Here is a 56,105-nt window from a genome sequence, read left to right on the forward strand (position 1 = left end):
ACCGCCCCAGATTCTTATCGGGAGCAAAAATGATGGGTCTGTCGGCAGGCAGCGATTTAATGATGGTTTCCGCATTAGAACTCGTCACAATAATATCTGATTCTGCTTTGGTTTCTGCATTACAATTGATGTAGGTGGCAATAAGGGCATCGGGATGCTGTTCACGCATTTTTCGCAGACCTTCTCCGCTACACCCGTCTGCCAGAGAGCAGCCTGCCTGGGTATCCGGCAGAACTACTTTCTTGGTAGGATTGAGTATTTTAGCGGCCTCGGCCATGAAATGAACGCCACAAAATGCAATCATATCTGCATCTGTATCCCGCGCCTGGCGGGCCAGCTGCAAGGAATCGCCCAAGAAATCTGCGATATCCTGAATGGCGGGTGGCTGATAGTAATGGGCCAGAATTACGGCATTTTTCTCTTTCTTAAGGTCCAGAATTGCCTGTACCAACTCTTCTCCCTGCGGAATGAGTAGGTCATCTACTTTTAAAAAACCTCTTACGGGCAGGTTTGCTTTGGCAATATCTAATGTTTCTGTACTCATATTTTTTATTTCTGATATGAACTATGAAGTTACTATTTTTTAATGAAACCGGCAATAAGCTGTTGCACCTGTTGTTGTGCTGTATGCAAATCATCATTGACCAGAATCTCGTCAAACTCAGTCTGAAAAGTCATTTCGTAGGCGGCTTTGGCGACGCGGGTTTTAATCGTTTCCTCATCATCCGTACCACGGGATATCAATCTCCGTTCCAACTCTTCTATAGAGGGAGGCATAATGAAAATAGAAAGGGCTTTCTCCCGGAAATATTTCTTCAGATTGATCCCTCCGACGACATCCACATCAAAAATAACCGTTTTCCCGGCATTCCAGATTCGTTCAACCTCAGACTTCAGCGTTCCGTAATATTTATCGGTATAGACTTCTTCAAACTCCACAAAGGCATCTTCGGTAATCTTTGCACGGAATTCATCCGGCGAAATAAAATGATAATCCACCCCGTTCTGCTCTGCTCCGCGGGGACTTCTGGTGGTACAGGATACTGAAAACTGTAACTCCGGAAATGTTTCCAAACAATGCTTGACCAATGTGGTTTTGCCACTGCCCGAAGGCGCTGAAAATATGACAACTTTATTCATTGAAAACCTTCCTTATAATACATTAAGCGTTTGCTCTTTTATTTTCTCCAAATCATCTTTCATCATGACCACCAGCTTCTGAATATCGGCATGATTAGCCTTGGAACCCAGCGTATTGATTTCCCTTCCAATTTCCTGTGCAATGAATCCTAGTTTTTTACCGTTCAGATCCTCATCGGTCATCACCTCCAGATAATATTTCAAGTGCTGCGTGAGCCGCACTTTCTCTTCAGAAATATCCAGTTTTTCTGTAAAATAAGCCATTTCCTGATAGAAACGGGTTTCATCTACATTGTCAAATTCTGACAAAACTTTGCGGTAACGCTCTTTTACCACATCCAGCCGTGCCTCCTCAAAAGGAATGACCTGCTGCAGATATTCCTCTATATTGCCGATATTCCGGGCTAGTTCATCCTGCAGAATATTCCCTTCCGTCCTGCGGAAATTTTCGAATTTCACCAATGCACTTTCCACCAGTTCCAGCAAAAAAGTCCATTCCGTTTCCTGCAATTCATCCGGCATGCTGGATATGGCATCCGGCATTCTTACGGCCATTTTCAGGTATTCAAAATCAGGTCCGTCTGCGGCAATTTTCTGAAGTTCAGAAATATAGGATTTTACCAGATCGTGGTTAATGGTTACATCATTTACATCATTCAGCGTTTCCACATTAATGTAGCAATCTGCCTTACCCCGCACCATACGGTCATTGAGCAATTTGCGAACATCAAACTCTTTTTCTTTATACCTTAATGGTAACTTGATGCTGAGATCAAAAGATTTGCTGTTCAGAGACTTGATATCAACCGTAATTTTCTTTCCTTCAAAAACACCTTCGCTTCTCCCGAAGCCGGTCATGGATAAAATCATAGATTTTTGTGTATTAGGGAGCAAAGATAAAAATTCCTGAACGATTTTTGTTCATGTACCTTCAGCCCAATACTTGAGATTCTGAAAAAAAATAGTGAAATTCGCAGTGTGAAAACTTTAATCTCGGTTTCCGGAACTACCGGCATTGGCAAAACCAAACTGGCAATTGATCTGGCCAGACATCTGGGCACTGAAATTATTTCCTGTGATTCCCGGCAGTTTTTCAATGAAATGCCCATTGGCACCGCAGCACCTTCGCACGAGGAACTGAATGCAGCACCTCATCATTTTATCGGCCATCGGTCGGTACTGGATCATTACTCCATAGGCCAATATGAAAAAGAGGCACTGGCCAGAATTGAAGAACTCTTCAGCAACCATCATGCACTGATCCTCACCGGCGGCAGTATGATGTATGAGAAAGCCGTCATTACCGGCCTGAACGACCTGCCCGAAGCAGATACCATCCATCAGGAAAAGCTATCCGCGATCATGCAAAAAGACGGAATCACAGCACTTCAGGACCTCCTGCACCAGCTGGATCCGGAATATTTTGCCATCGTAGACCGCCAAAACCCCCGCCGACTGATGCGCGCCATAGACGTCATCTGGCAAACCGGAAAATCCTATACCCAGAATATTTCATCTCAGGTACAACAAAGAAATTTCCGCGTGATCCGCATTGGCCTCACCGCCCCGCGGGACATCATATACGACCGGATTAATCTGCGGGTAGAACAAATGATACAAGCCGGACTGCTGCAGGAAGCCGAAGCACTGCTCCCCCACCGCAACCTCCCTGCACTACAAACCGTAGGATACACTGAACTCTTTCGGTATATGGACGGCGAGTGGCCGCTGGAAACAGCCATAGAAGAAATTAAAAAAAACTCAAGACGATTTGCCAAACGCCAACTCACGTGGTACCGGAAAGAAAATGATATACACCTCGTGAATTACGACAATGCTCTTCAGGAATCCTTATCTTTGCTCAAAGATTTTAACCTTTAAATAAAAATTACCCATATGGCCAATACACCTTCCAATATGCTGGAACTGGGAACAAAAGCTCCCTATTTTGAACTTCCAAATCCTTCTCACAGCAACGAATTGCAGTCCCTGAACGACCTGAAAGGAGCAAAAGGAACTCTGGTGATTTTCATGTGCAACCACTGCCCTTTTGTGCTGCATATCATTGAAAAACTGGCAGAACTGTACGAAGATTATCAGGAGAAAGGCATTGAATTTATTGCCATCAACGCCAACGATGCTGAGAAATATCCGGCAGATGCGCCAGACAAAATGATTGAATTCCAAATCGAAAGAAAATTTGAATTCCCTTATCTGTATGATGAAAGCCAGGCCGTAGCCAAAGCCTATGATGCAGCCTGCACTCCCGATTTCTATTTCTTTGATGAAAAACTGGACCTGATATACCGCGGACAAATGGACGATTCGCGACCGGGGAATAATAAGGAAGTCACCGGTGAAGACCTGATTATTGCATTTGAAAATTTGCTGGCCGGTGCACCCCAGGAGGAGATGCAGATGCCAAGCATGGGCTGTAATATTAAGTGGAAATAGGATGGCACAACTTTGTCAAAGTTTCTCTGAAGTGCGCATAAAACTTTGACAAAGTTTCCCCTTCTTACTTAAAGAAAGGATTATACTCCTTTTCAAAACCAATAGTGGTAGCATTTCCGTGACCACTGTACACACGGGTATCGCCGTCCAGAACAAGCAGTTTTGATCTGATCCCCTCTATCAACAAGTCATGATTCCCTTTGAACAGGTCCGTACGGCCTATGCTTCCCTGAAACAACACATCGCCGGAAATCATGAATTTCTGTTTTTCATGATGATAAACAATACTCCCGGGTGAATGACCCGGCACATGCAAAATGCTGAAATCTTCATCACCCAAATGTATGGATTCACCTTCTTTCAGGTATTGAATTGCACCTTCAAAAGGCTTAAAAAAGAAACCAAACTGACGGGCAGACATGGGATTTCTCTCCAGTACCTCGCGGTCTTCTTCGTGCATCAGTACCGGAACCTGATATTGATCATAGATGCCCTGCAGGCCCAGAACGTGGTCAATATGCGCATGGGTGAGCAGAATGTGCTGTACTGAAAGTTCATTTTCACTGATAAAAGTATTCAGCATTGCGGTTTCGGCTTCATTAAAATTGCCCGGATCAATGATGAAAGCCTCTTTCTGCTCTGTATATACAATATAGGTGTTTTCTGAAAAGGGATTGAAAACAAAGGATTTTACCTGAATCATGGTTCATGTCATTTTAGATGCCCAAAAATACGTTTTTCCCATTGAATAATTCCCTGTGGTTTTCTGATGGCGTAATTTTCGTTATCTTCGTAGGGATGAAATATTTACTCTTTATCTGCATACTATGGGGCACGCTGATTTCTGCTCAGGACATCAGAAGCATACAACTTTTTAATCCCCAAACCAATGACCATACTGCGGTTATCGGCTTTAATGAGAAACTCATTCTTCGCTTTGATGATCTGGCTAATTCCGGAAGAGACTTCCGGTACACCATAAAGCATAAGGACCGCAACTGGAAAGACGACGGATTATTTTTTACGGAATTTGCAAATGGCAGTCTTAACGGTCAGATTACCGATTTCAGATATTCCTTCAATACCTTACAAAAATACACCAATTACACCCTCACATTTCCGAATGAAAGGATGCAACCGAAGATTTCCGGAAACTACGAACTGATTGTATATACGGAATCTGCCAGCCGGCCGCTATTCACAAAGCGATTTTCGGTCATGGAAGAGGGAGCTGCGGTGGGTGTTACGGTAAGCCGCACTCAGGACGCGCGGAATCCGATGATCAATCAGCGGGTAGAAGTTCAGGCTGCAGCGGTGAACAGTTCCATCATTCAGAATGTGAATTCCATCAGTCTGAATGTCATTCAGAACAACAACCAGAATATGGCACTGATGAATCTGAAACCAACTTCAACGCTGGGAAACCGGATTGTTTTTCAGCAAATGAATTTGGCATTTCCCGGAAATATGGAATTTTATCATTTTGACAATAAAATCATGGGGCAGCCCACGGACATGGTGTCGGGAGGTGAAATTATTGAAGGAACCAATTACACCTATCTGTACCCGGTCTGGGCTTATCCGCTGAATTATCAGTTTCAGCCGGATGTAAACGGAGCCTTCTATTTCCGCCGGAATGACCTGGGGACCGAGCGACCGGCAGACAATGAAGCAGATTATTCCTGGGTACATTTCACGCTGGAATCGGATGAGTTCGACAAGAATATTTATGTACTGGGCGGCTTTAATGATTTCGTGCCATCTGCAGAAAACCACATGCAATATGATGCCTCACGGCGGATGTACGTGGCCAAAATCTTTCTGAAACAAGGTTTTTACAATTACATTCTGGCTACGGGAACCCCGGGACAACCTTTAAATTTCGGTGAAATAAACGGAAACTTCTGGCAAACGGAAAATCTGTATCAGGCTTATTTGTATTACACGCCTTTTGGCCGAAACTATGACGGATTACTGGGCTATGGCGAGTTCAGGACGCCCGTACGGTAGCCATTAAAAAAGCCGTTTCATTAGGTCATGAAACAGCTTTGTTCTTTTTAGCATTTTGATCATTAAACCAGATAAAAATTCTCCAGTTCTTCTGCGCAAAGGATTTTCACCACATCAATCCAGCGGTCTTCATCATTCAGACAAGGAATATAGTGAAACTGCTCACCGCCTGCATGAAGAAACTCCTCGCGGCCTTCTACCGAAATCTCTTCCAGTGTTTCCAGACAATCTGAAACGAAAGCCGGACACACAACAGCCAGATTTTTCACACCTTTTTTAGGCAAATTCTCCAGAGTTTCGTCTGTATAAGGTTCAATCCACTTATCATTGCCAAGACGTGACTGGAAAGATACAACTGCCTTCTCCTTGGGAATATTCAATTTTCCGATGACCAGCTCGGTAGTCTTGAAACACTGATGCCGGTAGCAAAAGCTGTGGCTGGGATTGCTTTCCCGGGAGCAGCAATCGTTCAGGTTGCAGGTTTTGGTAGGATCTGTTTTATAGAGATGTCTTTCCGGAACACCATGATAGGAGAACTGAAGGGCATCAAAGTTTGTCGGAAGCTTCTCGCGGATGCTGTCTGCCAGGCATTCTATATAAATATCCCGGTTATAAAAAGGCTGTACGTAATTGATTTTCACCTCAGGGAAAAATCTCTCGCGCACTTCTTCTGCTTTCATCACGACTGTTTCTGTAGTACTCATGGCGTACTGAGGATAGAGCGGAAAAAGCACAATCTCTGTTACACCCTGATCTGCGAGCTTTTGAATGCCCGTTTTGATACTGGGTTCTGCATAGCGCATCCCGATTTCCACCGGAACATCTACCTGTTTCTGTAACTTTTTCTGAATTTTTTCCGTAATGACAATTAACGGTGATCCTTCATCAGTCCATACCGTTTTGTAGGCGGCAGCAGACTTTGGCGGGCGGGTGCGCAGGATAATCCCGCGTACCAGCAGCGACCGGAAAAACCAGCGGTAGTCTATGACCCGCGGATCCATTAAAAATTCGTCCAGATATTCCTTTACATCTTCTACTTCTGTAGATTTTGGCGAACCCAGATTCACCAGTAGTATTCCTTTCTTTGACATTCGGCGTTCTTCCTGCAATATTTTTACTTCGGTATAATGGAATCTCTTATCCGTTTACCGCTTCTACATGTTCTACCAGTTCCGGTACAAACTGTTTCAGAATATTTTCTATACCTCCCTTCAGCGTAGCGGTAGAACTGGGACACCCGGAGCAGGCACCCTGAAGCAGCATTTTAGCAGTTCTGCTGGCTTCATCATATTCAATGAGGGAGATTTTGCCCCCATCACCTTCTACTGCCGGCGCCACATATTCGTTCAGGATATCAGAGATTTTCTGTTCATCATCTGTATAATCACGGTTAATGATTTTCTCTACCGGACTTTCATGTTTCTGAGGTTCCAGATTTGAAATTTCGCCGCCGTTCTGAAGATATTCAGCCACGAAAGCTCTTACCGGCACCATGACCTCATGCCATTCTACAGAATTATCTTTGGTAATCGCCACAAAATTATCTGATACGAAAATTTCTTTTGCAAAAACAAATTCATTAAAAATCGCCTTAGCAAGTGGCACATCACCCGCCTCTTCCCGGGACTTCACCTCCACGAAACCATCTAGCAGCAGTCGGTTTGACACGAACTTCATCACCATCGGATTGGGAGTCATCTCTGCATAAATCTGATACATTTCCCGTTTCTTTTGCACATAAATACGTGGATTGGCCAGCAATTCATCTTCAATCACATTTTTCAGACTTTCTGCCACTACTTCCCATTCTACAGTATCTTGTTTGGCTACCGCAATAAAATTAGCAGTAATAAAAACTCGTTCTACAAACGGGTAATTCAGTAATTCCTGAGCCACAGGTATTTCAGAGATATCTGAACTGCGGTCCAGCTCCAGCGACCCGGGAATCAGTGTGTAGTCTGCTACAAACTTCATCACTTTTGGGTTTTCTGTAGGTTCTATAATGATCTGTCTCATTTTATTTCATTAATTTTGAATTGCAAAAATACGGATTTAAAACCGGCTTTCAGAATCTCATTTTAGATATTCTCAATCCCGTAAAAATCATTTATCAATAATAAAAATCTCTATGGCACTTATTAAAGAACTCCTTGGAAAAACACCGGAAACAGGAGAAAACACTTACCTGGCAGAAACTGCTACTATCATTGGCGACGTAAAAATGGGTAAAGAATGCAGCATCTGGTTCAATGCGGTGATCCGCGGTGATGTACACTCCATCAGACTGGGCGACAAAGTAAATGTACAGGACAATGCCATGCTGCACTGCACATATGAAAAATACCCTCTGAATATCGGCAACAACGTGTCCATAGGTCACAACGCCATTGTTCACGGCTGTACCATTAAGGACAACGTACTTATCGGAATGGGTTCCATTGTCATGGATGATTGTCTCATAGAAAGCAATTCCATTGTAGGAGCAGGTTCTGTAGTAACGCAGGGCACCCATATAAAATCCGGTGAAGTATGGGGTGGAATCCCCGCCAGAAAAATCAAAGATATTTCTTCTGAATTACTGGAAGGAGAAGTGAACCGCATTGCCAATAACTATGTGAAATACTCCGGATGGTATAAAGATTAATATAAACGATGGTCCTTCAAAGATGAATTTCCCGGAACTCCAGACAGAACGGCTTATACTGAACCAACCCCGGGAATCAGACCGGGAAAGCCTGATGTCTTGTCTGAATGCAGATCAGGTATATGCTGAAAACACCCTCAATATTCCGTTTCCTTACCAGAAAAAGGATGCTGATTTTTTCCTGAAGGACATGGTGGCGAAAGGTTTTGAACAGCAGTCACAGATTATCTTTGCCATTCGGAAGATTACAGATGACACCATGACCGGATCAGTAGGACTGCACCTTGCACCGGGGCACCGCCGTGCGGAACTGGGATATTGGCTGGCCAGAGGAGATTGGAATAAAGGATACGTAACCGAGGCGGTAAATGCTGTAATTGAATTCGGATTCACAGAGCTGGATCTCAATAAAATTATTGCCATTTATTACACCACCAATCCGGCATCCGGCAGGATTCTGGAGAAGTGCGGATTTAAATTGGAAGCCCTCCTCCGGCAGGAGTATATGAAAAATGGAAGCCCCAAAGATGCGAACCGGTACGCGATTCTAAGGGAAGATTACAGAGCCACTCACTCAGCGGCTTCGGCGCCATTGTAAAGAAGTACCGCTTTTCCGCCTTCACATTGAATTCCGGACGGCTGCGGTTCTATGGCACAATCTGAAAAGAGGTTTCTTCTTTGATTATACCGGGCAATACGCCTTGTAAACTCCTGAATTTTAGGAATCAGTTCGGTTTCATTGTCCTTATGGTAGGCAATATAGGTCGCCGGTCCGCCACAAGGCTTGGATCCAAGCGGCGAGATGCGCCAGTCTTCTACATCTGTACAGACTTTAGAGCCGGAAATAGAATCTATGGCAGCCCGCAGTCTGCGCAGTCCTTCTGCCTCTTTCTCCAGATCTTCTTCGGCTTCACCGTTTCCGCCGGAAGGACGTTCTGGTTTCAGCGCCACATCTTTGGGCAAGGTTTCGGGGTCTGCAATAGTCTTTGTGGACTTACACCCGGATAAGACAGCGAGGCAAAACAGGATTACGGCGGTTCTTTTCATACTGATAAAACGTGTTGTAGCGAAAATAATTTCAAAATTAATGAAAAATACACGAAGAAGAGCCAACAGATTTCTGCAGAGATAAATTTTACCTAATTTTACGGAATGAATCAGCAATTATTTGAACTTGCAGAACATACCAACCGGAGCATTTTTCTTACAGGCAAGGCAGGCACAGGAAAAACGACATTCCTGAATGATTTCGTGCGAAAAACCCATAAGAAACACATTGTGGTAGCACCTACGGGAATTGCCGCCATCAATGCAGGCGGGGTTACTATCCATTCCATGTTCGGCCTGCCGCTGCGCACTTTTTTGCCCACTACAGAACGGATAGATGGTACTTATGCCAATAATATTGCCGATCTTATGCATCATTTCAAGTACCGGAAAGATAAAATAAAATTACTCCGGGAGATTGAAATTATTATTATTGATGAGGTTTCCATGCTGCGTGCAGATGTGCTGGATATGATGGACTTCTCCCTGCGCCACGTACGCAGGAATCAGCAGAAATTCGGCGGGGTGCAGATGCTTTTTATTGGCGACCTGTATCAGCTGCCACCCGTAGTACGGGATGAAAACCTGCTGAGGCAATATTATGATTCGCCCTTCTTTTTTGACAGTTATGCGCTGAAGGAATTGCCGCTCATCACTCTGGAACTCACCACCGTTTACCGGCAGAAGGATGAAAAATTCCTGGAAATACTCAATGAAATACGCGATGGCGAAATACGCGACATAGACTTCGACGCCCTGAACGAACGGTACATTCCGGATTTCGAACCTACCGATGAGGCGTATGTCTATCTCACCTCTCATAACCGGATGGCAGACGACATCAATCAAAAAAAACTCACTGCCCTTACCGGTAAATCTTACTCCTATAAAGCCGATATTATAGGCGATTTTAATGAAAATCAGTATCCGAATGATGAAACCATTGAACTGAAAACGGGCGCACAGATCATGTTCATCCGCAATGATGCGAGCCAGGAAAAAAAATACTTTAATGGTAAACTGGCAGAAGTGATTGACCTCACTGAAAAAGAAATTACCGTACTCATTGACGGCGATCCTGAACCCTATACCCTGAAAAAAGAAATCTGGGAGCAGAAACGCTACACCCTAAAGCCGGATAAAACCATTGAAGAAGAAATACTGGGCAGTTTCCGCCAATTTCCGGTGCGGCTGGCCTGGGCGGTGACCATTCACAAATCACAGGGACTCACTTTTGACCGGTTAATTATTGACGCCGGAAAATCCTTTGCAGCAGGACAAGTCTATGTAGCACTCTCCCGCTGCCGTACGCTGGAAGGAATCGTTTTGAAATCCAGAATTACACCCGATGTCATTTTTGCGAACCGCACCGTGTCCAGATTTCAGGATGAAACCCATGCCAACCATCGGGTGCAGGAAATCCTTAACGCAGAAAAATATGACTACAGCATTGAAAAAATCATCCAAAAACTGCATTGTCCGTGGATACTGCCGGCTCTGAACTCATGGCACAAAACTGCCGTAGCAAGCAGAGTGGCCGATACTGAAAAGGCTCAGTTCCTGTACAGTGCCATCAAACCTGAAACAGAAAACCTGACCGCTATTTTTGAAAAATTTGAAAAAATCATCCGGCAGAAAACACATAAATTCGTGTCCGGAGAGGAAGAGTGGAGTGCCGTAGAAGACAAAGCAAAGGGCGCTGTAAATTTTTTCTTTACCGCAATCTCAGCAAAGATTTTTCAGCCTTTGCTCAGTTTTTATGCGGAAACCAAAGGGGTAAAAGGCGCCAAACAATACAATGAGGATTTCCGTGTTTTTCTGGATGATCTGGAAGATTACCTGAAGGATCTGAAAACCCTCCGTCTGCTGGACACCGCACTTTTTGATAAAAATAATGAAGTGGAAATCACCACAAAAGTCGCAAAGGTTCCCTCACACATTCTTACCTTTCAGTTATTTGAAGAAGGCAAAACCATTCCAGAAATTGCCCGTGAACGGGGTCTGGTGCCGGAAACCATCTATGGGCATCTGGCAAAATTTGCCTCTCAGGGCCTGCTGGATCTGGACCGGGTCATCGCCCGGGAGAAAATGGAAGCTTTTCGTCAGGAATTTGAAAACGGAACCGGACACGACAATCTGAACAGCTGGAAACAGGCATTGCCACTGCCATTTGAGTTCTATGAAATCCGGATTCTACTGAACCATTACACCTTTTTAAAAGAAAAAAATGAAACCGTTTGATATTTCAGTGCTGGATCTGGCACCGGTAAAGATGAACCGCACCATCCACGAGACCTTTCAGGAAAGTCTGGACCTGGCACGCTTTTCCGAATCCCTCAACTATAAAAGATTCTGGCTGGCAGAACACCACAATATGGAAAGCATTGCCAGTTCTGCCACTTCTGTACTCATCAGTTATATTGCCAATGGTACTTCCAGAATCCGAGTAGGTTCGGGTGGTGTAATGCTGCCCAATCACAGTTCACTGGTAATTGCCGAACAGTTCGGAACGCTGGAGACTCTTTTCCCCGGCAGAATAGATCTGGGTGTGGGCAGAGCGCCGGGCACAGACGGACTCACTGCGAAAGCGCTGGGCCGAAACCCGATGATCATCAACGAACAATTTCCCAGACAGATCCGGGAATTACAGCGCTATTTTTCTGCAGAAAATTCCGGAAGTGCCGTAAGAGCCATCCCGGGCGAAGGCTGCGACATCCCTCTTTACGTATTGGGATCCAGTACAGACAGTGCCTGGCTGGCTGCGGATTTTGGACTTCCATATGCATTTGCAGGACACTTTGCACCAGAAATGATGATGCAGGCATTTCAGATTTACAAAGAGAATTACCAGCCCAGCGAGGGATTTCCAGAGCCTTTTATCATAGTCTGTGTGAATGGAATTGCTGCAGATACGGACGACGAGGCTCAGCGCCTGGCCACTACTCTGTATCAGGCCTTTGTGAATCTCATCAGAAATGACCGCAAACCCTATGCACCGCCGGTAGATGATATGGACGACATCTGGAATCCGATGGAGAAAGCGGGGGTGTTGCAGAAACTGCGCTACAGTTTTATAGGCAGCGAAGAAACCGTGAAAAATCAGATGCAAAAATTCCAGGAAAGGTTTGGGGTAGATGAAATCATGTTCACCGCTCACATCTATGAGCATGAAGCCAGAAAAAAATCCTATGAGATACTGAAAAACGCAGCGAATGCACTGCCTTTTGGTTAATAGTAATTAGTATTGTTAATGATATTCTGATAGTTGGATTCGGAGAGCAGACCTCTCTGATAATAACCTTTCAAAATATTTTTGAAACCCATCAGGTTATTGTCCCGGGTTTGCTCAAAGGTCACCGAAATTTGTTCGCCGCTTTTCAGCTTCACAATAAATTCATTGCCAATTCCTTTGGAAACGTGTCCGCGAAAATCTCCTTTGACATCATTCCCGATAAATCTCATTCTTTCCAGTTCGTCCAATCGTAAAGTCTGATCATTTACCACAATTTCATTTTCACGGATTTCCAGCATGCCGGCCAGGCTTGCTTTCTTTTTTCCTTTAAACAGAATATAATTAAGTGCCGATAACAAAAACAGGGCTATTAAAACCATATTCAGCGTAAAAGTAGTTTCCAGAAAAGTGTCCTTCTGTCTGTAGAACTGAGGAAACAAAGCAAGAATCAGCAATCCTGCGATGGCTAAAACATCCAGAATAATAAAAAAGAACAATATTTTGCCGAGGGTAAAGTTTGTTTTTTTGATACCCTGAAAGGTTCTGAACATCAGCTTAATATTTTAATGTATGATTAATGGATTATATAAAGTGGAAATCAAACATTTCATGAAATACCGGGTTTTTCCTTCCAGACAAATCAAGGAAAATCGTTATGCTTTCTTCACAAATTCAGATTTCAGCGCCATAGATCCGAAGCCGTCAATCTTGCAATCAATATTATGGTCTGAATCCGGACGCAGTCTGATGTTTTTCACTTTGGTTCCCGCTTTCACAGGCTTGGGAGCACCTTTCACCGGCAAATCTTTTATCACTACTACACTGTCGCCATTCTGAAGCACATTCCCATTGCTGTCTATCACAGCATCTTCATCTGTGATTTCTGCCGGATCCCATTCATGGAAACACTGCGAACAAACCTGCAAATTATCCTGTTCATAGGTGAATTCCGAATTACATTTAGGGCACAAAACTGTATCACTCATTGCGTTAATTTTTTTGATGCACAAAGATAGTGCTTTATTCGGAAACGGAACTGAATATTTGCTTCCGGTGGCCTGTCTCTCATTTAAAAACAGTACTTTTGAGGTACTGAAATTTGATTTTCAAAAGTCAAGCATTTATGAAATATTTACTACCGGCACTTATCTCCGGGCTTCTGCTCAGCATTTCGTGGCCCACTTTCGGCATCCCTTTTTTCATTTTCTTCGCACTGGTCCCCCTTCTGATGGCAGAACACAGTTTAACCAGATTTTCAGGGATCAAAAGGAAAGGCTGGGCGGTTTTCGGGATGTCGTACCTTACCTTTCTGATCTGGAATATCGTGACCACCGGCTGGCTTTACGGCTCCAAAAATCCGGACGGTTCCCATTCCATCGCAGCAGTAGTAATCCCCGTTCTGGCCAACTCCCTGTTGTATTCCCTGGTTTTCATCCTGTATCACTGGTACAAAAGAGCACAGGGAACCTATTGGGGTCTGGCGTTTTTTGTGGCCATCTGGATGTCTTTTGAAAAATTCCATCTGGGCTGGGAACTTACCTGGCCGTGGCTGAATCTGGGCAATGTATTTTCCGATTACCCGAAACTCATACAGTGGTACGATACCCTGGGTGCTACCGGTGGCAGTTTCTGGATTTTACTGATTAATGTGTACATTTTTTATACCGTAAGAACTTGGGAGGCAGGCCGTGTGAGGAAAGATCTTATCAAAAATCTCTCCGTCATTGCAGCCGGCATTCTGATTCCGTTTGGGATTTCACTGGCAAAATACTATTCGTTTAACGAAAAACCATCGGGACAAATCAGTGTACTGCTGCTGCAGCCGGAACTGGATCCCTATACCGAAAAATACAGCAAAGACAGTACTCAGATCCTGAATGAACTGCTTACGTTAGCCACAGAACATTCAAAAAACGGACACATAGACTACTTCATTGGCCCGGAAACCTCCCTGCCTGGCTATGGTTCAATTTCTGAAACGGGCATGAACCAAAGCAGCCTGCTGAATGCTGTACGGGATTTTATGCGAGCCAAACCGGGATCTATTTTCGCAACGGGCATCTCCTCTCATCAGTTTTTTGCAGAAGGAACCAACATTCCAAAAAATGCCTACCAGATTGGAAGCGGCACATGGGTTGAAAGCTACAATACCGCCATACAGATTGAACCTGACCGCCCTATACAGGTCTATCACAAGGGAAAACTGGTACCCGGGGTTGAAATTTTTCCGTACATCAACACGCTGAAACCTGTTCTGGGCGATGCCATGATTAATCTGGGAGGCACGGTAGCATCTCTGGGAACAGACGAAGAGCGTAAAGTTTTTGGCAATAATTTCAATCCGGGAAAACTGGCACCCATCATTTGTTATGAAAGTATTTATGGAGAATTTACAGCAGAATTTGTGAAAAACGGAGCCAATTTTCTTGCAATCATGACCAATGACAGTTGGTGGGGCGTCACCCAGGGACACAAACAACTGCTGTCTTATGCAAAACTGCGGGCTATTGAAACCCGCCGGGAAATTGCACGGTCAGCCAACAGCGGGATTTCAGCACACATCAATGCACAAGGGGAAACAGAAGCAGACACCTTATACGGAGACCAGACGGCACTCTATGCCAAAATAAACCTGTACGACGGTGAAACATTCTATGTCCGTACCGGCGATTTGCTTTCGCGATTCAGTATTTTCGCGCTTGGATTTCTGGTGTTTTATACCCTCATCAGTAAAATCCGGGAGAAGAAAAAATGAAAACCTTCTTTCTGAAATACAAATATCCGGTCACCTTTCTGCTGTATATATTCCTGATTACCTATCTGAGCCGGAATGCAGAACTTGTATTTGAATGGGTGATCATCATGCGGGATTTTGACATCCATGGAGACTATTACTATTACGGAAAACCCACCGCACATATGCCACCGCTGTATCCTTATTATTTACTGGTGGTTCAGAGCATAAGCCCAGCAGATTACTGGACCGTGGTATCCTGTATTATTCAATCGGTCATTTATTTCTTTTCGGTGAAATTCCTCACGCAGACCTTTGAGAAGCTGACCCCAAAAGCAGGGAACTTCTATCCGGCATTTGCCGCATTACTGTTTTTTCCGCCCATTCTTACAGGACTTACCAAAATAAGTTCATTTGCACTTACCGTGTCCATATTCTGCATATTCATTGGGTTGATTGTGAGAGTCAACAGCTGTTTCAGCAGAAGAACAGTAATCTTCACCGCAGTCATCTCTGTTTTGGGAATGTACATCCGGTATGAGTTTATTTTTTTAATGCTTTTTTCTGCCATGCTGCTGGCTGCTCATCAGAAAATCAAAATCCGGCAGGCAATTCTGGTTTTGCCGTTCGTTTTTCTTGTTTATCTGCCGTGGTGCATCCGGAACTATCAAAAAATTGGTGTCTTTCATTACTCCACTTCTTTAAATTACAATTTTGCCAAAGGCAATCATGTGCGATACAATGTCTTATCCAGTGCCAACCTGCCCTACGACCCTCAGAAAGACCTAGTTCCTACAGATGATTACTTACGGGAACACTTTCACAGCGAAAAGGAGATTGATGCCTATATGGAATCCCTGGGCAAACAATTTACATCAGAACACCGGTCACTGTTTCTCGTAAATTCCCTTAAAAAAATTGGGATAAACTTTACCAACTATTACCCTGGCAATTATAATTTTTCCGGCTCCGTAATCAGTTGGTTGTATGCGGGATTTCTTACTGCTTTCAACTTGCTTTTTCTGTTTGCTCTTGCAATACGGCTGAGGGAAAAATCATTCATAACCATTTTTACAGGCGTACTGTTCTTGTTCTTTCTGATTTTCTATTCTGTGGCACCACTTCCCCGGTACTACCTGCTCTATTTCCCTGTCTTTTTCCTGTTTGTCTATCAGCACGTTAGTCTGCACCGGCACGTAAGGATCCTGAATAAAAATTCATGAAAAATAATTCATAAAAGTTTGCCTATAACAAAAATTCTTCGTTATTTTGCACTCTCAAATATTTAGTAGTTAAAAAGAACATCGAGATATGTCAAGAATTTGCCAAATAACAGGAAAGCGTGCGATGGTAGGAAACAATGTTTCTCACGCTAATAACAAAACGAAGCGTCGTTTTGAAATTAACTTATTGGAGAAGAAGTTTTACCTTCCGGAGCAGGAAAAGTCTGTAACGCTGAAAGTTTCTGCACACGGATTGAGAATCATCAACAGGATTGGTATTGAAGAAGCAATAGAAAGAGCAACAAGAAACGGTTTTATTAAATAATAAGCAATCATGGCAAAAAAAGGAAACAGAGTACAGGTAATCCTGGAATGTACAGAGCATAAGGAAACTGGTGTTGCCGGAATGAGCAGATACATCACGACCAAAAATAAAAAGAACACGACCGAAAGAATGGAATTGAAAAAATACAATCCTATTCTGAAGAAATACACGGTTCACAAAGAAATTAAATAATCCAGATAAAGATATTTTACCATGGCAAAGAAAGTTGTAGCAACACTGAAAGACGGATCATCCAAGAAGATGACCAAAGTGGTGAAAATGATCAAATCTCCTAAGACAGGAGCCTACATTTTCGAAGAAAAAGTAATGAACGCTGATGATGTAGATGCTTTCTTAAAGAAATAACACATCTAAACGTAAGGATATAAAACTACTCAATTTTTGGGTAGTTTTTTTGTTATCTTTGTTTCCGCATGCAGCAGACCTCACCATCAGCACAGTATCCTGCATTCCCATTAAAAATCTAACAACACCTTATGAGTTGGTTTAAAAAAATATTTAATAAAGAAGAAAAAGAAACCCTGGATCAGGGTCTGGAAAAATCTAACCGTGGATTTTTTGAAAAAATATCCAAAGCGGTTGTCGGAAAATCCAAAGTAGATGATGAAGTTCTGGATGACCTGGAAGAAATTCTGATCAGCTCTGATGTAGGAGCGGCTACCACCATTAAAATCATAGAACGCATAGAAGAACGCGTGGCCCGGGACAAATATGTAGGAACTGACGAACTGGACAAAATCCTGCGCGAGGAAATCACCGGACTGCTTCTGCAAAACCCGCATGCCGGCACCGGAAATATAGACCACAGCAAAAAACCATATGTCATTATGGTGGTGGGCGTCAATGGCGTAGGAAAGACCACAACAATAGGGAAACTGGCTCATCAGTTTAAAAGTGAAGGAAAATCTGTAGTACTGGGTGCCGCAGATACCTTCCGGGCGGCTGCCGTAGACCAACTGGTGATCTGGAGTGAGCGCGTGGGCGTGCCTGTTGTAAAACAGGGAATGGGCTCAGACCCCGCTTCCGTAGCCTTTGACACCGTACAAAGTGCGGTGGCCAATCAGGCCGATGTAGTCATTATAGACACCGCAGGGAGACTCCATAATAAAGTAAACCTCATGAACGAGCTGACCAAAATAAAACGGGTCATGCAAAAAGTAATTCCCGATGCTCCCCACGAGATCCTTCTGGTACTGGACGGCTCTACCGGCCAGAATGCTTTTGAGCAGGCAAAACAGTTTACCGCAGCTACCGAAGTCAGCGCACTGGCCGTAACCAAACTGGACGGAACAGCCAAGGGCGGCGTGGTAATAGGAATATCTGATCAGTTTCAGATTCCGGTAAAATATATAGGTGTAGGAGAAAAAATGACGGATCTGCAACTCTTTAACGGGGAACAATTCGTAGATTCTTTCTTCACAAGAAAGTGATTTTTAAAATTTCTCCATTTTCTTATAAGATTTCAATTAAATATTTTAGGATTAAAAAAAAGGCCTAACTTTAGCTTACTAAAATCACAAAATATTACTAACATTTAAAAATTTAAAATTATGGGAATTTTCACTTGGATTATCTTCGGATTGATTGCAGGGGCTTTAGCCAAATTAATTATGCCAGGAAACCAGAACATGGGTTGGCTGATGACCATTATCCTCGGAATTATAGGTGCTTATGTAGGCGCTTTTGTAGGCCAGCTGCTGGGAATGGGAGACGTCACCGGATTTAATTTCGGAAGCATGGCGCTGGCCGTGGTCGGGGCACTGATTATATTATGGATATACGGACTGGCCACCAAACGGAGTTAGTATTTCCAATCTAAAAGTTAAAAATCCTCTCTGCACATTTGCAAAGAGGATTTTTTTGTAAGCCATACCGGAAGGGTTTACTGCAGTTTGATCTGATAAGGCATGCCCATCATGACAACGCTTTGTAATTTAGGATCGGTTACCCGCTCGAACAATTCATAATTCTCCTTCCCTATTTTTCTACTGATAATTCTGGCAGCAACTTCATTTTCCTCAAAATCTTTCAGAAATATCTCGAACTGCGATCTCTTTTTCGGGAATGCAGATACGTTATAATCTGACACCTTCGCTTGCTTGGCTGCATAAGCGATGGCATCATTCAGTGTACCCAGTTCATCTACCAGCCCCAGTTCTTTTGCGCGGGTACCGGACCATACACGGCCGCCGCCAACTTCATCTATCTGCTGGAAACTTTTCTTTCTGTTTTGAGTAACAAAATGCACAAACCGGTTATAGGTGCCTTCCACACTTTGGGTCAGAATACTCACCGTACCCGGAGAAAGACCATTAATCATGGAAATATGATTGGAATTGGCATTCGTAGTGACTGCGTGGGTATAAATCCCATTTTTATTGGCCGCTTCTTTCAAATAAGGAATCATTCCAAACACCCCAATGGAACCTGTGAGCGTATTCTTTTCTGAATAGATTTTATCTGCAGCCATGGCAATATAATACCCGCCAGATGCCGCATAATCTCCAAATGAAACCACCACCGGTTTTTTCTTTTTCAGTTTTTGCATTTCAAATAAAATCTCATCTGAAGCGTTGGCACTTCCGCCCGGCGAATTGATGCGCAGCACGACTGCTTTTACATTCTTATCCTCGGCAAGACTCTGAATTTCTTTTACAAAATTTTCCGCATAGATACCGTCATACCCTTCACCCCCATAGATGGCTCCGGATGCATAAAGAACCGCTACCTGGTTATCTTTTTTACCTTTATCACTAAAGGAGCTGATGTATTTTGAAATGGAAATTCTGTTCAGATCCTTATCCTCTTTCACTTTAAGTTTCTGTTTCAGCAAATCATTATATTCAGATTTCTGAACCAGCTTGTCTGCCAGTTTATGCTTGATACTGAGTTCGGGAATCACACCATACAGACTATCCACTACAGTTTTGAAATCATTCTGATGGATTTTTCGGGAAGCTGAAATTTTGGAGGCAGTATCACTCCAGATATCATTGAGGATAGTGGACAACTGCTCGCGGTTTTCCGGTGACATATCATCCCGCATATAAGGTTCTACTGCAGATTTGTACTTTCCGTGGCGGATAATCTCCAGCCCGATGCCATACTTCTCTGCAAAACTCTTCATATACATGACCTCTGCAGAAAGACCTTTCAGTTCTATGCCGCCTGCCGGATGCAGGTAATACTGGTCTGCCACAGATCCCAGATAATAGGCAGCCTGAGACACATTATTGCCATATGCAGTTACAAACTTTCCGGATTTTTTAAAATCTTCCAGTGCGGCACGCACATCATCCAGCTGGGTGATTCCTGCACTGATGAAATCTGTTTCTATGCTGATTCCTTTAATTTTATCATCAGATTTAGCTTTCTTAATTGCTTCTACCACATCATAAACCATGACATTATTATTCTTGCTCTGAAAAGAAAATATGCCTGCCTGCCCATCATTAGGACCATCTACAATACTCGTATGATAATCCAGTGTGAGCACCGAATCTTTCTTCACATGTGCCTTTTTATTGCCGGTGGCAGCACTCATGAGCATCAGAACTGTAAAAAAAATAAAGAAAATACCGCCCAAGAGCAAGATTGCCACGATATTTGCTGCTACATTTCGAATAAAATTTTTCATTATATTTAATTGATTTCAACATATGTCGCAACAAACAGCCATTTTGTTACTCGGAAGTAATTTGGGTGACGTTAAAAAAAACATAGATACTGCGGTTCAGCAAATTGAAAACAGCGGATGTGTTATATTAAATAAAAGTAAATATCTTATAAATAAACCCGTTGAATTTGACAGTATTAATTATTTTTGTAATATTGCAATATCAATAAATACGCAGCATTCGCCCATGCAGCTACTTTCAAAATTAAAGAAAATTGAGCAGGATATGGGCAGAATAAGCGATTCTGCTGCGTCCGGACACTATACAGACCGTATCATCGACATTGATATAGTTTCCATAAACAAATTGACTTTTTCTTGTGAAAAACTTAAAATCCCTCATCACAAGCATTTGTATGAGCGTAAGTTTTCCAGAGAGTTGATTGAAGAATTGGGTATGTAACCAAAAAACATAACGTATGAAATTAATTTTATTAGCCTTAGTATCTTTGCCTATAGGGATGTATGCACAAGATAGTATAGCTTTAGCGCAGACTGAATACCCAAACACGTATTCATCTGGATCGGCTTACGTTCAAAAGTTTGATAATTCCGCCAGAAGATTTAATGACTGGTCTGTATCTGTAGGGGGTGGCGCTGCCTTTTTGCCTCATGCGGATCTCACCTCATTCTATGACGGAAAAGTAAACTGGGGCTGGACTGCTTATGCCGGCCTGAACAAGCAAATCACCCATACTTTCGGCATGGGATTGCAGTATCAGGTAGGCCAGACCAACCAGCAGGGAATGCTGAGCGGCCAGGAAGGAGTTCTGGCTGGCGTAGCAGATGCCTGGACAAAGTTTCATCAGATCTCTCTGATGGGCGATGTAAATTTCTCTAATTTACTAAGACGCGTAGACAATCATTCACCTTACAGATGGGCCTTTCACGGCTATGCCGGGATTGGTTTTCAGAAGTACAAAACCTTGCTGATTGATCAGAATGCATCCAGATGGAATGACCACCCGCCCCGGGTACCAATTGAAATTGATCAGGATTTTGCAGTCGGGTCATTGTTCTTTCAGGGAGGCCTGGGCGTAAAATACAAAGTATCTAAACTGATTGACATAGAAGCGCGCACCATGTACATCATTACCGGCGATGAAGAATTTGACGGTGGTGGATGGACCAGAGAGCAGGCTCCTATCGTTAATTATAATATGCTGAATGATTCTTTTTCAGACAATATGTGGACGGCAACCCTTGGCCTGAACTTCAAGCTGGGGAACAAACTTTCTCATCTGGCATGGCATGACCCACTGCAGGAAGCATACGGCAGAATCAATACCTTGGAAAACATTCCGGTGGAATTTGAAGTTTGTGAAAGCGGCGACGGCGATAATGACGGCGTTTGCGATGACTGGGACAGACAACTGGATACACCAGCAGGAGCCAGAGTTGACGGCGCAGGTGTGGCCCTGGATATGGACCTGGACGGTGTCATAGATCTTTACGACAAATGTGTAACCGTACCCGGACCCGTAGAAAACGACGGATGTCCTACAAATCAATAATTACCACTACAAACATTAAATAAAATATAACATTATGAAAATTATTAAAACAATTGTGGCATTAGCTTTCACAATTCCTGTAGCTGCACTTGCACAGGACTCGATAGCTGTGACAACAGATGAGTACCCTAATACCTTCTCTTCCGGATCTGCGAATGTTTATCCTTTTACGCAGCAAAGCAAGAGATTTAATGACTGGTCCATCTCTGCGGGTGCAGGTGTACCCTTGGTTCAGTCTGCAGATTTAACTTCACTGAAAAATGGTAATGGTTCCGGGAAAGATATTTTCGGATACTCTGCTTATTTCAGTGTAGACAAAGCCATAACGCACGCATTCGGTCTGAAATTGCAATATGACCGTGGCGAAACCAGACAAGGCTGGTTCAACACCAAAAAAGAAGATCCTACATCTACGGGATTTCAGGAAGTGGGTGCCAGAACGCAATATGATGCAATTTCATTAATGGGAGACATCAACTTCTCTAATTTACTGAGAAGAGTAGATAACAAATCTCCGTACAGATGGGCACTACACGGGTATGCCGGTATCGGTACCCTGGCCTACAGAGCTTATCTGGAAGATCTGAACGGACAAAAGATGATGAAAGAAGTAAAACCTTTCTCCATGAGTTCCCTGTTCGGGCAAGCCGGTGGGGGTCTGAAATACAAAGCAAGCCGCAGAGTAGATATTGAAGGTAGAGTCATGTATGTAGTGACCGGTGATGATCAATTTGATGGTGGTGGCGCACAGTACAGCAGCATCAACAGAAGAGAAGATCAGGTTTCTGATAACTTCATCAATGCTCAACTGGGACTTACCGTAAAACTGGGCAAGCACCAATCTCACCTGTTCTGGCATGATCCGCTGCAGGAAATCTACTACAAACTGGATGTACTGGCAGAAAAAAACAGAGATGTTGAAGTGTGTAAAGCCGGAGATAATGATAACGACGGTGTATGCGATGATTGGGACAGAGAACTGGATACCCCTGCAGGTGCAAGAGTTGACGGTGCAGGTGTAGCACTAGATACAGACCTGGATGGTGTCATAGATCTGTACGATAAGTGTGTAACCGTTCCCGGACCTGTGGAGAATGACGGATGTCCTACTACCACTACCGGAATCATTACTGATGATACCAGAACACTTGAAGGTATTGAGTTTGATCTGGATTCTGACAGAATCCTGCCGTCCAACACTCCTATTCTGAACAATGCAGTAAATTACATTAACTCTACTCAGGGATCTTACAGAGTAGTAGGTGCTACAGATACCAGAGCTTCTGACGCTTACAACCAGAGACTATCTGAAAGAAGAGCCAACAATGTGAAGAACTATCTGATTCAGAACGGTGTAGAAAGCGGCAAACTGGAAGCAGTAGGAAGAGGTGAAAAAGACCTGAAATACCCTGAATGTAACCCTGCTACCAAATGTCCTGAATGGAAAAACAGAGCAAACAGAAGAGTTTATTTCGAAGCGAAATAAATCCGGAAAACTATTGATAAAAAAGGTCACGCAATTGCGTGACCTTTTTATTATCCCCATATATTTTAGTAATTTTATCACATGGTAACGCCCAATGATCTGAAACAACTTAAAACACTGACCCTCAGCCATTTCTGGGGGCATGACGCCTTCAGGGAAAATCAGGAGGCCATCATTGATGCAGTGATCGCAGGCCATGATACCGTAGCGCTTCTGCCTACCGGGGCAGGAAAGTCATTGTGTTACCAGTTACCCGCCCTGATTCTGGAAGGAACCTGTATCGTCATCTCTCCGCTGCTTGCTTTAATGCGGGATCAGGTCATGCAGCTGCGGAACAGAGGCATAGAAGCAGAATTTATCTCTTCGGACATGGATGAATTTGAACTTGAAAACGTATTCTCCAAATGCAAAGAAGGCCTGACGAAACTGCTGTATGTATCGCCCGAAAGACTCACCAATCCGCAGTTTCTGCAAAATATGCAGGAGGTACAGGTTTCATTCATTGCCGTAGATGAGGCGCACTGTATCTCGGAATGGGGACAGGATTTCAGACCCAGCTATCAGAACATTAAAAATTTCAGAACAGATCATTCCGGATTGGCCTGTCTGGCACTTACGGCGACCGCTACACCAAAAGTTTTGCAGGAAATCATTCAGAAACTGGAGTTCCGGCAGCCCAAAATTTTTCAGAAAAGTTTCAAAAGAGATAATATTAAAATCTACATTGATCAGGTAGGCGATAAATACCAAAGAATTTTTGATCTGCTCCGGTACAATAAAAACACAGGCATCATCTACACCCGAACCCGCAAAGAAGCCGAAGATCTGACCCGATTTCTGAAACAAAACCGTCTGGAGAACGTAGATTACTTTCATGCCGGCCTTACTACCGCAGAAAAAAAACAGCGACAGAAAAAATGGATTTCCGGTAATGACCAGGTACTGGTGGCCACCAACGCTTTCGGAATGGGTATCGATAAAGACAATGTGAGGCTGATCATTCATTATTCCGTACCGGCCAGTCTGGAGAACTATTACCAGGAAATAGGCCGCGCGGGCCGAGACGGTGCCCTCAGCTATGCGTTTATGCTTTGGAACGAGCAGGAACTGGATCAGTATAACCAACTCCTGCAATATCAGATTCCGAACCGAAAAGAATTTTGTGATGTAATCACTTATCTCTATTCTGTTTTTCAGATTGCAGACGCAGACCTTCCGGAAAAAACGTTTCAGTTGCAGATTGAAAAGCTGACCCGGCTAAGCAGAACCTCATCCGGAAAAGTAAAAAACATCCTGAACTTCCTTCATAACCAGGAACTGGTTTATGTGAATAATAATAAAAGTCTCTCTGCCCTGCAATTGAACATCAAACCAGAAGAAATGGATCTGCTGCCGAAAAAGGACAGTTATTTCATAGAACTTTTGCTCAGAAATCTTCCCGGAATTGCCATCCACAGGGTACTCTTCAGTGAGCACAACCTCGGATTAAAAATCGGGGCAGATGCCCTGCTTCTGAAAGAGAGAATCCGGGAATTGCAGGCACAGGGACATCTGGAATATACAGACGGCGCCCTGGCCAGCATCAATTTTCTGAAACCCCGGGATGACCGCTCTGTAAAAGGCCGTTATTGGCAACTTTTTCAGCAAATCCAGCAGAATAAACTGCAGAAATGGGAGGAAATGAAATTCTTTGTACACCAAAAAACCCATTGTAGAATGAGGCTTATCTTGGCTTACTTCGGCGAGAAAAATTCCAAAAACTGTGGTCAGTGTAATACCTGTGAGGCCAGAACCCCTGCTGCGCCGGCAAGTATTCCGGACGAAATTCTGAATATTTTGCGAAACGGTGCAGGAACAGCAGATGAAATTTCAATTCAGCTGAATTTCATTCCGAGGGAAAAAGTTCTGGAAAACCTTATCCTTCTCCTGGATGCCGGAAAAGTAAAAATGCTGAATTTCAGAACCTATGCACTGGCCTGATCAATAAACGAAAACACCTAATAAAACCGTATAATTTTTTGAATGAAACCACTTAAAGTAATTTTCTTCGGAACACCGGAGTTTGCCAGGACAGCATTACAGGCCATTCATGAGTCGCACCATGAAATAGCAGCCGTAGTCACGGTAGCAGACAAAGCCAGCGGCCGGGGCCAAAAAATAAACCAGTCGCCCGTAAAAATGTATGCAGAAGAACAGCACTTGCGGGTATTGCAGCCGGAGAAACTCAGAAATCCTGAATTCTTAGAAGAAATAAAGGCACTGAATGCAGATGTATTTGTAGTAGTAGCCTTCCGGATGATGCCCAAAGTCCTGTTTGAGATCCCGCCGCTCGGAACGTTCAATCTTCATGCATCATTACTGCCGGATTACCGGGGTGCGGCACCCATTAACTACGCCATCATTAACGGAGAAACCAAAACCGGTGCAACCACCTTTTTCATTAATGAAAAAATAGACGAAGGCCATATGCTTCTGCAGACCGAGGTGGAAATTCTGCCGGACGAAAATGCCGGCCAATTACATGATAAACTGATGACCACCGGTGCTGCACTTATTGTAAAAACGCTGGATGGACTGGCCGCAAACAGCCTTACCACTACACCGCAGCCACATACAGAGAAGCCGAAAAATGCTTTTAAAATCTTCAAAGAGGATACGCGCATCAACTGGAATCAGAAGTCTGAGACCGTTCATAATTTCATCCGCGGCATGTCTCCGTACCCTGCTGCTTTTACCACGATTAAAATGGGAGACGAAGAGAAATTTCTTAAAATTTACACCGGAAAGTATGAAATCACAGACGCACATACAATTCCCGGCACTGTGAAAGCAGATAAAAACAGCATCAGAATACACACGGCAGACGGATTCTACTGCCCGCTGGAAGTTCAGCTGGAAGGCAAAAAGAAGATGCCTGTAAAGGATTTTCTGAACGGACTGCGCAGTTTTGATGACCTCAGTATCGCATAAAAAAGCTCTGTCACCTCACCTGGTGACAGAGCTTTTTGCTTAAACAAAAAACCTTACTTTATTAGCCTTGTTTTCTGTGTGTGGACTTCGGTGCTGACTTGGCAGCAGAAGTGGCTGCTTTGGCCTTTGGCGCTGCAGATTTTTTTGCTTTCGCTTCGGCAGGCTTTGGTGCTTCTGTTTTTACTTCTGCGGCTTCTTCGGTGTTCTGTTCAGGTTTTACGAAGCTTTCTTCTGTAATGTATCCCGCAGCGTGCAGGATATTGTACCACTGAGCCAGTTTTTTGATGTCTGAAACATATACCCGTTCTGTATCATAATTGGGTAAAGCCACATCCATAAAAGTTCTCAGTTCTGCTTCGTCTGATTTGTGAGATACCGTAGCCTGATACCCGTTATCTTTAGCAATATTTTCAAAAACATCAAACAACGGAACTTCCTGGTCAAATGTGAACATGGCAATATTGTCTAACAGGCTTACCTGGCTAGAATTTCCTATACTTAGTTTTTTCTTAGAGGTAATATCCTCAATGATAAATCCGTTTCTTAATTGTGATACCAGTTTAAAGAGACCTGGTTTTCCCGAAATTGAAATAATTTTCTCTAACTCCATAAATATAACTTTTATAGTGCCACGCCCCGCATGGCTGTTTTATCTTTATTTTCTAAATTCTATCTGAATGGTTATTTAGGAAACCGCATCGTGTAATTCACGTTCACATCACCATTCATAATTTTGTTCAGTTTCCCTTTTACCAGTTTTTTCTTGAGCGATGAGAGATGATCTGTAAACAAAATTCCTTCTATATGATCATACTCATGCTGAATAACGCGGGCACGAATATCGGAAAAAGTTTCGGTATGCTTCACAAAATTCTCATCAAAATACTCAATCAGAATGGTTTCTTTGCGTTTCACATCTTCGCGTACATCCGGAATAGAAAGGCAACCCTCATTAAATTTCCACTCTTCACCACTTTCTTCCAGGATTCTGGCATTGATGAATACTTTCTTAAAATCCTTCAGGTCTTCTGCAATATCAGCGTAGTCTTCGTCTTCTGCCAGGGGCGAAACATCTACACAAAACAGACGGATATCCAGTCCTACCTGTGGTGCCGCCAGGCCTATACCATTGGCAGACTCCATGGTTTCGTACATATTTGCAATCAATTCCTTTAGGTTTGGATAATCCGGGCCTATGTCCTGCCCTACTTTCCTTAAAACCGGGTCTCCGAAAGACCGAATTGGTAAAATCATTTCTTTATCTTTTCTAAAAAATTCTGTAATATAATCGTGGCACTTACCTTATCAATCAGCCCTTTGTTTTGCCTTTCCTTTTTGGATTTTCCGCTCTGCGAAATAAAAAAAGATGCCATTTTTGAGGTAAACCGTTCATCTAAACGGTGCACCGTGATGCCGGGATACTGCTCACTGAAAGTTGCAATAAATTTCAGGATATCTGCTTCTACCTCAGAGAGATTCCCCTTCAGATCTGTGGGAAGTCCTACTACTACCTGTTCCACTTCATTTCCGCGGAAATATCGTGCAAGAAAGTCAAAGAGTTTCACCGTTTCCACCGTATCCAGACCACTTGCAATCATCTGTAAATCATCTGTTACAGCAATTCCGGTCCTCTTCTTTCCATAATCAATGGCCATGATTTGCCCCATAAGGTGCAAATTTAAACATTTTTAGCGGTTCTTTTGGTTGATGTTGATGTTCTGCATGCGTAAAATCAAAAATTATTTATAATTTTATTTCCCCAAATCCAAAAAACATATGAAAAGACTTATCCTTGTTCGCCATGCCAAAAGTGACTGGCCGGAACACACCGAAGATTTCGACCGCCCCCTTGCGGAACGCGGTCTGCACGATGCGGCCAGGATGTCGCAGTTTTTGAAAAACCAGCAGATTTCCATAGACCGGCTCATTTCCAGCCCTGCCGTGCGTGCCTTCACTACTTCCGAAATTTTTCATCAGACGCTGCAAACGCCTATGTTTACAGATGAAAAACTATACCAGCCTACAGAGCGCAATCTGCTCTCCGTCATTCACGATATAGAAGACAGCATCAGTTCGGTAGCGCTCTTTTCACACAATAACGGGATTTCCAATTTTGCGAATACCATGACGGAAGATGTATTTCTGTTCCCTACCTGTGGTGTAGCGGGTTTCGAAATCAACTGTACCTCCTGGTCAGAATTTGAAGGGGCAGAAAAGAAACTGGTATTTTTTTACGAGCCCAAACACCTTTAGTCCTCTGCTGCAGTTTCTTCTGCTTTGAACAGCGAGAAACTTACATTTCCATATTTCCTGGTTTCTGAAAGCCGGGAATCATCTGGCGCGTTTTTCGTTTGATGTTCTACCACCAGCAGCCCGTTTTCTTTCACGTAATTATTATTGAGTATCAACGCAATCAGTTCCTGGTATTTTTTAGCATCCAGATCAAAAGGCGGATCTGCAAAGACAATATCGTATTGTTTTCTGCCGCGGTTTTTCTTCAGCCATTCGAACACATCTCCGCGCTGAATATTCATCTGTATGGCCATATCCAGGTCACCGGCCGTACTGTTGATGAATGCACAATGCTTCGGGTTCATCTCTACTGAAGTAACATCCGGACAATACCTTGAGGCAAACTCCAGCGAAATAGAACCGATGCCGGCAAACAAATCCAGCACTGCCACAGATTCCAGATCAAAACGATGCTCCAGAATGCTGAACAAGGCTTCTTTGGCAAAATCTGTGGTAGGTCTTACATCAAAATTTTTGGGTGCTGCAATTTTCTTTGCTTTCCATTTTCCGGCGATAATTCTGTACATATAGGAGAAGATTCTGATGTTTAATTGTTGATAAGGAATTTTTTCTTCGGTAGATTGTCATAAACAATTTTCAGTTGCTTTACAAATTTCTGCAATTCTGAAATGAATGTTTCGTTTTCGGAAGTCTCACCATAGACGTAAAAACGGGTTTCATTAATGCCAAAATCTATTTTACTGAGGCTGAACATAATGAAATACAGAAAATCCACTTCCGAAGTCATATCCAGATTGTTATAAAGCTTAATTTTCTTGCCGTTCAGAGCAAAAAACTCACACTGGTTATGATGCAGGTTGATGTGGATCTCTTTTCCGCTGCGGGGCGAAATTGAACTCAGGAACTTTTCTCCGGAAAAATTAAAGTTGACCGGGATATTTTTACCTTTCAGCCTATGATAGAGATCTTTCGGAAAAGTATAGTAAAACTGTACGCCGTATTTTTTGTTCACGGCAAGCATCAGTTCCTCCTTATCTGCATCTATTCCGGCATTCAGGGCAATCAGGTCATAGCCGGCATCGTGCTGGCTGAATCCTTCCGGAACCATGGTAAAATGATTCAGGGCAGAAATGACGGTAATCCGGTCTGTTTTCTTTTCCAGAACCGCATTCAGTTTTTCCAGTACGGAATCCTGCAGAACTTCATCATCCGGAGTAAAAGATGATTCTTCCTTTACGCTTTTACTGCGCATGAACTGATAAAACACCGAATCTTTGGTAAAGAGTAAATTTAATTTTTCCATCGTTGAAGACAGCAAATTTATTAAATAATTCCCGGCCTGAAAAATATCATGTCCGGAAGCGGCAAATCTTTGGTCAGACCCGGATATTGAAAGGATAATATGCTTACATTTATACTGTTTAAAAATACCGTTATGAAAAAGTTAATTCTGTTTTTGTCCCTTTGCGTTTCTGTAGTGATGTTTGCGCAAAAAAAAATCACCAACCAGGTTGTAGAGGCTTCCTGTGGCATGTGTCAGTTTAATCAAAAATCGGACAAAGGTTGTTTTCTGAATGTGAAAATAGACCAGAAAATATACGAGGTAGTGGGAACCACCATCAATGATCACGGTAATGCCCATGCAGATGATGGTTTCTGTAATAAAGTACGGAAGGCGAAAGTGACCGGCGTGATTAAAAAAAATCAGTTTGTAGCCTCTAGTTTCACCCTGCTTCCGGAGAAGAAATAATCAACGGAACAGCACCGATACCGAACCCGACTGGTGGCGCAGGATTTCATTGTGGTGAAAATCCAGGTTGATCTGGCTTTCCAGTACATCCAGCACCATATTCTGCAGCGTTCCGTCTCCGATGCCGTGGATGATTTCCAGACGTTTCAGGTTATTTCTGCGGCAAAAGTCCAAAGTTTCCTGCAACTTTTCCTTCTGAATGAATAAACGTTCAAAACTGCTGTATGCAGCCGGATCATCCACTAAGTTTTCAAAGTGAAGATCCAGAATCAGCGGTTTTTTATTGTGCTTTTTTGAGACCGGTTTATCCGTTTCCTTTTTCCGGACCACCGGTGTGGCTTCATACAGATCTTTTTGGTGCATCACCAGGTTCTTCCGGTGATACTCGTGGGTAAAACCGTGTTCATCCTTCAGCACCACGGTTTCTCCTTTCACAGAAGTCACGATTCCGGAAAGATTCTCATCCAGCACAGATACTTTGTCTCCTATTTTCATGTTCTTGATCCCAGTTCTATCACTTCCAGATTTTTAATCTCCTTTCCTTCTATTTCAAAACGCATCATGGTGCGCACTTTGTGCCAGCCGGATTTGCCGCAGGCGCCGGGATTCAGATGCAGCAAGTCATACTTTTCATCATACATAGCTTTCAAAATATGAGAATGTCCGGAGATAAACAACCCGGGAGATTTCGCTTGAATTTCTTTCCTGGCCAGTGGCGTATATTTTCCCGGATAGCCGCCTATGTGAATCATGAGCACTTCTACTTCTTCGCAAAAGAAACGGTTTACTTCCGGCACAGATTTGCGCACATCTGCACCGTCTATATTGCCGTACACTCCTTTCATGGGTTTGATGGCAGCCAGTTCATCCAGAACCTCCACCGTACCAAAATCACCGCAATGCCAGATTTCATCAACCTGCGAAGCATAATCTCTGATACGGTCGTCCAGATGGGAATGAGTGTCCGAAAGGAGCAGGATTTTTTTCATTGCACAAAATTAGGCAATTTAAGCAGACCGAAACAATGGTAAAATGACCCGCTGTTCTCCTGAAAATTTCCTTAAATTTGCATAAATTATTTTTACAATGCCAAAGATTTCAAAAAGGGCTCAGGAAATGCCCGCTTCACCGGTACGAAAACTGGTTCCCTATGCCCTGAAAGCCAAGGAAAGAGGAATAAAAGTGTATCACCTGAACATTGGTCAGCCCGATATTGAAACCCCGCAAACTGCGATAGACGCATTAAAAAATATAGACCTGAAAGTGCTGGAATACGCCCTGTCTGAAGGTAATCTGGAGTACAGAACCGCGCTGCGGGATTACTACCACCGGCTGGGATTTACAGATCTTACTACCAATAATTTTATTGTCACCAACGGCGGATCTGAAGCCCTGAACTTTGCGCTCTCTACGCTTTGTGATGACGGAGACGAAGTCATCATTCCCGAACCGTACTATGCCAACTATAACGGCTTTACCAACGCACTGAATGTGAATGTGGTTGCCATACCCTCTACCATAGACAGTGGTTTTGCCCTGCCGCCGATGGAAGAATTTGAAAAGAAAATCACCGCGAAGACCAAAGCGATCATCATTTGTAATCCGGGGAATCCTACCGGATACCTGTACACCCGCGAGGAACTGCAAAAACTGGCAGATATCGCCCTGAAACATGACATCGTGATTATTTCTGACGAAGTGTACCGGGAATATGTGTATGACGGGAAACAGCAGGTTTCTATCTTTGATTTCCCGGAGCTGGCCGAACACGCCATCATCATCGACTCTGAATCCAAGCGGTATTCCATGTGTGGTGCGCGCATTGGTTGTCTGATTACCCGCTCAAAAAGGATTCATGATGCCGCCATGCTCTTTGCACAGGCACGTTTGTCGCCGGTACTCCTGGGTCAGATTGCGGCCGCTGCGGCACACGAAAATGACACCGCTTACATCATGAGTGTTCGCGAAGAATACACCAAAAGAAGAAATTTACTGGTAGATTTACTGAACGGAATTCCCGGAGTCATTTGCCCCAAGCCGAAAGGCGCTTTCTACTGCGGCGTAGAACTTCCGATAGACGATTCTGACAAGTTTGCGCAGTGGCTGCTGGAAAAATATTCTCATCATAACGAAACCGTGATGGTAGCGCCAATGAGCGGTTTTTACAGCAATCCGGAACTGGGCAAAAAGCAAGTTCGCATCGCCTACGTACTGAAGGAAGAAGACCTCAGAAGAAGTGTAGAACTGCTGAACGATGCCCTGCAGAAATACAGAGCAGAATTTAATCTCTAAAAACTGAACAAATTATCACAAAAAAACGGGTTACAGCCCGTTTTCTGATTTTGAACCGCTTCATTAACCAACGGAAATACCCATGATTCAGGAAAATGTTTCTTTAAAAAATTACAATACGTTCGGCGTAGATGTCAATGCACAATTCTTTGCTGAAATCACCAATCTGCAAGAACTGCAGCAGGTTTTAGATTTTGCCCGCACCGCATCCCTCGAACTGCTTTTTTTGGGTGGCGGCAGCAATGTTTTGTTGACGTGTGACTTTGCAGGTTTGGTGATTCAATTGAATTTAAAGGGGATTTCCGTAGCCGAAGAAACTGAAGGACATGTCCTGGTGACCGCTCAGGCAGGAGAAAACTGGCATCAGTTTGTTCAGTTTTGCCTCAGCCATCAGTACGGCGGACTGGAGAATCTGTCGCTGATTCCCGGTAATGTGGGCACATCTCCCATGCAGAACATCGGTGCATACGGTACTGAAATCAAGGACTGCTTCGTACATTGCCTGGTGCTGAATCTGGAAACCGGCAATACAAAAGTTTTCAATCATGAACAATGCCGGTTCGGATACCGTGACTCCGTTTTCAAGCAGGAAGGCAAAGGAAAATATGTGATTCTGGAAGTGACCTTCAGGCTGACCACCAAAAACCACAGGATTCGTATAGAATACGGCGCTATACAATCTGAGCTGACCAATGCTGGAATCGTGAATCCCACCATTCAGGATGTTTCCCGTGCCGTCATCGCCATCCGCCGCAGTAAACTGCCCGATCCGGAAATCATGGGTAATGCCGGCAGTTTTTTTAAAAACCCTTCCATTCCTGCAGCACAGTATGATACATTAAAACAAACATTTCCGCAAATACCGGGTTATCCCGGCGGACAGCTCGTGAAAGTACCTGCCGGCTGGCTGATTGAGCAATGCGGATGGAAAGGAAAACAAATTGGAAATGTGGCCACTCATGAACTGCAGGCTTTGGTCATCATCAATAAAACCGGAAAGGCCACCGGGCAGGAAATCTATGATTTCTCCGCCATGATTATAGAATCCGTACAGGAGAAATTCGGTATTACGCTGGAGCGCGAAGTAAATATAATCTGATTTCTGCAGAGCATCTTCCCATTAAATCCTTATTTTTGCAGCGTGTGATTTTTTGCACGCTTTTAATTTTTAAACATCTATTATGGAACTCATACACAGAAACTTACTGATCGGAATTCACGATGCCCTGCAGGAAACCTTCTTTCAGGATAAAAAATATGCAGACAAAGTCATCGAACGCCTGCTGAAGTCCCACAAAAAATGGGGCAGCGAAGACCGCAAAGTGGTTTCAGAGATATTTTACAACATCATTCGCTGGAAAAAACGGCTGGAATACTATATGGGCGAAGGCGTAAAGCCCAATAATGTCTATAAGCTCATCCTCGCCTATCTGCTTTGGAGCAAAACCCACTACAAAAAATTTGAAGAGTTTGACGGAATAAAAATCGCAGACATCCTTAATAAATTAAAGAAAGGGACGGTCCCCACAAAAGCGATTGAACACTCCATTCCCGATTGGCTGGCCGAAACCCTGGAGAAGGAACTGGGTCCCAACTGGGAGCGCGAAATGAATGCTTTAAACGAACAGGCGCCTACCGTTCTGCGTGCCAACACGCTGAAGACCTCTGCCAGAGAACTGGTCTCTGACCTGAAACATGAAAATGTGGAAAGCTTTCAGATTCGTGACTATCCGGATGCTGTGCAACTGGAGGAGAAGAAAAATGTGTTCCTGACCACAGCTTTCAAAGAGGGGCTTTTTGAAGTTCAGGATGCCTCTTCACAAAAAATAGGAAAACTATTGGATGTTCAGGAAGGCATGCGCGTGGTCGATGCCTGTGCCGGTGCAGGTGGCAAAACGCTGCATCTGGCCGCTCTGATGAACAATAAAGGACAAATCATTGCGCTGGATATTTACGAATGGAAACTCGCTGAACTGAAACGCCGTGCCAAAAGAGCCGGTGCCCATAACATAGAAAACCGCCTGATTACCGATAACAAAGTGATCAAAAGATTACACGGCACCGCAGACCGCCTGCTGATTGATGCCCCGTGCTCCGGACTGGGCGTTTTAAAAAGAAACCCCGACAGCAAATGGAAAATTGACGCCGATTTTATAGCGCGTATTAAAAATGAACAGCAGCAGATTCTTCAGGACTACTCCAAAATGCTGAAAAAAGGCGGAAAAATGATTTACGCCACCTGTTCCATTCTGCCTTCTGAAAACAATGAGCAGGCTGCACTCTTCCTGAAAAACAATCCGGAATTCTCACTGCTGAAAGAAGAAAAAATAATGCCGAGCGAAGGCTATGACGGTTTCTATATGGCTCTGATGCAACGCAACGCCTGATGTAAAACCCAACAAATATTATCGTTTACAATCCGCCGAGGTAACTCCTTTGTACCCGCTTTTTGAGATACCGGAGCGACCCGCAATGAATACAAATGTACAAACATAAAAAATCCGCCCTTTAAAAAAAGGCGGATTTAATTTTTCCCGGTTGGGAATTATTTTTTAAGAATCTCCAGGAACTCGTCATGAGAGATCTTGGTTTCCTTTTTAGTGGCTTTTTCCAGAATGACATCTTTAAGTTTTGCCATGGCCACTTCAGATGAAATCTGACGAACCTGTTCTTCTTCTTTCAGCATTTCTACTGCATACTTCTGAATTTCTTCATCCGGCAAATGGTGAATACCATAGATCGCCAGCTGATTTCTTACCAGTTGTTCTGCCTGTGCCAGTACATCTGCATAGTCCAGTTTAATCTCATTATCGTTCATCAGTTTCCCTTCAATAATCTGGTGTTTGATGGCCGCTTTTTCATTTTCCAGAACTTCTGCTGCCTGCTCTTCAGTCTGAATACCTTCATTGCTGAACATCAGCCATTTTTTCAGGAATGTTTCCGGAAGCTGAATTTCTTCTTTCTCTGTAATCTGCTCCAGAACATTATTTACGAAATAAATATCTGCGTTCTGCTGGAAATACTCATCCAGTTCAGTTTTCACTTTTGCTTTCAGTTCTTCCTCACTGTTTACCGTTCCGGCACCATAAACTTTATCAAAAAGCTCCTGGTTCAGTTCGTGATTATTCAATCCGTAGAAATCTTTCACAGAAACTTCCACTTCATCATGGTGCAGGTGCTCCACATCTGCCTTGCTGAAGCCCAGTTCTTTTGCCAGATCCTCATCTGCCAGCAGCGTTTCTTTGGTCACCTTTACAGATTCATCCATTTTCAGGGACTTTACCAATTTGAAAGCCGCTTTGTTCTCTGCGTTGATGGTTACATTTTTTGCCGGATGGTGGTGTTCTCCTTCTGCATCTTCTTCCACTACCTGCGCCACCTCCAGTGCCACATAACTGTCCTTACCTATCTTCTCCTGTGGTACCTGCTCTGCAAAACGCTTCTGCATGTTTTCAACAGATTGTGTAATTTCTTTATCAGACGCTTCTACCTTGTAATGAGGAGCTTCATATTTAGCAAGGTCTATGGTTACAGCAGGTTCATACCCTACTTCAAAAGCTACAGAAAGCTGCTCTGCATTGTGATCAAAATCATCTACAGGCTGCGGAACCGGCTGGCCCACCATTCTAAGGTTATTTTCTGTAATATAGTTGTTCAGACCTTCATTGACCAGTTTATTGATTTCTTCAAAGGCTACGGGCGCTTCGTACTGACGTCTCACCATGCCCATAGGCACTTTTCCTTTTCTGAAACCCGGAACCTGCGCATTTTTTGCGTAGTTGTGAAGTTGCTTTTCTACTTTGTCCTTATAATCTGCTCTGTCTACCGTTACGGTAAGTAAAGCGCTAACCTCATCGTGGTTTTTTGCTGATACATTCATTGTTCTATCGAAATTTTAAGAGATGCAAAAGTATGCATTTTTTTTAAATTTATATGCCTGAATAATGGTAAAAAATCCTTAAAATCAGTCAGTAATATCAAAAAAGGCAACGGCATCTGTCTCACCACCCGTCACGCTGCCCCAGGCGGTTCCGTTCTGTCCCTCATCTACCGTTACCGGATCATGATAAAGCGTCAGTTCCAGCCTCGCATCTGTGGTGGCAATCTGATTAACCGTCCATTGCACCGCAATCCCCAGGCGTTTCCCGTCATTGCGGATTTCTGCATCTGTACGGACCAGACTGATCTCTGCATTTTTAAAGTCATAAATCAGAAAATGCTCGTCCCGTTCCTCTATAATTTCCTGTGTAATGTCTTCTGAACCATTCCGGAAGATGACCTGCACATCGTAGATTTTGCCCGTTTCCAGATGCAGATGCGGATAATGAGCGGCATTGGCCACATACGTATAGCTCTGTACCACACCGGTTCCCTGCTCCTCTACTGCCAGGATTACAGAGGATACCTCTTCCTGAGCCAGCACATCGGCATTTTCATCGGCACGGCTGCATCCCTGTATCATGAGAAGGGTAAAGGCCAAAAAAAGTGATTTTATAATAGTATTCTTCATGAGTTGGTTTAAAATTGAAAGGTAAGGTTAAAGATCATGTTACGGCCGGACTCATCAGCAAAATAGCGCATCCGGTTCAGATAATCCCGGTAACGGGTGTCAAAAATATTATGCAGCGTAAGCCCTGCCGACCAGTTCCGGGAAATCTGTACCCCGGCCTGCACATTCCACAGCGAATACCCGGCAGGCGGCGTAGAAAGATCCAGTTCGCGGGCTACATCCTGATGGTTCTCATGCGTCCAAAGCACCGGATTGTAAAGCGGATACCGGTTCTGACTCAGGAAGGTCTGATTCCAAAGCCTCAGAAAAAGTTTATTTCTTTCCGGATTTCTGAATTCCAGCGCATTTACAAAATTGGCAGGTTGCATCAGCATCAGCGGCTGATTGTGGGAACGGTCGGTACCGTGTACATACGCGAAATTTCCTTTATAACTCCATTTATCAGTAACCTGCAGTGCCAAATCTACATCTACTCCCCACATCGTTGCTTTAATCTGCTCATACGTCCACACCGGGAAAATGCCGCGGATGGTATTCTGAATGCCGGTGGGCACCTGATTGATAAAATGGTCGGAATGGAGATAATACGGATTTACCGACACGCTGAGACCTTCCAAAACATCAAATTTGGAGGCAACTTCAAGGTTGACCTGGTGGCTGACTTCATTCTGCAGCATCAGATCTCCCTTCTCTATCACCGCTGCGGAATGATGCAGACCGTCTGAAAACAATTCTGCAATATTGGGCGTTCTGGAAGAGCGGGTGTAGTTCAGTTTCACATCCAGATGATTGCCCGGATTATAGTTAAGTCCGGCATTGTAAGACAAATTATCAAAATTCAGCTTCGGAATGGTGAATACCCTTCCGCCCTCAGTTTCATACTGAAAAAACTCCGGGAAAAATTCACCGTAGCCATGCTCCCAGTCGTGATGATCATACCACATTTTTACGGTATAATGCGTTCGGTCATACCGCAAACCTGCTTCGGCACGCAATTCCGGCAAAACGTGATATTTAAAAACCGAAAACAGGCCGCCGGAATATTTGTGATAATTGGGCACCAGCCGGCGTGCCATAGTTTCGGCCGATGAATAATTGTACTGATACGCCAGGTCTGCTCCACTTTCAAGATTCCACAAGGTTCTCTCCAGCAGATGATTCAGGTGAAACTGATTGGTAAAAAGTTCCAGATCCAGCACCGGAAGCCCGGAATAACTTTCCCTGCGGATGTCATATTCTTTTCGTTGATTGTACTGAAAACTGTATTCAGCAGAAATTTTTCCGGCTTTTTCAAACCTTTTGTACCAGCTGGCTTTGGCAAGATGGTGACTGACCTCTTGTTTCGGGTGGTCTATATCATAGCTGAAATCCCGCACATACACAGGTTTTCCGGAAGCCATGACCTGCTCAAAATCTTCCAGATTCCCGATGTGCGAACCTCTGAAAATCCCCGCTTCCTGCTGAGTAAGCGCATAATACAGCTGAAATCCCTGCATAAAATCGCTTTTTCCGGTCCGGAAGCTGAAAGCATGGGATTCTGCGCCGGTATTCCAGAGGTAGTAATCCGGAGTGCGCAAGTCTCCGAGTTTTTTATAACTGCCCTGAGCCGAAAGATACCAGCTGTTTTCCCAAGTGCGGGTCAGCTGAGCATCCATAGCAGCACCACGGCCGTTTGAGATACCGGCAAGGTTGATGCGCCCTTTCAGCGTATCTGTTTTCCTGAAGGTTTCCGGTTGCAGCAAAATGACTCCGCCGGCAGATTCTGCACCGTATTTCAGGGCAGAAGCCCCTTTGATGACATCTACGTGATCAAAAGCGGTGACATCTACATTGGGCGCATGCTCCACTCCCCATTCCTGTTCGGCCATTTTTGCGCCGTTGTTCAGAATAGAAATCCGGCTGCCGTATAAACCATGTATAATGGGTTTAGCCACATTATTTCCGGTTTTCAGTGTACCCACACCCGATAAAGAGGACAGAATATTTCCCAGATTTTCTGTGGCATTCCTTTGAATTTCGTCCTGCTCCAGTGTGCGCACCACCACAGAACCGGTGCTTTGGTGGCCACCGTGCAATACCACCTCCTGAATTTCGTCATAATGATGCTCCAGGTTAATGGTTAAAAACAAATCGCGGTTTACCTGTACTTCCCTGCGGAAGGGTTCACATTCGGGATGTGTCACCTGCAAACCGTAGGTTCCGGCAGGCACATGGGCTAAGTTAAAACTACCGTCTGCAGCAGAGACAGCCTGTACATTTCCCAGTTGAATCTGTGCGTTGGCCAGGGGACTGCGGTCATGAAAATCGTACACAATACCTTTCACCTGAAAAGTTTGTGCCGGTATAATGATGAAGCCGCAAAGCATCATCAATATCGAAAAGATGGATTTCATTTAAAAAATTGGATTTTCGTAAAACAATAAACCCGGGAAACTGAACAGCAGCATCCCAGACTAAAAAAAGTGAACTTTGTTTAAACGAAAAAGGCCGGCGGACCGCGCAGGTAAAAGGCGTGAAATACCACTCCGGCAAAGCGCTGTTCCCATGAGAACACCTGCTGAGTAAAAATCACATCGCCAAAAAAATGATAGCTGAACTCCTGAGGAACCAGTACCTTGGCCTGATGCAGGAGATGACAGGAAAGACAGTCTGTAAAATCTGAGGCATGCTCATCTGTCGCCTGCAGAGACTGCTCTGCTTTCTGAAACTGAAAATCCTTAAAAACCGAACCACTGCTGTGGCGGTGCATATTGAACGCAAAAAAAGCCATGAAGAGGTAGATCCCCGTAAGGAGTACTGCTGCGCGGCTTTTATTTTTTGCAGAAATTTTCACGATTCAAAGGTACGAATTTATTCTTCCAGTTTCAGGGCGAGCTCCTCCCACAAATCCATGGTCTCCTGCAATTCGGTCTTCAGTTGCTCATACTGAGCGAGTTCTTCGGCAGTAGGGTTGGTTTTGCCAAAATAATCTTCCAGCTTCTGAATTTCGTCCTCGTAACTGCTGATTTTCTCTTCTGCTTTCTTTATTTTACCCTGAATTTGCTTTTGCTCTTTAGAGACAAACTGATTTGCGGTGGCAGGTTGCGGAAGTGATTCTGCAGCCGGTTCAGTTTTTTTTATTTCTTCCGGTTTCTGATCCAGTTTGGCTTTCTCTGCAGAAATCTCGCGCAAACTTTCTTTCTCGCGGTATTCCAGATATTCATCTACCGTTCCCAGAAATTCCTTCATGCGGCCATCGCGGAATTCGAAAATTTTATCAGCAAGTCCCTGCAGAAACTCCCGGTCGTGAGAGATCACAATCAGCGTTCCCTGAAATTTCTGAAGGGCAATTTTTATAATTTCTTTAGACTGAATGTCCAGGTGGTTGGTCGGTTCGTCCATAATGAGGGTATTGAACGGACGCAACAACAGTTTACACAATGCCAGACGGTTTCTTTCGCCTCCGGACAGAACCTGCGTTTTCTTTTCTACATCTTCACCGGAGAAGAGGAAACTTCCCAGCAAGTCGCGGACCCGTGGTCTGGTTTCTTCGGTAGCGGCATCTTCTGCTTCCTGCAATACGGTTTTGTTGGGAGTCAGCACTTCTTCCTGATTCTGCGCAAAGTAGCCGATGTTCACATTATGACCCAGCTTCCAGCTTCCGGAATAATCTGTAATGCTTCCGGAGAGAATCTTGGCCAGCGTCGTTTTACCCTGTCCGTTTTGTCCCAGTAAGGCAATCCGGTCACCACGCTCCACAAAGAAATCCACCTCATCAAAAATCTGTTTGCTGCCATACGCTTTTCCCAGATTTTCTGCTTCAAAAATCACTTTACCGGGCACCACCGACTGTACAAAGCGGATGTTAAATTTGGAAACATCTTCATTATCCAGCTCTATGCGTTCTATTTTTTCCAGTTTCTTGATCAGTGACTGGGCAAAAGAAGCCTTGGTAGCAGACGCGCGGAATTTGTTGATGTTGTCTTCCATCTGCTTGATTTCTGCGTCCTGATTCTTCTTAGCCTGCTCCAGTTTTTCGCGGCGTTCCCTTCTCAGTTCCAGGTATTTGCTGTAATTGGCTTTATAGTCGTCAATTTTACGGTTATTCACATCAAAAGTACGGTTGCAGACTGCGGTCATGAACTGCTTATCGTGACTTACCAGGACTATGGCACCGCTGTAATCCTTCAGGAAATTCTCCAGCCAGATGATGCTTTCCATATCCAGGTGGTTGGTAGGCTCATCCAGCAACAGCAAGTCATTATTCTGCAACAGCAGTTTGGCCAGTTCAATCCGCATGCGCCATCCCCCGGAAAATTCATCGGTGAGCCGCTGAAAATCATCCGCCTTAAAACCCAGACCCAGCAATACTTTTTCCATATCGCCTTCCAGGTTGTACGCATCATGATGGTGCAGAATATCATTCAGATCCGTCATGCGGTGAATCAGGTTGCTGTACTCGTCAGATTCATAATCCTCACGGGTGGCCAGCTGGTGATTGACCTCTTCCAGTTCTGTTTTCCAGAGATTAATCTGCTCAAACGCCTGCAGGGTTTCCTGCCATACGGTGCGGCCTTTCACAAAGTCCAGATCCTGCTTCAGAAAGCCGATGGTAATATTTCCTTCCGGCACTACATTTCCTTCATAGAAGGTAATTTCATTGGACAGAATTTTGAGCAAAGTAGATTTCCCGGCACCGTTTTTTCCTACGAGGCCAATTTTATCGGCCCGTTTGATGGTGAAATTGACGTCGCGGAACAAGTAATTTCCTGAGTGATGAAGGCCTAGACCCTGAACTGACAGCATAATTTGCAGTGAATTTGTTTGTGTGAATTTTTCCGCTGCAAAAGTAGTGATTTTTTTGGTTGAAGAATTGAAACGGCAAAGTTTGAAAATCCGGACGTTTTAGCGGTCCCTCATCTCAATTTTCTTTCCCGAATCAGAAATGGTGGCCGGATTCTCCAGAAGGAAATTTTTAGAACTCAGGAGTTCGGTCAGGAGTGTGCGCATCTGCTCTGCAGCAACCTCAGGAAGATGGGATTTCCGGGCTGCCTCTATGACCTGCTGCTTGCTGTTGTGCTGTATTTTAGCCAGATCTTCCTTGCTGAAGAGATTAAAGAACTGCTCTTCTATATTATAATATTTGTAATCGGTTTCGGTAGAAAGGATTTCGGGTGCGGGAAAATCTACCAGTTTTACGGTTTTGTGCAGTTCGTCTATTTCCCATTTCAGCTTTTCAAAATCATAGCCCACCAGCACTTTGGCCTGAACGATGACCAGTGCTTTCTTTTTCTGAGGAATAAATTTCAGCAGCTTGCTGGTTTCCTCGTAATTATAAATTTCCTGAAAATGACCTTCGGCAGAGACAATTTTAAAAACTTTGCGCATGCTTTCGGCAATGGTGTGGGAACTTTCTGTAACCACCGGCGGCTCAGACTTCAGTTTGCCTGAAGCCAGAAAAGCAATCACACCGCCCAGCACAAGTCCCAGCAGCAGCATGAGAACAATAAGGAGTGCATTGCCGGATTCTGCCGTGGCCAGCTGGTACAGGAACAACCCTAAAATCCCGACTGTTACCATTCCCAAAATCCACAACACCGTTTTTATTTTTCCGGATTTCATCTGTTAAATTTTTGTAAAGATAAACATTTTGAAGAGGCCGTAAAACGGGCATTTCTTTTTCATCTTATAATAATCTATCCCTTAAAAATTTCATTTTTTCAGTTAAAATGTTAAATTTGATACACATTAAAAAACAAACGAGCTTATGACAAAGAAATTAGCAGCCGAATTTTTCGGCACGTTTTGGTTGGTTTTCGGTGGTTGCGGAAGCGCAGTTTTCGCGGCCGGAGTTCCGGATATCGGCATCGGACTGGTGGGCGTTTCACTGGCCTTTGGTCTTACCGTTCTTACCATGGCTTACGCTGTGGGGCACATTTCCGGCGGGCACTTTAACCCTGCCGTATCCTTTGGTCTGCTGGCCGGCGGAAGATTCAGCGCCAAAGATTTAATTCCCTACATTGTAGCGCAGGTAGCAGGTGCCGCCGCCGCAGCGGCGTGTCTGTACACCATTCTGAATGGTGCCGGCGCCTTTTCTGCAGAAGGTCCGGGTGCATTTGCCACCAACTTCTATGATATGCCGGGCTATCATGACCGAAGTTACTCCATGGGAGCCGCTTTCCTGGCCGAGTTTTTACTTACCGCATTCTTTCTGGTCATCATTATGGGCGCTACGGACAAATGGGCGAATGGTAAATTTGCCGGCATTGCCATCGGTCTGGCGCTGACTCTGATTCACCTGATTTCTATTCCGATTACCAATACTTCGGTAAATCCTGCCAGATCTACTTCACAGGCAATCTTCGTGCAGGGCGCAGCGCTCTCTCAGTTGTGGCTGTTCTGGGTAGCACCGGTTCTGGGCGGTATTGCGGGCGGATTGATCTACAAATTCCTGCTGCAGAGAAACGAAGCGGAGGCGTAATGAGCACAGTCTATTTCACATGAATCCTCTTTCTCTCATTAAAACGATTTCTTTTTTATCGCTGTTTCAGGACAGAGGGGGCACACTGAAAATCCATCGCAATTGCGGTGGATTTTGTGTTTTATCCGCTCAAAGTCACAGACTTTGCGCAGCGGGGGGGTAGATAAATCTACTTACTCCAAAATTGAAAAAGGATTAAGAGAACTTACGGTTTCGGAACTTAGTAAAATGGCTAAACTTTTTAATCTTACCACAGATCAGATTATCAATTACAATGAAAATATAATTCCTAAAGAGATTGTAATTGAAGATAAATCTACTCTTGAACAAATGGAACTCATTCAGCAGCTCGACGAAGAAGATAAAAGCACGGTCTTTAAAATGATTGACACCTTCATCAACCAGAAAAAATTCAAGGATTTCGTAAAACAAAATGTAGCACTATAAAATTACAAAGCCACTCATCGAGTGGCTTTATTATTTTTGTTTAATAAAAGAAATTAGCAGGTTTGAAACATGCCCCGAATTATCGATACAACTTTTCTATAACAGCTTGACTGTTTTTTTTATAGATTACGTAATATAACCAATGCTTTCCATCGTCATCATTTTTAGAAAAACGACTTTCTTTATTATTCTGAAAATTATTCCAATCATTGGTAACTTCTTTCACTAATCCATCACTAAAAATATCACAATGACCAGAATTTGCATTGCCGGTTTTTGTGTTATAAGTAAACATACATTTTCTTAAATCCCTGCCTCTTACGGAATTGAAAATAATAAAATCAGTTTCTTCAATGTTGTTCAATGAGTCTAATGACTTTTGGGTGTAATCTGAAAATTCAAAAAAGAAAGCATTAATATCTTTACAAGCTTTACTTTTATTTTCTAAAAGGTTAAAGTCATCAATTTTTAAACATTTACTATAACTTTCATTATATTCATTTTCAAAGTATTTCCTTGTTTCTTGACTAGCGCAAGAGTGGGTTAAGAAGAACGCTAAAAAACAGCATAAAACGCGTTGAAGAAATATTTGCATCTTTATTATAATTAAAACGGTTAGAGAGATTATACTTCGAACTATTTTCTTTAAATGAACTCAGCATTAAGTTTAAAGTTTTTCCATCTCCGTATTTTAAATTCATCTTCTCATTTTTATCAAAATATCTACTGTTTCCATGTTTATCAGCAACAAGAGATAAATCATCCCATCCAGTTCCTGTATTTGTATATTTATTTCTCAAGGAAAGTCCCCATTCACTTCTCAATTTATTTTCAACATGGGTAGCAAATATTTCTCCAGTTGTAGCAGGAGGGTTTACATAAGTAAGCCAATTTAAAGAAATACTGGAAGGATCCATCCCATGAGCCATCTCATGACCTAAGTTAATAAATGTAGGACTAATGCTAGAAGTATCTCCCATGTCAAGGTAAGCCGTCCCACTCTGATAATAACTTCCATCGGTTGTTTCCATGATTTTGATATTATTTTGAGCATTATCAAAATGATTTATCATTCCACCTCCAGTTCCACCTCCCGTTTCAAGCATAAACAGTGACGCGACTACACTTACAGCAAAATCTGATAATTGTACGCTTTGATCAATATTTACCCATTCTCCCTCTACTTGATGCTGTGTTGCTCCATTATGGTATCTATACTCCTTATCGCCATCCCAAAATGTAATCCACATTCCGTTAGGATCGATAAACATGATTGGATTGTTTCCTGCGTAATTGTAAGGAGACATTTCTGTGTAAAGTTCTGCAACAGGATCCACAACTCCCCACCGTCCGATATCCGCCATGTACATTCTTGCTCCGTAGTCGTACATTCCCGTTTCTTGGAGTTCCTTACCGTTGTACTTATAATTCTGGTAAGATCCCACACCAAAAACGGCTTCTTCTTCTTCGTTTCTCACAAAGCTCATCCCGAAAGGGTAATAGTCATTACTATCTGTTACCTGCGGGTTTTGGTAGCCATCATCTTTATAGCTTAGCCGCACATTTCCCAGGTGGTCTTTGTATTGGTAAATATATTCATTATTTTTGAAATCATAAAAGCCTTCGGCAGTAGGGAAAAACATCAGCTCATCGGTCAGGTTTTGCTCATTGACAAAACTGATAAATGCTTCCATCTCATAGGCTTGCCCGCCTGCTTCTGAAAACAATTCCCAAAGCTCCTCATCTCCCACAGAAGAGGTGTAATGAAAACCATCTATATATTCCGTGGAAGTAGAAAACATTTGTCCACCCGGGCCTGTAGATACATAATTCTTTTTCAGCTTTGTTCCATCTGCCCGGTAAAGGTAGTTCATCCCGATGCTGGAGCCGTCAATGTCAAAATTCACCGGCAGGTTCAGATGGTTGTACTGTATCTCCTCTATTGATTTATCCAGAAGTGCGGTCATATTTCCGTTATCATCGTAGGAAATAACGTTCCCCCCGCCTTCATACCCTGTGGGGTTTCCGCTGTAATCGGTAATGGAGATTAATCTGTTACCGGTGTAGGTGTAAGACAGATCATCAATCAACTCGGGATAGTTGTTATAAAATGAGGGGGCATTTCTTTTCAGGCTGGTAATATTCCCATTGAGGTCATAGAATATATCTTCATTGTAGAATTCAGTAGAAGGAAGGGTCACATTGGGCTCAGAGAAGTATGCATTGGTAAGCCGGTTCAGAGAGTCGTAAGAGTAGCTATACCGTCTGATGGTGGGTTCATTATAGCCTGTGGCTTTTGCCCAGTCTACCTCGGCAATATTTCCGTTAAACCGTGCAGTGGCTTCTTCATGAGGTTGGTATTTCATAACCAAATCCTATTCCTACATCATTTAAATTTTCGTTAATCATATCAAAAGATGATTTTAGTGATAACATTAGAAATCTATGGTCTTTAAAATGATTGACACGTTTATCAACCAGAAAAAATTTAAAGATTTCTTTAATAAAAATGTGGCTGCTTTATAAAACAAAAACCCCTCGCAATTGCGAGGGGTTTGTTTTTATCTGCTCAAAGTCGGGAGACTTTTCGCAGCGGGAGCTAAGATTTTGGTCTGTTAGAGGGAGCTGGGAGCCTTGTAACACAACCCGATCAAATTTGGAGTACTGTATATATTATCCATGCCTCTATCTCTGCATATCTCTGTTTGCTCATCAAATTTAATACAATCTGGCACAAACTCTAAAGGACTTCCTGTTTTTACGTTTTTAGGTATATAGTCTTCAGGTTTGATTATTCTTTCGAGATTAAAGTAACTATACTGATCTCCTTGTTTAATTATTTCACATTTAGTTGTTAATTCTTTTTTTGAAATAACTTTATAATTCTTCTCTTTAAAATTTAAATAAATCAGATAGTAATTGTTAATTGAATCAATTTTATACACGGTATAATTTTCCTTGTTGCTTATTTCTGTATTTACAATTGCATTGTTGGCAATACAACTAACCTGCAATCCCAAGAAACAAAAAATAAATAAATGAGGAATGTACTTTTTAATATGGTGTAAATGTTCCATCTGGATATTTTGTAAAAATTATTCTACCACTTGACATAAATTGAGCTTTTTGAACATTTGTACCCGAAGTCCCCGTAGTAAGTCCTGTTGGGTTTTTAAAAATTAATCCATCATTTGTCATGTAGTAAATTTCAAGACTTCCTCCTGGTTGTTTAACGGCTGCGTTATGGGCTCGAGAATAAACACTTGTGGGATCTAGTGCATCACTTTGGGTAGCAGGTCCGACAAAATTACTTTCAGTTCTAGATATCAAGCTTCCTTCGTATGCCTCTGAAACTTCATGCAATACACCTTCTCCTGGCTTGCTGGCAAAATCACCCATTCTTCCCAATATTTCTGGATTAATTGCTTGTTCCGCAGTAACAATTCCTGTGGAAGAGTCTAATGAGTTACCTAAAAAAGCTCCTCCATTATGAGTAGCACCACTACTAGTAGTAAGTGTGTTTTCAGCCGCCACATTAACTAAAACCGAATGATCATTAATAATTTTTGCCACTTCTGATGCATTACCCGATAAAGCTCCTGTAGTGTTTTGGGTGTAAGTAACATTTCCTGTCGTAGCGTCTCGTGAAAGTGTAATATCAGTACCCGCAGATTTTTGTAATTCCGCTAGTGCCTTATCGGAAGCTCCACCATTTATCCTAATATCAGCAACACCACGACCATCCGGATCTATAAATCTAATAGGATTATTTACTACGTAATTATATGGACTATGACGTCTGTAAATTTCCGCCAGTGGATCCACCACACCCCACCTTCCAATATCTGGCATATAGAATCTCGCACCATAGTCATACATTCCACTGTCTGATTGATATTCCTTGGAGTTGTATTGGTATTGGTAGCTTCTGTTTCCTGCATATCCTGATTCGTTTACATAATGGCTAAGCCCAAATGGATAGTACTGATTGTCTTTAATGATCTCTGCGCCGCCATTACCGGAATAATACGTAATTCGTACATTTCCCAGGTGGTCTTTATACTGGTAAATGTACGTATTATTTTCAAAATTGTAGTAGCCTTCCGCGGTGGGTACAAATTGTAAACCTTGGGGAAATATTGAACCGGGGTCACCACCTGTGGTGTGTGAGTACTGAAAGCCATCCAGATAGTCGGTGGTTTCTATAGTGTCATATCCTTGTAATTGTCCGGTAAAAAACAAATGTTTCTTTTGCAACTTAGTACCATCTGCACGATAGGTATAATCTGTGGTTTTATTAACCCCATAGCTTCTGCCACCACTGTCTCCACCACCTCTCATTACAAAATCATTGAAAATGAGGTGAGTTGGCAAATTCAGAAAATTGTAACTGATATTCAGAATTCCTTTATCCTCATGTTGGGTCATATTGCCATTGGCATCATAGGTCATTGGGATTCCGGAGGTATCAGGATAGCCCTGGTAATTGGCAGATGCATCTGTAACCGTGTTCAGCCTGTTGCCGGTGTAGGTGTAGGAAAGATTGTCTATCTGTTCTGCCATAACCACGCGAAGGGATTGACACAGTCGAATTTTATTTCGCGGGAGCGGTGACTACCAACAATCTTTAAAAAAAGAATAATTAGCTCTTAAATCTCTTGCAAGATTTCCTTCTTCATCGTAATAATACTCACTTTTACCATCTTTTTTTATAATCCAAGCTTTTAAACTAAAATCCGCATAAACTGTATCGTTGCCTTTCGAGTTAGGTATTAAAAAACAATAGTTATGATCTTTAAATGATTTGGAATTAGACTTAAGTAGATTACTAACTCTAGCCCTAATATCAATTGCATGCTGGTACATATAAGCATGCTCATCTTCGTACGCCCAAAACATTTTTTCCCCATAATCAGCAGCATGATCTCTTGAATACATAAATTTAATAACTTTTGTATCAGTATTTTGTGAATCAGCAGACTTTGTATTAAATATAATGATTGGTAAAATAGTGACAAGAATTGCGGTAATCAGTTTTTTCATTTTACTTGGATTTTATAATATTTGAGGTAGGACTAGTTACAGGAACGGGATATGCACGGTGATTCTTCCGTATAATGATATTTGGATAGACTTTTTTCAGATTCATATCTATTTGTTGAGATATACCATTTACTCTTTTCTCTTCAGCATTTCTAAAATATGGTGAACCTTTTCGAGTAGAAAGATCGTTCTGTCTCACCGCATGTTCACTAGGATTGGTAGCATGACCATAAGCATGGCCAATTTCATGGCCTAATGCATGAAGTGGAGTTGCAACTTTTAAACCTTTTAAATCGTTCTTTTCATATTTTGCTTTCAAATCCTCATAATTTAAATCATTTTTATCATCAAACAATACTCCCATTCTAGATTTAAAATTAAGAGCTCCAATATGTGTTGATGGTTCAAATTTTCCATCCTTTGTTTTTCCCCAACCGAAATCAGTAAATGTCTTATCGTTATGATTATCGAATATAGAAAGTTCCCTTGGGTTTTCAATTAAACTTTGAATTAGATTAACATCCTTACCATCGATATTTATATTTGATGCTTCATAAAGAGCATCTAAAACTTTATAAGTATCTGTCAAATAATCTGGCATATTTAATTTCGAATAGTCTCTGTCCTTTTGATATGTATAATCAGAACTATGCTGATTATTAGTCCCATAATAAATTCGAATATAATTTCCATCAGGATCGATATAACGTATAGGATTATTTATGGCATAATTATACCCGCTATTGTTTGTGTATTTTTCAGCATACGCATCTACCACGCCCCATCTTCCAATATCCGGCATATAGAACCTTGCGCCATAATCATACATTCCCGTCTCTTGCAGTTCTTTGCCATTGTACTTATAATTCTGGTAAGATCCCACACCAAAAACGGCTTCTTCTTCTTCGTTTCTTATAAAATTCATCCCGAAAGGATAAAAATCATTACTATCTGTTACCTGCGGGTTTTGGTAGCCATCATCTTTATAGCTTAGCCGCACCGAGCTTCGCTCCCAATCTTCGCCCAAAGTTGCACTTTGTTCTCGCTTGTCAAAATGGTCTTTGCCTCTCTGTTTTTTATTATTTTTAATGGAATCGGCGAACCTCCTTCGTCGGTTTGTATTGGTAAATATATTCATTATTTTTGAAATCATAAAAGCCTTCGGCGGTAGGGAAAAACTGCAGAATCAGGATTTTGCAGTACTCTAAAAACGTTCAGAATCTCCGGATTCCGGAGCTTTATTTACGACACCAGCAAACTGCAGCCGCGGATGTCTGAATGATCAATGCGCCCCACCACCGAAAAAGCCGGATGTATGCTGTGCGCAAGGTCTGTGTGATGCAAAATTCCCAGATCCTGAGTGGCAATAAATGCGCAAGAGTGGAGATTGGCGAGGTCTATGATGTTAATGGCACCCGTACGGTCCGCCGGCATATAAGCAAACGGATCCTCCGTGTTGCGGATCAATATCCGCATCCAATCGGGCGAATAGTAGATATTTTCGCCGGTAGAATAGGCCTGAGACAGCAATTCAGTCATGGAATATTCAGAAAAAATGCGTTCACTGCGGAAGCCTTTTTGCAGTATACTGAGCAGCTGGTCTTTCGTCATTTCCTCTTTCCTTCCTTTCATGCCGCCGGTTTCTATAATGGTCAGTTGTGGATTCTGCGGAAGTTCCACATGGTTTTCTGTACAGTAATCCAGGAAATCCAACAGGGCAAATGACACGCCGAAGAGCAACACTTTCTGATGCCGCAGCGAGGCGAGCAAATCCCGCAATTCCCCATGGTTGTATAAATAGTAACCGTTCTCCGGTTTCCCGGATTTTTTCATCAGAAAATCTACCATATAGATGAGGGAAGCGTGCGGATTCTCGGAATAATTGGGCAGCAAGCCCAGAAAAACATAATCTTCCGGCGGACCTATAAACTGTGAAAAACTCTTCCCGATGCTTTGTTCATATAAATCAAAATCTGCAAGATAATGCCGGGATCGTACCGTCTGTGTCGTTCCGGAGCTTTGAAAAAAATGCTTCGGACTGAATTTCTCATCCAGAACTTGATGGTTTTTAAACATTTCAATGGGCAGAAACGGAATTTTTTCAATGGAATCCATCTTCATTGGATCTGTGTGGAGGTAATCACAAAATCTGCGGTAAATTTCCACATGCTGGTACTGATACCTGAACACCGCAAGGCATTGTTCCCGGAATGCTGCTTGGGATGATATGTTAAAAATGTTTTTCAATGCTTTTTTGTCTGTAAGTGCGGTATATTTTCGGCAGAAAAGACTGTCCTATATTGTTTTTTGGGGGGCAACGAAAGTTTTCAGTTCAAAAGTTTCTCCGGCAAATTCACCATAGGTAAAATAGGAAATCCAATCGCCCAGGTTGATGTATTTGGCGTGATGTTCTCCTTCCTGCAGATCCAGCATCATGGGCAGGTGGCGGTGTCCGTAAATGAAAAAATCTATTTTCTCTGTCCTGAGTTTGGCTTTGGAATAGATGATGAGATACTCTTTGTCTTCTCCCAAAAAAGCTTTGTCCTCTTCACCGGAAATCATTTTGTTTTTGGTGGAAAGGTATATGGCCACCTTCATGGCAATATCCGGATGCAGCCAGCGGAATGCCCACTGCGCCAGCGGATTGGTAAAAAGTTTTTTCATCCGCTTATAGCCTTTATCGCCGGGACCCAGTCCGTCTCCGTGCGCCAGCAAAAACCGCTTGCCATTGATTTCAAAAAACTGCTTGTCGAAGAAAACCGTACATCCTATTTCATCCTCGAAATAATTTTTCATCCACAGATCATGGTTCCCCACAAACATATACAGTTCAATCCCGGAATCTTTCAGTTCTGCCAGTTTTCCGAGTACGCGCACATAGCCTTTGGGGATTACATGGTGCCACTCATGCCAGAAATCAAACAAATCACCCATCAGGAAAAGCACCTGTGCATCTTTTTTAATCTCATCCAGCCAGCGGATGAATTTCTCTTCCCGCACCTTGCTTTCCCGAGGTGTAGGCGCGCCAAAGTGCTGGTCTGAGGCGAAATAAACTTTTTTATGAGGTTCCAGGGTAATCTTCATGAAGCGATATGGTATAGAAAATCAGCGGATTATGAGATTGGATTGTCTTCTGCAAACCATTCCCCGTAGGAATTTTCTGTTTCGTGCAGTTTCAGATAAGCCAGTTCTACATGCTCGGGCAGTCTGGCCCGGACCTTATCTGCAATATCATACAGCATATTCTCGCAGGTAGGCTGGTAAGGGCAATAAATCACCTTGTGACCTCTGGATTCCAGATCCTGTCCCAGTTCCAGATGTGGCGAGTTGCTGTTAATGAGCACCGCATGATCCCAGAGACTGATGATTTCTGACTTCACAATTTCTTTGATGTCCCCAAAATCCACCACCATTCCGTTTTTCGGATTCTGCAGGTCATTTACGGGAATGCCCTTTACCGTAACAAATAGTTTATAGGAATGTCCGTGCATGTTTTTGCATTTCCCGTCATAATTATACAGGACGTGCGCCGTTTCGAAGGTGAAAATTTTGGTAATGCGTATCATTTTGCAAAGATATACAAAGTTGAGAGACGAAACACGCCGGCCTTTGACCTCCCGTAACCTGCGTGAGCGATTGCAGTGGAAATCCCGCAGGAAGCGCCGGACTGAGCTGTGGACCGAGGAATTGCAACGGAAAGCGCGGTCTTTTGCGCAGGCCGCAGCCCGGTGAAGACACGCCCAAGTAAAAGAAAATCGCAGCTACGGGATTTTTATGGCTAAAAATTTTAACTTTAACCTATGATTCTGGATCTGCTTTTTCCCAACAGATGTCTGCATTGCCACCGGATTATAGAGGGCAGTGAGCTGGTGTGCGGACTGTGTTTTGACCAGATTTATTTCACCCACCATCGATTTGATGAAGAAAATGTGCTGAAACAGCGGTGCCAGTTGCTTTTTCCTGTGGAGTATGCCGCAGCGCTGATGCAGTTTGAAGCCGAAAATCTGAGCCGGAAAATTGTCCATCAGCTGAAATACGGCAGCCGGGAGCGCATCGGGAAGAAACTGGCCGAATGGACTGCAGACCGGATCACCATGCCTGCTGAACCGCCGGATCTGATGGTGACCGTTCCGCTGCATCCCCGGAAACTGAAGGAGCGCGGCTACAACCAGCTTCATCTTTTCGCAGAAACACTGGCTTCGCAGTACGGCATTCCGCATGATGCTGCAGTGGTGAAGCGTAATTTTTATAAAAAAGCCCAGGCAAAAAAGAAAAAAGCCCAGAGAAGCACCACATCTAATCTGTTTTCGCTGGCAGAGAATTTACAGAATACGCATGTGCTGCTGATTGATGATGTCTATACCACCGGCAATACCATGAGTTCTGTTGCATGGGAGATTCTGAAGAATCCGGGCAATAAAGTATCGGTTCTGGTGATTGCGGTAGATGTCTGATGGAAGTATTTTTGTAATTTCGGCAGTATGAAAAATATTATTCTGCTGCATGGTGCGCTGGGTCACACCAGCCATTTTGAGGCGTATGTACCGGAAACCGGCGCCGGCCACAAAGTTTTTACACCCTTATTTTCAGGGCATGGCGGCTTGCCTTTGCCCACCGAACCCCTGACCATTCATCACTATATTGATGAACTATCCGCACTCATAGAACGTGAACAGTTGGACCGAGTCCATTTGTTCGGGCACAGCATGGGCGGTTACGTGGCGCTGAATTATGCCCTGCGAAACCCGGAAAAGGTAGATTCTGTCATCACACTGGGCACCAAATTACACTGGACTCCGGAAATTGCTGCCGCTGAAGAAAAGATGCTGGATCCGGAACGTATGGAAGAGAAGATTCCGAAGTTTGCTGCAATGCTGGAGCAACTTCATGGACATGCATGGAAAAATCTGGTACGGTCTGTGGCAGTCCTGATGAGGGATTTGGGCAATCATCCGCCACTTACCCCACAAACACTGTCTTCGGTTGCGGTACCGGTGAAAATCATGCTCGGTTCACTGGATCATATGGTCACCAGCGAGGAAAGCGAAGCCGCTGCCCGCGCCATTTCCGGCGGCGTTTTCAAATTACTGCCGGACTTGAAACACCCGCTGGAAGCAGCAGATCCTGCAGTGATTCTTCAGGAAATGGATGAATTCTGGGGATTTCAGAAATCAGCGCTGTAATTTTTCGCCGTAGGACAAATCGCCGGCATCCCCCAGTCCCGGGGTAATATAACCCTTAGACGTAAGGCTTTCATCTACCACGCCCACCCAGATTCTGGCTTCCGGATAAGCATTCTGAATGGTTTCCAGCCCCTGGCGGGAAGCGATGGCCGCTACAATATGCAGCTGTGAAGGGCGGCCGTGGTTCAGCAAATCCTTAATGGCCTCTATAAGGCTGGCACCGGTTGCGAGCATGGGATCTGCCACAATAAGCGGTCTTCCGTCTATATTCGGGCAGGTGAGGTAATCCTGTTTGATGGAGAAATAATCATTGGCATCATGCTTTCTGTACGCAGCCACAAAACCACAGTCTGCCTGATCCAGATAATTCAGAATTCCCTGAAACAGCGGTACCCCTGCACGCAGAATCGTGGTGATGACCGGTTGCACCGCAATTTCACGCACGGTAATTTTATCCAGAGGAGTGGTAATTTCTGTTTCTTTCTGCTCCAGACCTTTCGAAATCTCAAAGGCCGCAATTTCACCAATCCGTTCCATATTGCGGCGGAACCTCATGCGGTCGGTCTGAATTTCGGTATTGCGGAGTTCATTGATCCAGGAATTAACCAGCGAAAACTGATCAGATAAAACGGTAATCATAGTTGTACAAGGCTTTATGGAGACAAAAGTACATATTTTCCGGCAATGCCGGGTGCATAGAATTTCTGAAGATTCGTGCAACAAAAAAATGAAATTCATTATTTTTGATGATAAATAAAGAAAATGAGTACACCTGATTTTACACCGGAAGATTTACTGATGATCCTTGAAAAAAGATTCAATGCGAACCAGGAGCGCCATCCCGCAATTTTATGGGAAGATGTCCTGACCAGACTGAATGCAAAACCCGACGCCCTGAAAACGCTGTCGGCCATGGAAGCCAGCGGCGGCGAGCCTGATGTAGTGGATTTTGACGCCAAAAATAACGAGTTCCTTTTTGTGGATTGCGCTGCCGAAAGTCCGAAAGGACGGCGCAGTTTGTGCTATGATCGCGCGGCATGGGAAAAACGCAAGGAACACAAGCCGGCCAGTTCTGCCATGGAAACTGCAGCGGAAATGGGAATAGAATTGCTGAGTGAAAAAGACTACCGTGCGCTACAGGAACTGGGAACTTTTGATCAGAAAACGTCCAGCTGGCTCCGGACTCCGGCGGGCATCCGTAAGGCCGGCGGAGCTATTTTCGGGGACTTCCGGTATGGAACGGTGTTCATTTACCACAATGGTGCAGAGTCTTATTATGCTGCACGGGGTTTCCGGGGAAAATTCCGAGTGTAGTTTTTTCCGTTTGTAATTGTAATGCGCATTTATTTTCCGGGCTGGCCATATGGGTCGGTCCGGAAAGGCTGTTCTTACCATACATCAAGGGTTCCGGATGTAGAATTGAATAACTTTGCCTTAAAATCTAAAAAAAGTACCTTATGAAAGTGAATATATGGAGCGACATCCGTTGTCCTTTTTGTTTTGTGGGCAAGAAAAAATTTGAAAAAGCCCTGGCACAGTTTCCCCACGCGGCTGAAGTAGAAGTAGAATGGCACAGCTTCCAGCTGGATCCCTCTCTGAAGACCCGGGAAGATGAAAATTTTTATGATTATTTCGGCAAATCCAAGGGCGTTTCCCGTGCTCAGACCGATCAGATGTTCAGCCATGTGCGG

General features: G+C 43.4%; 63 protein-coding genes (2 of these 63 only partly in view). 30 read left to right on the forward strand and 33 right to left on the reverse strand.

The window, feature by feature from the left end; all coding sequences use genetic code 11:
- The 3 genes in view from nadA to LKO26_RS08835 are tightly spaced (at most 32 nt apart) and all read right to left on the reverse strand, a layout consistent with a single transcriptional unit that may run on beyond the window.
- On the reverse strand, positions 1 to 544 hold the 5' portion of the coding sequence (nadA, locus tag LKO26_RS08825) for a quinolinate synthase NadA (protein WP_227587490.1). 476 nt of this gene lie to the left of the window's left edge; 544 of the gene's 1,020 nt are visible here — the first part of the coding sequence; it begins with the start codon at positions 542 to 544; its stop codon lies beyond the left edge, outside the window.
- Positions 545 to 576: 32 nt separating this feature from the next.
- Positions 577 to 1,140 (reverse strand): guanylate kinase, encoded by a 564-nt coding sequence (gene gmk, locus LKO26_RS08830; RefSeq protein ID WP_227587491.1) that lies wholly within the window; start codon positions 1,138 to 1,140, stop codon positions 577 to 579.
- Between the two features lie 12 nt (positions 1,141 to 1,152).
- Positions 1,153 to 2,010, reverse strand: coding sequence for a YicC/YloC family endoribonuclease (locus LKO26_RS08835; RefSeq protein WP_227587492.1), 858 nt, complete (start codon positions 2,008 to 2,010; stop codon positions 1,153 to 1,155).
- 108 nt (positions 2,011 to 2,118) lie between these two features.
- On the opposite strand from LKO26_RS08835, the gene miaA reads away from it, so the two are divergent.
- Together miaA and LKO26_RS08845 are read left to right on the forward strand one after the other, a co-directional pair.
- A complete protein-coding gene (gene miaA, locus LKO26_RS08840) occupies positions 2,119 to 3,021 on the forward strand; it encodes a tRNA (adenosine(37)-N6)-dimethylallyltransferase MiaA (protein WP_227587493.1) in 903 nt (300 codons plus the stop codon).
- A 15-nt stretch (positions 3,022 to 3,036) separates the two neighbouring features.
- The gene (locus LKO26_RS08845; protein ID WP_227587494.1) at positions 3,037 to 3,594 is read left to right on the forward strand and encodes a thioredoxin family protein; all 558 of its coding nucleotides are present in this window, start codon (positions 3,037 to 3,039) and stop codon (positions 3,592 to 3,594) included.
- A 64-nt stretch (positions 3,595 to 3,658) separates the two neighbouring features.
- Here LKO26_RS08845 and LKO26_RS08850 read toward each other — a convergent pair whose 3' ends face one another.
- Positions 3,659 to 4,297 (reverse strand): MBL fold metallo-hydrolase, encoded by a 639-nt coding sequence (locus tag LKO26_RS08850; RefSeq protein ID WP_227587495.1) that lies wholly within the window; start codon positions 4,295 to 4,297, stop codon positions 3,659 to 3,661.
- A gap of 95 nt (positions 4,298 to 4,392) precedes the next feature.
- On the opposite strand from LKO26_RS08850, the gene LKO26_RS08855 reads away from it, so the two are divergent.
- Positions 4,393 to 5,604 carry a type IX secretion system plug protein domain-containing protein gene (locus tag LKO26_RS08855; protein ID WP_227587571.1) on the forward strand — a complete coding sequence of 404 codons (1,212 nt, stop codon included), beginning with the start codon at positions 4,393 to 4,395 and terminating at the stop codon, positions 5,602 to 5,604.
- Between the two features lie 62 nt (positions 5,605 to 5,666).
- On the opposite strand, the gene hemH is transcribed toward LKO26_RS08855, so the two are convergent.
- Both hemH and LKO26_RS08865 read right to left on the reverse strand, forming a co-directional pair.
- A complete protein-coding gene (hemH, locus tag LKO26_RS08860) occupies positions 5,667 to 6,695 on the reverse strand; it encodes a ferrochelatase (protein ID WP_227587496.1) in 1,029 nt (342 codons plus the stop codon).
- 46 nt (positions 6,696 to 6,741) lie between these two features.
- A complete protein-coding gene (locus tag LKO26_RS08865) occupies positions 6,742 to 7,620 on the reverse strand; it encodes a NifU family protein (protein ID WP_227587497.1) in 879 nt (292 codons plus the stop codon).
- A gap of 112 nt (positions 7,621 to 7,732) precedes the next feature.
- On the opposite strand from LKO26_RS08865, the gene LKO26_RS08870 reads away from it, so the two are divergent.
- Positions 7,733 to 8,248: a gamma carbonic anhydrase family protein gene (locus tag LKO26_RS08870; RefSeq protein WP_227587498.1), complete on the forward strand. Its 516-nt coding sequence runs from the start codon at positions 7,733 to 7,735 to the stop codon at positions 8,246 to 8,248.
- 22 nt (positions 8,249 to 8,270) lie between these two features.
- A complete protein-coding gene (locus LKO26_RS08875; RefSeq protein WP_227587499.1) occupies positions 8,271 to 8,846 on the forward strand; it encodes a GNAT family N-acetyltransferase in 576 nt (191 codons plus the stop codon).
- On the opposite strand, the gene LKO26_RS08880 is transcribed toward LKO26_RS08875, so the two are convergent.
- Positions 8,819 to 9,295, reverse strand: coding sequence for a hypothetical protein (locus LKO26_RS08880; protein ID WP_227587500.1), 477 nt, complete (start codon positions 9,293 to 9,295; stop codon positions 8,819 to 8,821). The genes LKO26_RS08875 and LKO26_RS08880 overlap by 28 nt on opposite strands.
- Positions 9,296 to 9,400: 105 nt before the next feature.
- Here LKO26_RS08880 and LKO26_RS08885 point away from each other — a divergent pair, with 105 nt between their 5' ends.
- A complete protein-coding gene (locus tag LKO26_RS08885) occupies positions 9,401 to 11,536 on the forward strand; it encodes a helix-turn-helix domain-containing protein (protein WP_227587501.1) in 2,136 nt (711 codons plus the stop codon).
- Positions 11,523 to 12,527, forward strand: coding sequence for an LLM class flavin-dependent oxidoreductase (locus LKO26_RS08890; RefSeq protein ID WP_227587502.1), 1,005 nt, complete (start codon positions 11,523 to 11,525; stop codon positions 12,525 to 12,527). Before LKO26_RS08885 ends, LKO26_RS08890 begins: the two co-directional genes overlap by 14 nt.
- Here the strand turns inward: LKO26_RS08890 and LKO26_RS08895 are convergent.
- Together LKO26_RS08895 and LKO26_RS08900 are read right to left on the reverse strand one after the other, a co-directional pair.
- Positions 12,524 to 13,078 (reverse strand): hypothetical protein, encoded by a 555-nt coding sequence (locus tag LKO26_RS08895; protein ID WP_227587503.1) that lies wholly within the window; start codon positions 13,076 to 13,078, stop codon positions 12,524 to 12,526. The two genes, LKO26_RS08890 and LKO26_RS08895, sit on opposite strands and share 4 nt — an antisense overlap.
- A gap of 102 nt (positions 13,079 to 13,180) precedes the next feature.
- Entirely contained in the window at positions 13,181 to 13,513 is a 333-nt protein-coding gene (locus tag LKO26_RS08900) for a zinc ribbon domain-containing protein YjdM (protein WP_227587504.1), read from the reverse strand.
- Positions 13,514 to 13,650: 137 nt separating this feature from the next.
- Here LKO26_RS08900 and lnt point away from each other — a divergent pair, with 137 nt between their 5' ends.
- The 7 genes from lnt to LKO26_RS08935 all read left to right on the forward strand — a co-directional run bounded on the left by lnt (position 13,651) and on the right by LKO26_RS08935 (position 18,635).
- Positions 13,651 to 15,282: an apolipoprotein N-acyltransferase gene (lnt, locus tag LKO26_RS08905; protein WP_227587505.1), complete on the forward strand. Its 1,632-nt coding sequence runs from the start codon at positions 13,651 to 13,653 to the stop codon at positions 15,280 to 15,282.
- A complete protein-coding gene (locus tag LKO26_RS08910; protein ID WP_227587506.1) occupies positions 15,279 to 16,484 on the forward strand; it encodes a hypothetical protein in 1,206 nt (401 codons plus the stop codon). Before lnt ends, LKO26_RS08910 begins: the two co-directional genes overlap by 4 nt.
- A gap of 88 nt (positions 16,485 to 16,572) precedes the next feature.
- On the forward strand, positions 16,573 to 16,809 hold the full coding sequence (rpmB, locus tag LKO26_RS08915) for a 50S ribosomal protein L28 (RefSeq protein ID WP_227587507.1): 237 nt from the start codon (positions 16,573 to 16,575) through the stop codon (positions 16,807 to 16,809).
- A 9-nt stretch (positions 16,810 to 16,818) separates the two neighbouring features.
- Positions 16,819 to 17,001 carry a 50S ribosomal protein L33 gene (rpmG, locus tag LKO26_RS08920; protein WP_227587508.1) on the forward strand — a complete coding sequence of 61 codons (183 nt, stop codon included), beginning with the start codon at positions 16,819 to 16,821 and terminating at the stop codon, positions 16,999 to 17,001.
- 21 nt (positions 17,002 to 17,022) lie between these two features.
- A complete protein-coding gene (locus LKO26_RS08925) occupies positions 17,023 to 17,175 on the forward strand; it encodes a DUF4295 domain-containing protein (RefSeq protein WP_227587509.1) in 153 nt (50 codons plus the stop codon).
- A gap of 131 nt (positions 17,176 to 17,306) precedes the next feature.
- A complete protein-coding gene (gene ftsY / locus LKO26_RS08930; RefSeq protein WP_227587510.1) occupies positions 17,307 to 18,260 on the forward strand; it encodes a signal recognition particle-docking protein FtsY in 954 nt (317 codons plus the stop codon).
- Between the two features lie 120 nt (positions 18,261 to 18,380).
- Entirely contained in the window at positions 18,381 to 18,635 is a 255-nt protein-coding gene (locus LKO26_RS08935; RefSeq protein ID WP_227587511.1) for a GlsB/YeaQ/YmgE family stress response membrane protein, read from the forward strand.
- Between the two features lie 77 nt (positions 18,636 to 18,712).
- Here the strand turns inward: LKO26_RS08935 and sppA are convergent, their stop codons facing one another.
- Positions 18,713 to 20,467: a signal peptide peptidase SppA gene (gene sppA, locus LKO26_RS08940; protein WP_227587512.1), complete on the reverse strand. Its 1,755-nt coding sequence runs from the start codon at positions 20,465 to 20,467 to the stop codon at positions 18,713 to 18,715.
- Between the two features lie 22 nt (positions 20,468 to 20,489).
- Here sppA and folK point away from each other — a divergent pair, with 22 nt between their 5' ends.
- The 5 genes from folK (at position 20,490) to fmt (ending at position 26,476) form a co-directional block, all read left to right on the forward strand.
- Positions 20,490 to 20,909: a 2-amino-4-hydroxy-6-hydroxymethyldihydropteridine diphosphokinase gene (gene folK, locus LKO26_RS08945; RefSeq protein ID WP_227587513.1), complete on the forward strand. Its 420-nt coding sequence runs from the start codon at positions 20,490 to 20,492 to the stop codon at positions 20,907 to 20,909.
- Positions 20,910 to 20,925: 16 nt separating this feature from the next.
- Positions 20,926 to 22,020, forward strand: a complete 1,095-nt coding sequence (locus LKO26_RS08950; protein ID WP_227587514.1) for an OmpA family protein — start codon at positions 20,926 to 20,928, stop codon at positions 22,018 to 22,020.
- A 34-nt stretch (positions 22,021 to 22,054) separates the two neighbouring features.
- Positions 22,055 to 23,506, forward strand: coding sequence for an OmpA family protein (locus LKO26_RS08955; RefSeq protein WP_227587515.1), 1,452 nt, complete (start codon positions 22,055 to 22,057; stop codon positions 23,504 to 23,506).
- 81 nt (positions 23,507 to 23,587) lie between these two features.
- Positions 23,588 to 25,486, forward strand: a complete 1,899-nt coding sequence (locus LKO26_RS08960) for an ATP-dependent DNA helicase RecQ (protein WP_227587516.1) — start codon at positions 23,588 to 23,590, stop codon at positions 25,484 to 25,486.
- Positions 25,487 to 25,528: 42 nt separating this feature from the next.
- Complete coding sequence (fmt, locus tag LKO26_RS08965) at positions 25,529 to 26,476, forward strand: methionyl-tRNA formyltransferase (RefSeq protein ID WP_227587517.1); 948 nt, start codon at positions 25,529 to 25,531, stop codon at positions 26,474 to 26,476.
- Positions 26,477 to 26,537: 61 nt separating this feature from the next.
- Here the strand turns inward: fmt and LKO26_RS08970 are convergent, their stop codons facing one another.
- The 3 genes from LKO26_RS08970 to ruvX form a co-directional block, all read right to left on the reverse strand.
- The gene (locus LKO26_RS08970) at positions 26,538 to 27,086 is read right to left on the reverse strand and encodes a DUF5606 domain-containing protein (protein WP_227587518.1); all 549 of its coding nucleotides are present in this window, start codon (positions 27,084 to 27,086) and stop codon (positions 26,538 to 26,540) included.
- Between the two features lie 71 nt (positions 27,087 to 27,157).
- Positions 27,158 to 27,730 carry a peptide deformylase gene (gene def / locus LKO26_RS08975; RefSeq protein ID WP_227587519.1) on the reverse strand — a complete coding sequence of 191 codons (573 nt, stop codon included), beginning with the start codon at positions 27,728 to 27,730 and terminating at the stop codon, positions 27,158 to 27,160.
- Positions 27,727 to 28,143 carry a Holliday junction resolvase RuvX gene (gene ruvX / locus LKO26_RS08980; RefSeq protein ID WP_227587520.1) on the reverse strand — a complete coding sequence of 139 codons (417 nt, stop codon included), beginning with the start codon at positions 28,141 to 28,143 and terminating at the stop codon, positions 27,727 to 27,729. Before ruvX ends, def begins: the two co-directional genes overlap by 4 nt.
- Positions 28,144 to 28,252: 109 nt before the next feature.
- Between ruvX and LKO26_RS08985 the strand changes: the two genes are divergently transcribed.
- Positions 28,253 to 28,729, forward strand: a complete 477-nt coding sequence (locus LKO26_RS08985) for a SixA phosphatase family protein (protein ID WP_227587521.1) — start codon at positions 28,253 to 28,255, stop codon at positions 28,727 to 28,729.
- Here LKO26_RS08985 and rsmD read toward each other — a convergent pair.
- On the reverse strand, positions 28,726 to 29,295 hold the full coding sequence (gene rsmD / locus LKO26_RS08990; RefSeq protein ID WP_227587522.1) for a 16S rRNA (guanine(966)-N(2))-methyltransferase RsmD: 570 nt from the start codon (positions 29,293 to 29,295) through the stop codon (positions 28,726 to 28,728). The genes LKO26_RS08985 and rsmD overlap by 4 nt on opposite strands.
- 20 nt (positions 29,296 to 29,315) lie before the next feature.
- Entirely contained in the window at positions 29,316 to 30,032 is a 717-nt protein-coding gene (locus LKO26_RS08995; RefSeq protein WP_227587523.1) for a DUF3822 family protein, read from the reverse strand.
- Positions 30,033 to 30,164: 132 nt separating this feature from the next.
- Between LKO26_RS08995 and LKO26_RS09000 the strand changes: the two genes are divergently transcribed.
- Positions 30,165 to 30,479, forward strand: coding sequence for a DUF6370 family protein (locus tag LKO26_RS09000; protein ID WP_227587524.1), 315 nt, complete (start codon positions 30,165 to 30,167; stop codon positions 30,477 to 30,479).
- On the opposite strand, the gene LKO26_RS09005 is transcribed toward LKO26_RS09000, so the two are convergent.
- Together LKO26_RS09005 and LKO26_RS09010 are read right to left on the reverse strand one after the other, a co-directional pair.
- Positions 30,480 to 30,974, reverse strand: coding sequence for a Smr/MutS family protein (locus tag LKO26_RS09005; protein ID WP_227587525.1), 495 nt, complete (start codon positions 30,972 to 30,974; stop codon positions 30,480 to 30,482). It lies immediately after the preceding gene.
- Positions 30,971 to 31,468, reverse strand: coding sequence for a metallophosphoesterase family protein (locus LKO26_RS09010; protein WP_227587526.1), 498 nt, complete (start codon positions 31,466 to 31,468; stop codon positions 30,971 to 30,973). Before LKO26_RS09010 ends, LKO26_RS09005 begins: the two co-directional genes overlap by 4 nt.
- A gap of 97 nt (positions 31,469 to 31,565) precedes the next feature.
- Between LKO26_RS09010 and LKO26_RS09015 the strand changes: the two genes are divergently transcribed.
- From LKO26_RS09015 to LKO26_RS09025, 3 genes are all read left to right on the forward strand, one after another.
- A complete protein-coding gene (locus tag LKO26_RS09015) occupies positions 31,566 to 32,771 on the forward strand; it encodes a pyridoxal phosphate-dependent aminotransferase (protein ID WP_227587527.1) in 1,206 nt (401 codons plus the stop codon).
- Between the two features lie 82 nt (positions 32,772 to 32,853).
- Positions 32,854 to 33,870: a UDP-N-acetylmuramate dehydrogenase gene (gene murB / locus LKO26_RS09020; RefSeq protein ID WP_227587528.1), complete on the forward strand. Its 1,017-nt coding sequence runs from the start codon at positions 32,854 to 32,856 to the stop codon at positions 33,868 to 33,870.
- Positions 33,871 to 33,952: 82 nt separating this feature from the next.
- Positions 33,953 to 35,158 carry an RsmB/NOP family class I SAM-dependent RNA methyltransferase gene (locus LKO26_RS09025; RefSeq protein ID WP_227587529.1) on the forward strand — a complete coding sequence of 402 codons (1,206 nt, stop codon included), beginning with the start codon at positions 33,953 to 33,955 and terminating at the stop codon, positions 35,156 to 35,158.
- Between the two features lie 158 nt (positions 35,159 to 35,316).
- Here LKO26_RS09025 and LKO26_RS09030 read toward each other — a convergent pair whose 3' ends face one another.
- From LKO26_RS09030 to LKO26_RS09055, 6 genes are all read right to left on the reverse strand, one after another.
- Entirely contained in the window at positions 35,317 to 36,651 is a 1,335-nt protein-coding gene (locus LKO26_RS09030) for a trigger factor (RefSeq protein WP_227587530.1), read from the reverse strand.
- Positions 36,652 to 36,735: 84 nt separating this feature from the next.
- Positions 36,736 to 37,281, reverse strand: a complete 546-nt coding sequence (locus LKO26_RS09035) for a hypothetical protein (protein WP_227587531.1) — start codon at positions 37,279 to 37,281, stop codon at positions 36,736 to 36,738.
- A gap of 8 nt (positions 37,282 to 37,289) precedes the next feature.
- Positions 37,290 to 39,674, reverse strand: coding sequence for a TonB-dependent receptor (locus tag LKO26_RS09040; RefSeq protein WP_227587532.1), 2,385 nt, complete (start codon positions 39,672 to 39,674; stop codon positions 37,290 to 37,292).
- Positions 39,675 to 39,754: 80 nt separating this feature from the next.
- Complete coding sequence (locus LKO26_RS09045) at positions 39,755 to 40,114, reverse strand: hypothetical protein (protein WP_227587533.1); 360 nt, start codon at positions 40,112 to 40,114, stop codon at positions 39,755 to 39,757.
- A 17-nt stretch (positions 40,115 to 40,131) separates the two neighbouring features.
- A complete protein-coding gene (locus LKO26_RS09050) occupies positions 40,132 to 42,066 on the reverse strand; it encodes an ABC-F family ATP-binding cassette domain-containing protein (protein ID WP_227587534.1) in 1,935 nt (644 codons plus the stop codon).
- A 99-nt stretch (positions 42,067 to 42,165) separates the two neighbouring features.
- A complete protein-coding gene (locus tag LKO26_RS09055) occupies positions 42,166 to 42,882 on the reverse strand; it encodes a DUF4230 domain-containing protein (protein WP_227587535.1) in 717 nt (238 codons plus the stop codon).
- A 145-nt stretch (positions 42,883 to 43,027) separates the two neighbouring features.
- Between LKO26_RS09055 and aqpZ the strand changes: the two genes are divergently transcribed.
- Positions 43,028 to 43,741 (forward strand): aquaporin Z, encoded by a 714-nt coding sequence (gene aqpZ / locus LKO26_RS09060; protein WP_227587536.1) that lies wholly within the window; start codon positions 43,028 to 43,030, stop codon positions 43,739 to 43,741.
- Positions 43,742 to 43,885: 144 nt separating this feature from the next.
- Positions 43,886 to 44,188, forward strand: coding sequence for a helix-turn-helix domain-containing protein (locus LKO26_RS09065; protein ID WP_227587572.1), 303 nt, complete (start codon positions 43,886 to 43,888; stop codon positions 44,186 to 44,188).
- Positions 44,189 to 44,267: 79 nt separating this feature from the next.
- Here LKO26_RS09065 and LKO26_RS09070 read toward each other — a convergent pair whose 3' ends face one another.
- The 9 genes from LKO26_RS09070 to LKO26_RS09110 form a co-directional block, all read right to left on the reverse strand.
- Positions 44,268 to 44,783: a hypothetical protein gene (locus tag LKO26_RS09070; RefSeq protein WP_227587537.1), complete on the reverse strand. Its 516-nt coding sequence runs from the start codon at positions 44,781 to 44,783 to the stop codon at positions 44,268 to 44,270.
- On the reverse strand, positions 44,716 to 46,554 hold the full coding sequence (locus LKO26_RS09075; protein ID WP_227587538.1) for an RHS repeat domain-containing protein: 1,839 nt from the start codon (positions 46,552 to 46,554) through the stop codon (positions 44,716 to 44,718). The genes LKO26_RS09070 and LKO26_RS09075 overlap by 68 nt, the downstream gene beginning before the upstream one ends.
- 249 nt (positions 46,555 to 46,803) lie before the next feature.
- Positions 46,804 to 47,265 carry a hypothetical protein gene (locus LKO26_RS09080; RefSeq protein WP_227587539.1) on the reverse strand — a complete coding sequence of 154 codons (462 nt, stop codon included), beginning with the start codon at positions 47,263 to 47,265 and terminating at the stop codon, positions 46,804 to 46,806.
- A complete protein-coding gene (locus LKO26_RS12770; protein WP_317206380.1) occupies positions 47,243 to 48,751 on the reverse strand; it encodes an RHS repeat-associated core domain-containing protein in 1,509 nt (502 codons plus the stop codon). The genes LKO26_RS09080 and LKO26_RS12770 overlap by 23 nt, the downstream gene beginning before the upstream one ends.
- Positions 48,752 to 48,802: 51 nt before the next feature.
- The gene (locus LKO26_RS09090) at positions 48,803 to 49,231 is read right to left on the reverse strand and encodes a hypothetical protein (protein WP_227587540.1); all 429 of its coding nucleotides are present in this window, start codon (positions 49,229 to 49,231) and stop codon (positions 48,803 to 48,805) included.
- A 1-nt stretch (position 49,232) separates the two neighbouring features.
- Positions 49,233 to 50,369, reverse strand: a complete 1,137-nt coding sequence (locus LKO26_RS12775; protein ID WP_317206381.1) for an RHS repeat-associated core domain-containing protein — start codon at positions 50,367 to 50,369, stop codon at positions 49,233 to 49,235.
- Between the two features lie 104 nt (positions 50,370 to 50,473).
- On the reverse strand, positions 50,474 to 51,478 hold the full coding sequence (locus LKO26_RS09100) for an acyl transferase (protein ID WP_227587541.1): 1,005 nt from the start codon (positions 51,476 to 51,478) through the stop codon (positions 50,474 to 50,476).
- A 48-nt stretch (positions 51,479 to 51,526) separates the two neighbouring features.
- On the reverse strand, positions 51,527 to 52,315 hold the full coding sequence (locus LKO26_RS09105) for a UDP-2,3-diacylglucosamine diphosphatase (protein WP_227587542.1): 789 nt from the start codon (positions 52,313 to 52,315) through the stop codon (positions 51,527 to 51,529).
- A gap of 29 nt (positions 52,316 to 52,344) precedes the next feature.
- Positions 52,345 to 52,797 (reverse strand): 6-pyruvoyl trahydropterin synthase family protein, encoded by a 453-nt coding sequence (locus tag LKO26_RS09110; protein ID WP_227587543.1) that lies wholly within the window; start codon positions 52,795 to 52,797, stop codon positions 52,345 to 52,347.
- 234 nt (positions 52,798 to 53,031) lie between these two features.
- On the opposite strand from LKO26_RS09110, the gene LKO26_RS09115 reads away from it, so the two are divergent.
- Both LKO26_RS09115 and LKO26_RS09120 read left to right on the forward strand, forming a co-directional pair.
- Positions 53,032 to 53,685, forward strand: coding sequence for a ComF family protein (locus tag LKO26_RS09115; protein WP_227587544.1), 654 nt, complete (start codon positions 53,032 to 53,034; stop codon positions 53,683 to 53,685).
- A gap of 27 nt (positions 53,686 to 53,712) precedes the next feature.
- Positions 53,713 to 54,414, forward strand: coding sequence for an alpha/beta fold hydrolase (locus tag LKO26_RS09120; protein ID WP_227587545.1), 702 nt, complete (start codon positions 53,713 to 53,715; stop codon positions 54,412 to 54,414).
- Here LKO26_RS09120 and upp read toward each other — a convergent pair.
- Positions 54,403 to 55,053, reverse strand: coding sequence for a uracil phosphoribosyltransferase (gene upp / locus LKO26_RS09125; RefSeq protein ID WP_227587546.1), 651 nt, complete (start codon positions 55,051 to 55,053; stop codon positions 54,403 to 54,405). The two genes, LKO26_RS09120 and upp, sit on opposite strands and share 12 nt — an antisense overlap.
- A 123-nt stretch (positions 55,054 to 55,176) precedes the next feature.
- Here upp and LKO26_RS09130 point away from each other — a divergent pair, with 123 nt between their 5' ends.
- Together LKO26_RS09130 and LKO26_RS09135 are read left to right on the forward strand one after the other, a co-directional pair.
- On the forward strand, positions 55,177 to 55,728 hold the full coding sequence (locus tag LKO26_RS09130; RefSeq protein ID WP_227587547.1) for a DUF4256 domain-containing protein: 552 nt from the start codon (positions 55,177 to 55,179) through the stop codon (positions 55,726 to 55,728).
- Positions 55,729 to 55,871: 143 nt separating this feature from the next.
- On the forward strand, positions 55,872 to 56,105 hold the start of the coding sequence (locus LKO26_RS09135; protein ID WP_227587548.1) for a DsbA family protein. The gene runs 468 nt beyond the window's last position; only the first 234 of its 702 coding nucleotides appear in the window; it begins with the start codon at positions 55,872 to 55,874; its stop codon lies off the right edge, out of view.

It is taken from the genome of Chryseobacterium sp. MFBS3-17 (assembly GCF_020687745.1).
Lineage (GTDB): Bacteria > Bacteroidota > Bacteroidia > Flavobacteriales > Weeksellaceae > Marnyiella.

Bases quoted from the DNA above. Each gene is read 5' to 3' on its own strand.
- LKO26_RS08910 (WP_227587506.1), top strand. From the start codon at position 15,279: ATGAAAACCTTCTTTCTGAAATACAAATATCCGGTCACCTTTCTGCTG.
- LKO26_RS08950 (WP_227587514.1), top strand. From the start codon at position 20,926: ATGAAATTAATTTTATTAGCCTTAGTATCTTTGCCTATAGGGATGTAT.
- LKO26_RS09015 (WP_227587527.1), top strand. From the start codon at position 31,566: ATGCCAAAGATTTCAAAAAGGGCTCAGGAAATGCCCGCTTCACCGGTA.
- LKO26_RS08890 (WP_227587502.1), top strand. From the start codon at position 11,523: ATGAAACCGTTTGATATTTCAGTGCTGGATCTGGCACCGGTAAAGATG.
- murB (WP_227587528.1), top strand. From the start codon at position 32,854: ATGATTCAGGAAAATGTTTCTTTAAAAAATTACAATACGTTCGGCGTA.
- LKO26_RS09025 (WP_227587529.1), top strand. From the start codon at position 33,953: ATGGAACTCATACACAGAAACTTACTGATCGGAATTCACGATGCCCTG.
- ruvX (WP_227587520.1), bottom strand. From the start codon at position 28,143: ATGGGGCAAATCATGGCCATTGATTATGGAAAGAAGAGGACCGGAATT.
- LKO26_RS08960 (WP_227587516.1), top strand. From the start codon at position 23,588: ATGGTAACGCCCAATGATCTGAAACAACTTAAAACACTGACCCTCAGC.
- folK (WP_227587513.1), top strand. From the start codon at position 20,490: ATGTCGCAACAAACAGCCATTTTGTTACTCGGAAGTAATTTGGGTGAC.
- LKO26_RS09090 (WP_227587540.1), bottom strand. From the start codon at position 49,231: ATGAAAAAACTGATTACCGCAATTCTTGTCACTATTTTACCAATCATT.
- LKO26_RS09115 (WP_227587544.1), top strand. From the start codon at position 53,032: ATGATTCTGGATCTGCTTTTTCCCAACAGATGTCTGCATTGCCACCGG.
- ftsY (WP_227587510.1), top strand. From the start codon at position 17,307: ATGAGTTGGTTTAAAAAAATATTTAATAAAGAAGAAAAAGAAACCCTG.
- hemH (WP_227587496.1), bottom strand. From the start codon at position 6,695: ATGTCAAAGAAAGGAATACTACTGGTGAATCTGGGTTCGCCAAAATCT.
- LKO26_RS09040 (WP_227587532.1), bottom strand. From the start codon at position 39,674: ATGAAATCCATCTTTTCGATATTGATGATGCTTTGCGGCTTCATCATT.
- LKO26_RS09030 (WP_227587530.1), bottom strand. From the start codon at position 36,651: ATGAATGTATCAGCAAAAAACCACGATGAGGTTAGCGCTTTACTTACC.
- LKO26_RS08855 (WP_227587571.1), top strand. From the start codon at position 4,393: ATGAAATATTTACTCTTTATCTGCATACTATGGGGCACGCTGATTTCT.
- rsmD (WP_227587522.1), bottom strand. From the start codon at position 29,295: ATGTACAGAATTATCGCCGGAAAATGGAAAGCAAAGAAAATTGCAGCA.
- LKO26_RS08925 (WP_227587509.1), top strand. From the start codon at position 17,023: ATGGCAAAGAAAGTTGTAGCAACACTGAAAGACGGATCATCCAAGAAG.
- aqpZ (WP_227587536.1), top strand. From the start codon at position 43,028: ATGACAAAGAAATTAGCAGCCGAATTTTTCGGCACGTTTTGGTTGGTT.
- LKO26_RS08955 (WP_227587515.1), top strand. From the start codon at position 22,055: ATGAAAATTATTAAAACAATTGTGGCATTAGCTTTCACAATTCCTGTA.
- LKO26_RS08845 (WP_227587494.1), top strand. From the start codon at position 3,037: ATGGCCAATACACCTTCCAATATGCTGGAACTGGGAACAAAAGCTCCC.
- rpmB (WP_227587507.1), top strand. From the start codon at position 16,573: ATGTCAAGAATTTGCCAAATAACAGGAAAGCGTGCGATGGTAGGAAAC.
- LKO26_RS08865 (WP_227587497.1), bottom strand. From the start codon at position 7,620: ATGAGACAGATCATTATAGAACCTACAGAAAACCCAAAAGTGATGAAG.
- LKO26_RS08885 (WP_227587501.1), top strand. From the start codon at position 9,401: ATGAATCAGCAATTATTTGAACTTGCAGAACATACCAACCGGAGCATT.
- sppA (WP_227587512.1), bottom strand. From the start codon at position 20,467: ATGAAAAATTTTATTCGAAATGTAGCAGCAAATATCGTGGCAATCTTG.
- LKO26_RS12770 (WP_317206380.1), bottom strand. From the start codon at position 48,751: ATGGCAGAACAGATAGACAATCTTTCCTACACCTACACCGGCAACAGG.
- LKO26_RS09110 (WP_227587543.1), bottom strand. From the start codon at position 52,797: ATGATACGCATTACCAAAATTTTCACCTTCGAAACGGCGCACGTCCTG.
- LKO26_RS08985 (WP_227587521.1), top strand. From the start codon at position 28,253: ATGAAAAGACTTATCCTTGTTCGCCATGCCAAAAGTGACTGGCCGGAA.
- LKO26_RS08895 (WP_227587503.1), bottom strand. From the start codon at position 13,078: ATGTTCAGAACCTTTCAGGGTATCAAAAAAACAAACTTTACCCTCGGC.
- lnt (WP_227587505.1), top strand. From the start codon at position 13,651: ATGAAATATTTACTACCGGCACTTATCTCCGGGCTTCTGCTCAGCATT.
- fmt (WP_227587517.1), top strand. From the start codon at position 25,529: ATGAAACCACTTAAAGTAATTTTCTTCGGAACACCGGAGTTTGCCAGG.
- LKO26_RS12775 (WP_317206381.1), bottom strand. From the start codon at position 50,369: ATGAATATATTTACCAATACAAACCGACGAAGGAGGTTCGCCGATTCC.
- LKO26_RS08995 (WP_227587523.1), bottom strand. From the start codon at position 30,032: ATGGAAAAATTAAATTTACTCTTTACCAAAGATTCGGTGTTTTATCAG.
- LKO26_RS08970 (WP_227587518.1), bottom strand. From the start codon at position 27,086: ATGGAGTTAGAGAAAATTATTTCAATTTCGGGAAAACCAGGTCTCTTT.
- LKO26_RS09075 (WP_227587538.1), bottom strand. From the start codon at position 46,554: ATGAAATACCAACCTCATGAAGAAGCCACTGCACGGTTTAACGGAAAT.
- LKO26_RS08850 (WP_227587495.1), bottom strand. From the start codon at position 4,297: ATGATTCAGGTAAAATCCTTTGTTTTCAATCCCTTTTCAGAAAACACC.
- LKO26_RS08880 (WP_227587500.1), bottom strand. From the start codon at position 9,295: ATGAAAAGAACCGCCGTAATCCTGTTTTGCCTCGCTGTCTTATCCGGG.
- rpmG (WP_227587508.1), top strand. From the start codon at position 16,819: ATGGCAAAAAAAGGAAACAGAGTACAGGTAATCCTGGAATGTACAGAG.
- LKO26_RS09050 (WP_227587534.1), bottom strand. From the start codon at position 42,066: ATGCTGTCAGTTCAGGGTCTAGGCCTTCATCACTCAGGAAATTACTTG.
- gmk (WP_227587491.1), bottom strand. From the start codon at position 1,140: ATGAATAAAGTTGTCATATTTTCAGCGCCTTCGGGCAGTGGCAAAACC.
- LKO26_RS09010 (WP_227587526.1), bottom strand. From the start codon at position 31,468: ATGAAAAAAATCCTGCTCCTTTCGGACACTCATTCCCATCTGGACGAC.
- LKO26_RS09000 (WP_227587524.1), top strand. From the start codon at position 30,165: ATGAAAAAGTTAATTCTGTTTTTGTCCCTTTGCGTTTCTGTAGTGATG.
- LKO26_RS09035 (WP_227587531.1), bottom strand. From the start codon at position 37,281: ATGAAGAATACTATTATAAAATCACTTTTTTTGGCCTTTACCCTTCTC.
- def (WP_227587519.1), bottom strand. From the start codon at position 27,730: ATGATTTTACCAATTCGGTCTTTCGGAGACCCGGTTTTAAGGAAAGTA.
- LKO26_RS08835 (WP_227587492.1), bottom strand. From the start codon at position 2,010: ATGATTTTATCCATGACCGGCTTCGGGAGAAGCGAAGGTGTTTTTGAA.
- LKO26_RS09130 (WP_227587547.1), top strand. From the start codon at position 55,177: ATGAGTACACCTGATTTTACACCGGAAGATTTACTGATGATCCTTGAA.
- upp (WP_227587546.1), bottom strand. From the start codon at position 55,053: ATGATTACCGTTTTATCTGATCAGTTTTCGCTGGTTAATTCCTGGATC.
- LKO26_RS09055 (WP_227587535.1), bottom strand. From the start codon at position 42,882: ATGAAATCCGGAAAAATAAAAACGGTGTTGTGGATTTTGGGAATGGTA.
- LKO26_RS09105 (WP_227587542.1), bottom strand. From the start codon at position 52,315: ATGAAGATTACCCTGGAACCTCATAAAAAAGTTTATTTCGCCTCAGAC.
- LKO26_RS08875 (WP_227587499.1), top strand. From the start codon at position 8,271: ATGAATTTCCCGGAACTCCAGACAGAACGGCTTATACTGAACCAACCC.
- LKO26_RS09120 (WP_227587545.1), top strand. From the start codon at position 53,713: ATGAAAAATATTATTCTGCTGCATGGTGCGCTGGGTCACACCAGCCAT.
- LKO26_RS08935 (WP_227587511.1), top strand. From the start codon at position 18,381: ATGGGAATTTTCACTTGGATTATCTTCGGATTGATTGCAGGGGCTTTA.
- LKO26_RS08900 (WP_227587504.1), bottom strand. From the start codon at position 13,513: ATGAGTGATACAGTTTTGTGCCCTAAATGTAATTCGGAATTCACCTAT.
- LKO26_RS09070 (WP_227587537.1), bottom strand. From the start codon at position 44,783: ATGCAAATATTTCTTCAACGCGTTTTATGCTGTTTTTTAGCGTTCTTC.
- LKO26_RS09080 (WP_227587539.1), bottom strand. From the start codon at position 47,265: ATGGAACATTTACACCATATTAAAAAGTACATTCCTCATTTATTTATT.
- LKO26_RS09005 (WP_227587525.1), bottom strand. From the start codon at position 30,974: ATGAAAATAGGAGACAAAGTATCTGTGCTGGATGAGAATCTTTCCGGA.
- LKO26_RS08870 (WP_227587498.1), top strand. From the start codon at position 7,733: ATGGCACTTATTAAAGAACTCCTTGGAAAAACACCGGAAACAGGAGAA.